The 54,646-nt window shown below is 57.6% G+C and carries 69 protein-coding genes (2 of these 69 cut by a window edge); 49 read left to right on the top strand and 20 right to left on the bottom strand.

The window, feature by feature from the left end:
* The 6 genes from C2U68_RS03345 to C2U68_RS03320 all read left to right on the top strand — a co-directional run.
* On the top strand, positions 1-417 hold the final stretch of the coding sequence (locus C2U68_RS03345; RefSeq protein WP_140911176.1) for a 2-isopropylmalate synthase. Its footprint begins 1,128 nt before the window's first position; the window shows 417 of its 1,545 coding nt (coding positions 1,129-1,545); its start codon lies off the left edge, out of view; its stop codon occupies positions 415-417.
* A gap of 9 nt (positions 418-426) precedes the next feature.
* Positions 427-1,410 (top strand): uracil-DNA glycosylase, encoded by a 984-nt coding sequence (locus C2U68_RS03340; protein WP_140911082.1) that lies wholly within the window; start codon positions 427-429, stop codon positions 1,408-1,410.
* Positions 1,411-1,415: 5 nt separating this feature from the next.
* Positions 1,416-1,970 (top strand): ribosomal protein S18-alanine N-acetyltransferase, encoded by a 555-nt coding sequence (rimI, locus tag C2U68_RS03335; protein WP_140911081.1) that lies wholly within the window; start codon positions 1,416-1,418, stop codon positions 1,968-1,970.
* A gap of 47 nt (positions 1,971-2,017) precedes the next feature.
* Positions 2,018-2,878, top strand: coding sequence for a sugar phosphate isomerase/epimerase family protein (locus C2U68_RS03330; RefSeq protein ID WP_140911080.1), 861 nt, complete (start codon positions 2,018-2,020; stop codon positions 2,876-2,878).
* A gap of 2 nt (positions 2,879-2,880) precedes the next feature.
* On the top strand, positions 2,881-3,525 hold the full coding sequence (locus C2U68_RS03325) for a YqiA/YcfP family alpha/beta fold hydrolase (protein WP_140911079.1): 645 nt from the start codon (positions 2,881-2,883) through the stop codon (positions 3,523-3,525).
* A 114-nt stretch (positions 3,526-3,639) separates the two neighbouring features.
* Positions 3,640-3,936 (top strand): GIY-YIG nuclease family protein, encoded by a 297-nt coding sequence (locus C2U68_RS03320; RefSeq protein ID WP_140911078.1) that lies wholly within the window; start codon positions 3,640-3,642, stop codon positions 3,934-3,936.
* Between the two features lie 43 nt (positions 3,937-3,979).
* Here C2U68_RS03320 and C2U68_RS03315 read toward each other — a convergent pair whose 3' ends face one another.
* A complete protein-coding gene (locus tag C2U68_RS03315) occupies positions 3,980-4,600 on the bottom strand; it encodes a TIGR02281 family clan AA aspartic protease (protein ID WP_260839194.1) in 621 nt (206 codons plus the stop codon).
* Between the two features lie 102 nt (positions 4,601-4,702).
* A complete protein-coding gene (locus C2U68_RS03310; protein ID WP_140911077.1) occupies positions 4,703-5,371 on the bottom strand; it encodes a Bax inhibitor-1/YccA family protein in 669 nt (222 codons plus the stop codon).
* 126 nt (positions 5,372-5,497) lie between these two features.
* Here C2U68_RS03310 and C2U68_RS03305 point away from each other — a divergent pair, with 126 nt between their 5' ends.
* Genes C2U68_RS03305 through C2U68_RS03285 form a run of 5 tightly spaced genes read left to right on the top strand, consistent with a single transcriptional unit; the run spans position 5,498 to position 9,656 of the window.
* On the top strand, positions 5,498-5,890 hold the full coding sequence (locus tag C2U68_RS03305) for a group II truncated hemoglobin (protein WP_140911076.1): 393 nt from the start codon (positions 5,498-5,500) through the stop codon (positions 5,888-5,890).
* A 5-nt stretch (positions 5,891-5,895) separates the two neighbouring features.
* Entirely contained in the window at positions 5,896-7,800 is a 1,905-nt protein-coding gene (locus tag C2U68_RS03300) for a LapD/MoxY N-terminal periplasmic domain-containing protein (protein WP_140911075.1), read from the top strand.
* Complete coding sequence (locus tag C2U68_RS03295) at positions 7,787-8,458, top strand: transglutaminase-like cysteine peptidase (RefSeq protein WP_140911074.1); 672 nt, start codon at positions 7,787-7,789, stop codon at positions 8,456-8,458. The genes C2U68_RS03300 and C2U68_RS03295 overlap by 14 nt, the downstream gene beginning before the upstream one ends.
* Positions 8,455-9,174, top strand: a complete 720-nt coding sequence (locus C2U68_RS03290) for a M48 family metallopeptidase (RefSeq protein WP_260839193.1) — start codon at positions 8,455-8,457, stop codon at positions 9,172-9,174. The genes C2U68_RS03295 and C2U68_RS03290 overlap by 4 nt, the downstream gene beginning before the upstream one ends.
* A complete protein-coding gene (locus C2U68_RS03285) occupies positions 9,174-9,656 on the top strand; it encodes a protein disulfide oxidoreductase (RefSeq protein ID WP_140911072.1) in 483 nt (160 codons plus the stop codon). The genes C2U68_RS03290 and C2U68_RS03285 overlap by 1 nt, the downstream gene beginning before the upstream one ends.
* Before the next feature lie 16 nt (positions 9,657-9,672).
* Here the strand turns inward: C2U68_RS03285 and C2U68_RS03280 are convergent, their stop codons facing one another.
* Positions 9,673-10,047, bottom strand: a complete 375-nt coding sequence (locus C2U68_RS03280) for a PilZ domain-containing protein (RefSeq protein ID WP_140911071.1) — start codon at positions 10,045-10,047, stop codon at positions 9,673-9,675.
* Between the two features lie 4 nt (positions 10,048-10,051).
* Complete coding sequence (locus C2U68_RS03275; protein ID WP_140911070.1) at positions 10,052-10,696, bottom strand: FHA domain-containing protein; 645 nt, start codon at positions 10,694-10,696, stop codon at positions 10,052-10,054.
* 211 nt (positions 10,697-10,907) lie between these two features.
* Here C2U68_RS03275 and pta point away from each other — a divergent pair, with 211 nt between their 5' ends.
* From pta to C2U68_RS03215, 11 genes are all read left to right on the top strand, one after another.
* Positions 10,908-13,031 (top strand): phosphate acetyltransferase, encoded by a 2,124-nt coding sequence (gene pta / locus C2U68_RS03270; RefSeq protein ID WP_140911069.1) that lies wholly within the window; start codon positions 10,908-10,910, stop codon positions 13,029-13,031.
* Positions 13,022-13,558, top strand: coding sequence for a DUF2380 domain-containing protein (locus tag C2U68_RS03265; RefSeq protein WP_140911068.1), 537 nt, complete (start codon positions 13,022-13,024; stop codon positions 13,556-13,558). Before pta ends, C2U68_RS03265 begins: the two co-directional genes overlap by 10 nt.
* Entirely contained in the window at positions 13,555-14,802 is a 1,248-nt protein-coding gene (locus tag C2U68_RS03260) for an acetate/propionate family kinase (RefSeq protein ID WP_140911067.1), read from the top strand. Before C2U68_RS03265 ends, C2U68_RS03260 begins: the two co-directional genes overlap by 4 nt.
* A 161-nt stretch (positions 14,803-14,963) precedes the next feature.
* On the top strand, positions 14,964-17,036 hold the full coding sequence (locus C2U68_RS03255; RefSeq protein WP_140911066.1) for a TonB-dependent receptor: 2,073 nt from the start codon (positions 14,964-14,966) through the stop codon (positions 17,034-17,036).
* Between the two features lie 81 nt (positions 17,037-17,117).
* Positions 17,118-18,344, top strand: a complete 1,227-nt coding sequence (gene zigA / locus C2U68_RS03250; protein WP_140911065.1) for a zinc metallochaperone GTPase ZigA — start codon at positions 17,118-17,120, stop codon at positions 18,342-18,344.
* A 221-nt stretch (positions 18,345-18,565) separates the two neighbouring features.
* Entirely contained in the window at positions 18,566-19,336 is a 771-nt protein-coding gene (locus C2U68_RS03240) for a ZIP family metal transporter (RefSeq protein WP_140911063.1), read from the top strand.
* A 9-nt stretch (positions 19,337-19,345) separates the two neighbouring features.
* Entirely contained in the window at positions 19,346-20,062 is a 717-nt protein-coding gene (locus C2U68_RS03235; RefSeq protein ID WP_140911062.1) for a DUF1826 domain-containing protein, read from the top strand.
* Between the two features lie 166 nt (positions 20,063-20,228).
* Positions 20,229-21,881 (top strand): formylmethanofuran dehydrogenase subunit A, encoded by a 1,653-nt coding sequence (locus C2U68_RS03230; RefSeq protein ID WP_140911061.1) that lies wholly within the window; start codon positions 20,229-20,231, stop codon positions 21,879-21,881.
* A gap of 123 nt (positions 21,882-22,004) precedes the next feature.
* Positions 22,005-22,790, top strand: coding sequence for a GTP cyclohydrolase FolE2 (gene folE2, locus C2U68_RS03225; RefSeq protein ID WP_140911060.1), 786 nt, complete (start codon positions 22,005-22,007; stop codon positions 22,788-22,790).
* Positions 22,791-22,993: 203 nt separating this feature from the next.
* Positions 22,994-23,545: a hypothetical protein gene (locus C2U68_RS03220; protein WP_140911059.1), complete on the top strand. Its 552-nt coding sequence runs from the start codon at positions 22,994-22,996 to the stop codon at positions 23,543-23,545.
* A 238-nt stretch (positions 23,546-23,783) separates the two neighbouring features.
* The gene (locus C2U68_RS03215; RefSeq protein WP_140911058.1) at positions 23,784-24,146 is read left to right on the top strand and encodes a hypothetical protein; all 363 of its coding nucleotides are present in this window, start codon (positions 23,784-23,786) and stop codon (positions 24,144-24,146) included.
* 15 nt (positions 24,147-24,161) lie between these two features.
* Here C2U68_RS03215 and C2U68_RS03210 read toward each other — a convergent pair whose 3' ends face one another.
* From C2U68_RS03210 to C2U68_RS03160, 11 genes are all read right to left on the bottom strand, one after another.
* The gene (locus C2U68_RS03210; RefSeq protein ID WP_140911057.1) at positions 24,162-24,683 is read right to left on the bottom strand and encodes a phage virion morphogenesis protein; all 522 of its coding nucleotides are present in this window, start codon (positions 24,681-24,683) and stop codon (positions 24,162-24,164) included.
* 101 nt (positions 24,684-24,784) lie between these two features.
* Positions 24,785-26,068, bottom strand: coding sequence for a PBECR2 nuclease fold domain-containing protein (locus C2U68_RS03205; RefSeq protein WP_140911056.1), 1,284 nt, complete (start codon positions 26,066-26,068; stop codon positions 24,785-24,787).
* Positions 26,065-26,373 carry a hypothetical protein gene (locus tag C2U68_RS03200; protein WP_140911055.1) on the bottom strand — a complete coding sequence of 103 codons (309 nt, stop codon included), beginning with the start codon at positions 26,371-26,373 and terminating at the stop codon, positions 26,065-26,067. The genes C2U68_RS03205 and C2U68_RS03200 overlap by 4 nt, the downstream gene beginning before the upstream one ends.
* Positions 26,370-27,962, bottom strand: coding sequence for a DUF935 domain-containing protein (locus tag C2U68_RS03195; protein ID WP_140911054.1), 1,593 nt, complete (start codon positions 27,960-27,962; stop codon positions 26,370-26,372). Before C2U68_RS03195 ends, C2U68_RS03200 begins: the two co-directional genes overlap by 4 nt.
* Before the next feature lie 125 nt (positions 27,963-28,087).
* A complete protein-coding gene (gene terL, locus C2U68_RS03190) occupies positions 28,088-29,782 on the bottom strand; it encodes a phage terminase large subunit (RefSeq protein WP_140911053.1) in 1,695 nt (564 codons plus the stop codon).
* A 182-nt stretch (positions 29,783-29,964) separates the two neighbouring features.
* Positions 29,965-30,459 carry a DUF1804 family protein gene (locus C2U68_RS03185; RefSeq protein ID WP_140911052.1) on the bottom strand — a complete coding sequence of 165 codons (495 nt, stop codon included), beginning with the start codon at positions 30,457-30,459 and terminating at the stop codon, positions 29,965-29,967.
* An 8-nt stretch (positions 30,460-30,467) separates the two neighbouring features.
* On the bottom strand, positions 30,468-30,797 hold the full coding sequence (locus C2U68_RS03180; protein WP_140911051.1) for a hypothetical protein: 330 nt from the start codon (positions 30,795-30,797) through the stop codon (positions 30,468-30,470).
* Positions 30,781-31,284 carry a hypothetical protein gene (locus tag C2U68_RS03175; protein ID WP_140911050.1) on the bottom strand — a complete coding sequence of 168 codons (504 nt, stop codon included), beginning with the start codon at positions 31,282-31,284 and terminating at the stop codon, positions 30,781-30,783. Before C2U68_RS03175 ends, C2U68_RS03180 begins: the two co-directional genes overlap by 17 nt.
* Positions 31,281-31,592 (bottom strand): DUF4406 domain-containing protein, encoded by a 312-nt coding sequence (locus C2U68_RS03170; RefSeq protein WP_140911049.1) that lies wholly within the window; start codon positions 31,590-31,592, stop codon positions 31,281-31,283. The genes C2U68_RS03175 and C2U68_RS03170 overlap by 4 nt, the downstream gene beginning before the upstream one ends.
* On the bottom strand, positions 31,589-32,242 hold the full coding sequence (locus tag C2U68_RS03165; protein ID WP_222101859.1) for a transglycosylase SLT domain-containing protein: 654 nt from the start codon (positions 32,240-32,242) through the stop codon (positions 31,589-31,591). Before C2U68_RS03165 ends, C2U68_RS03170 begins: the two co-directional genes overlap by 4 nt.
* Positions 32,242-32,583 (bottom strand): putative holin, encoded by a 342-nt coding sequence (locus C2U68_RS03160; RefSeq protein WP_140911048.1) that lies wholly within the window; start codon positions 32,581-32,583, stop codon positions 32,242-32,244. The genes C2U68_RS03165 and C2U68_RS03160 overlap by 1 nt, the downstream gene beginning before the upstream one ends.
* Positions 32,584-32,743: 160 nt before the next feature.
* Between C2U68_RS03160 and C2U68_RS03155 the strand changes: the two genes are divergently transcribed.
* The 3 genes from C2U68_RS03155 to C2U68_RS21075 all read left to right on the top strand — a co-directional run bounded on the left by C2U68_RS03155 (position 32,744) and on the right by C2U68_RS21075 (position 34,262).
* Positions 32,744-33,253, top strand: coding sequence for a hypothetical protein (locus C2U68_RS03155; protein ID WP_140911047.1), 510 nt, complete (start codon positions 32,744-32,746; stop codon positions 33,251-33,253).
* 6 nt (positions 33,254-33,259) lie between these two features.
* Complete coding sequence (locus C2U68_RS03150; RefSeq protein WP_140911046.1) at positions 33,260-33,973, top strand: DUF2786 domain-containing protein; 714 nt, start codon at positions 33,260-33,262, stop codon at positions 33,971-33,973.
* A gap of 130 nt (positions 33,974-34,103) precedes the next feature.
* The gene (locus C2U68_RS21075) at positions 34,104-34,262 is read left to right on the top strand and encodes a hypothetical protein (protein WP_186289488.1); all 159 of its coding nucleotides are present in this window, start codon (positions 34,104-34,106) and stop codon (positions 34,260-34,262) included.
* A 104-nt stretch (positions 34,263-34,366) separates the two neighbouring features.
* Here the strand turns inward: C2U68_RS21075 and C2U68_RS03145 are convergent, their stop codons facing one another.
* The 5 genes from C2U68_RS03145 to C2U68_RS03125 form a co-directional block, all read right to left on the bottom strand.
* A complete protein-coding gene (locus tag C2U68_RS03145) occupies positions 34,367-34,753 on the bottom strand; it encodes a hypothetical protein (protein ID WP_140911045.1) in 387 nt (128 codons plus the stop codon).
* A 134-nt stretch (positions 34,754-34,887) separates the two neighbouring features.
* Positions 34,888-35,445 (bottom strand): hypothetical protein, encoded by a 558-nt coding sequence (locus C2U68_RS03140; protein WP_140911044.1) that lies wholly within the window; start codon positions 35,443-35,445, stop codon positions 34,888-34,890.
* A gap of 274 nt (positions 35,446-35,719) precedes the next feature.
* On the bottom strand, positions 35,720-36,211 hold the full coding sequence (locus tag C2U68_RS21070) for an HNH endonuclease (protein WP_186289482.1): 492 nt from the start codon (positions 36,209-36,211) through the stop codon (positions 35,720-35,722).
* A gap of 12 nt (positions 36,212-36,223) precedes the next feature.
* Positions 36,224-36,721 carry a hypothetical protein gene (locus C2U68_RS03130; protein WP_140911043.1) on the bottom strand — a complete coding sequence of 166 codons (498 nt, stop codon included), beginning with the start codon at positions 36,719-36,721 and terminating at the stop codon, positions 36,224-36,226.
* On the bottom strand, positions 36,718-37,149 hold the full coding sequence (locus tag C2U68_RS03125) for a helix-turn-helix domain-containing protein (RefSeq protein ID WP_186289481.1): 432 nt from the start codon (positions 37,147-37,149) through the stop codon (positions 36,718-36,720). The genes C2U68_RS03130 and C2U68_RS03125 overlap by 4 nt, the downstream gene beginning before the upstream one ends.
* 81 nt (positions 37,150-37,230) lie before the next feature.
* On the opposite strand from C2U68_RS03125, the gene C2U68_RS03120 reads away from it, so the two are divergent.
* The 24 genes from C2U68_RS03120 to C2U68_RS03010 all read left to right on the top strand — a co-directional run.
* A complete protein-coding gene (locus tag C2U68_RS03120) occupies positions 37,231-37,434 on the top strand; it encodes a DNA-binding protein (protein WP_140911042.1) in 204 nt (67 codons plus the stop codon).
* The gene (locus C2U68_RS03115) at positions 37,427-38,497 is read left to right on the top strand and encodes a hypothetical protein (RefSeq protein ID WP_140911041.1); all 1,071 of its coding nucleotides are present in this window, start codon (positions 37,427-37,429) and stop codon (positions 38,495-38,497) included. Before C2U68_RS03120 ends, C2U68_RS03115 begins: the two co-directional genes overlap by 8 nt.
* Before the next feature lie 12 nt (positions 38,498-38,509).
* A complete protein-coding gene (locus C2U68_RS03110; protein ID WP_140911040.1) occupies positions 38,510-40,174 on the top strand; it encodes a DDE-type integrase/transposase/recombinase in 1,665 nt (554 codons plus the stop codon).
* 9 nt (positions 40,175-40,183) lie between these two features.
* Positions 40,184-40,525 (top strand): hypothetical protein, encoded by a 342-nt coding sequence (locus tag C2U68_RS03105; RefSeq protein WP_140911039.1) that lies wholly within the window; start codon positions 40,184-40,186, stop codon positions 40,523-40,525.
* On the top strand, positions 40,522-41,460 hold the full coding sequence (locus C2U68_RS03100; protein ID WP_140911038.1) for an AAA family ATPase: 939 nt from the start codon (positions 40,522-40,524) through the stop codon (positions 41,458-41,460). Before C2U68_RS03105 ends, C2U68_RS03100 begins: the two co-directional genes overlap by 4 nt.
* A gap of 8 nt (positions 41,461-41,468) precedes the next feature.
* Positions 41,469-41,675, top strand: a complete 207-nt coding sequence (locus C2U68_RS03095; protein WP_140911037.1) for a hypothetical protein — start codon at positions 41,469-41,471, stop codon at positions 41,673-41,675.
* The gene (locus C2U68_RS03090; protein WP_140911036.1) at positions 41,672-41,866 is read left to right on the top strand and encodes a hypothetical protein; all 195 of its coding nucleotides are present in this window, start codon (positions 41,672-41,674) and stop codon (positions 41,864-41,866) included. Before C2U68_RS03095 ends, C2U68_RS03090 begins: the two co-directional genes overlap by 4 nt.
* An 8-nt stretch (positions 41,867-41,874) precedes the next feature.
* On the top strand, positions 41,875-42,147 hold the full coding sequence (locus C2U68_RS03085; RefSeq protein WP_140911035.1) for a hypothetical protein: 273 nt from the start codon (positions 41,875-41,877) through the stop codon (positions 42,145-42,147).
* Positions 42,144-42,698 (top strand): hypothetical protein, encoded by a 555-nt coding sequence (locus C2U68_RS03080; protein WP_140911034.1) that lies wholly within the window; start codon positions 42,144-42,146, stop codon positions 42,696-42,698. The genes C2U68_RS03085 and C2U68_RS03080 overlap by 4 nt, the downstream gene beginning before the upstream one ends.
* 97 nt (positions 42,699-42,795) lie before the next feature.
* A complete protein-coding gene (locus C2U68_RS03075; protein ID WP_140911033.1) occupies positions 42,796-43,305 on the top strand; it encodes a host-nuclease inhibitor Gam family protein in 510 nt (169 codons plus the stop codon).
* The gene (locus tag C2U68_RS21065; protein ID WP_186289480.1) at positions 43,305-43,478 is read left to right on the top strand and encodes a hypothetical protein; all 174 of its coding nucleotides are present in this window, start codon (positions 43,305-43,307) and stop codon (positions 43,476-43,478) included. Before C2U68_RS03075 ends, C2U68_RS21065 begins: the two co-directional genes overlap by 1 nt.
* Positions 43,471-43,920: a regulatory protein GemA gene (locus C2U68_RS03070; protein ID WP_140911032.1), complete on the top strand. Its 450-nt coding sequence runs from the start codon at positions 43,471-43,473 to the stop codon at positions 43,918-43,920. Before C2U68_RS21065 ends, C2U68_RS03070 begins: the two co-directional genes overlap by 8 nt.
* Before the next feature lie 2 nt (positions 43,921-43,922).
* Positions 43,923-44,324, top strand: a complete 402-nt coding sequence (locus C2U68_RS03065; RefSeq protein ID WP_140911031.1) for a DNA-binding protein — start codon at positions 43,923-43,925, stop codon at positions 44,322-44,324.
* A 136-nt stretch (positions 44,325-44,460) separates the two neighbouring features.
* Positions 44,461-44,745 (top strand): hypothetical protein, encoded by a 285-nt coding sequence (locus C2U68_RS03060; protein WP_140911030.1) that lies wholly within the window; start codon positions 44,461-44,463, stop codon positions 44,743-44,745.
* A 292-nt stretch (positions 44,746-45,037) separates the two neighbouring features.
* Positions 45,038-46,045, top strand: coding sequence for a phage protease (locus C2U68_RS03055; RefSeq protein ID WP_140911029.1), 1,008 nt, complete (start codon positions 45,038-45,040; stop codon positions 46,043-46,045).
* Positions 46,046-46,079: 34 nt separating this feature from the next.
* Positions 46,080-46,970, top strand: a complete 891-nt coding sequence (locus tag C2U68_RS03050) for a Mu-like prophage major head subunit gpT family protein (protein WP_222101858.1) — start codon at positions 46,080-46,082, stop codon at positions 46,968-46,970.
* 65 nt (positions 46,971-47,035) lie between these two features.
* On the top strand, positions 47,036-47,737 hold the full coding sequence (locus tag C2U68_RS03045) for a hypothetical protein (protein WP_140911027.1): 702 nt from the start codon (positions 47,036-47,038) through the stop codon (positions 47,735-47,737).
* On the top strand, positions 47,737-48,240 hold the full coding sequence (locus tag C2U68_RS03040) for a phage protein Gp36 family protein (protein WP_140911026.1): 504 nt from the start codon (positions 47,737-47,739) through the stop codon (positions 48,238-48,240). The genes C2U68_RS03045 and C2U68_RS03040 overlap by 1 nt, the downstream gene beginning before the upstream one ends.
* Position 48,241: 1 nt before the next feature.
* Positions 48,242-48,730 (top strand): hypothetical protein, encoded by a 489-nt coding sequence (locus C2U68_RS03035; RefSeq protein ID WP_140911025.1) that lies wholly within the window; start codon positions 48,242-48,244, stop codon positions 48,728-48,730.
* Complete coding sequence (locus C2U68_RS03030) at positions 48,727-50,187, top strand: phage tail protein (protein WP_140911024.1); 1,461 nt, start codon at positions 48,727-48,729, stop codon at positions 50,185-50,187. Before C2U68_RS03035 ends, C2U68_RS03030 begins: the two co-directional genes overlap by 4 nt.
* A 47-nt stretch (positions 50,188-50,234) precedes the next feature.
* A complete protein-coding gene (locus C2U68_RS03025) occupies positions 50,235-50,600 on the top strand; it encodes a phage tail tube protein (protein ID WP_140911023.1) in 366 nt (121 codons plus the stop codon).
* On the top strand, positions 50,601-52,811 hold the full coding sequence (locus C2U68_RS03020) for a hypothetical protein (protein WP_140911022.1): 2,211 nt from the start codon (positions 50,601-50,603) through the stop codon (positions 52,809-52,811).
* Positions 52,811-53,224: a hypothetical protein gene (locus tag C2U68_RS03015; protein ID WP_140911021.1), complete on the top strand. Its 414-nt coding sequence runs from the start codon at positions 52,811-52,813 to the stop codon at positions 53,222-53,224. The genes C2U68_RS03020 and C2U68_RS03015 overlap by 1 nt, the downstream gene beginning before the upstream one ends.
* A 209-nt stretch (positions 53,225-53,433) precedes the next feature.
* Positions 53,434-54,646: the 5' portion of a phage tail tape measure protein gene (locus C2U68_RS03010; RefSeq protein WP_140911020.1), read on the top strand. It continues 749 nt past the right edge of the window; only the first 1,213 of its 1,962 coding nucleotides appear in the window; its start codon is at positions 53,434-53,436; its stop codon lies off the right edge, out of view.

The raw sequence follows: 54,646 nt of genomic DNA, 5'->3' as shown, positions 1-54,646 counted from the left end.
CAGGCCTTGATCTCCGAACAAAGCTTCGAGGCCGAAGACGAACACATCAAACTGGTGGCACTGAAAGTCTGCTCCGAAACCGGCGAAGTGCCGAACGCCACCGTGACCATCCTGGTGGACGGCAAGGAAATGACCGGCAGCGCCAGCGGCGGCGGCGCGGTCGATGCCAGCCTGAAAGCTATCGAAAGCCTGGTGAAAACCGGCGCGACGCTGGCTTTGTACTCGGTGAACAACATCACCACCGGCACCGATTCGCAGGGCGAAGTAACGATCCGGCTGGAGAACGCCGGCCGCATCGTCAACGGCTCCGGCGCCGACACCGACATCGTCATTGCCTCGGCCAAGGCTTACATCAACGCGGTCAACAAGCTGCAAAGTCCCGAGCAGCGCCAGCATCCGCAGAAAGGCGATGTCTAGCCGCTAACGATGGAAGAATCGGTCCGCTTGCAATATTTGGAGGCGATGGGCATCGATGTCTGGGTTCCCCGGCATCCGCCCGTCGTCGCCGAGCAAGCGGTTGCCCCCCCTGTAGAGTGGACATCGCCAAGCGAAGCCGACCGCGTCGGCTCCCCCGCCAACAAAGCTGCGCCAACAGCGGAACATCCGGCCAAAGACGAAACTACCGTCAATCACCAGAACGTAGGCTGGGTTGAGCATCGCGATACCCAGCATCCGGCCGCTGACGAATCCAGCCAACCGGGTTCGCCCGCAATCTCTAAAGCAACCACCGTATCTGCAACGGCCGGCGGCGAGACCATTGCCACTCCGCCGCCAACTCGTATAAGCCTGGAGTTGACGACCGGACCCGCTCTAGTTTCATCGCCACCGCACCACCCCAAACCCCATACCGACGACCACGCCTGGAAAGACCTGCAACACCAGGTCTCGATCTGCCGCGCTTGTTCGTTGTGCGAGACCCGCACCCAGACCGTGTTCGGCGTCGGCAACAAACACGCGGATTGGCTGCTGATCGGCGAAGCGCCCGGCCGCGACGAAGACCTGCAAGGCGAACCCTTCGTTGGTCGCGCCGGCCAGTTGTTGAACGAAATGATCCGCGCCATCGGTCTGCGCCGCGAGCAAGTCTATATCGCCAACATGCTGAAATGCCGGCCGCCCAACAACCGCGATCCGCAGGCCGATGAGGTCGCTGCCTGCCACGGCTTTTTGAAACGCCAGATCGAACTGATCCAGCCCAAGTTGATTCTGGCCGTGGGCCGCATCGCCGCACAAAACCTGCTGCATACCCAGCAACCGCTGTCGCGGCTGCGCGGCATGCGCCATGAACTGGAAGGCATTCCGCTGACGGTGGTGCACCACCCGGCTTATCTGTTACGCTCGCTGCCCGAAAAAGCCAAAGCCTGGGAAGACCTGCAATTCGCGCTCTCCGTTTACCAATCCCTAGAACAATAACAACGATGTGGAAACTGTTACATAAACTGAAATCAGCCGTGGTCTACGACGCCGACCGCGAGTTTTACGCCAAAGTGTTTCCGGACTCGGTGGAGGCGCGCGACCTGCTGCGCTTACGCAAAATGGACCACGCCGACCTGCCCGGCGTGATGGCGATCGAAACCGTCAACTACGAATTTCCCTGGTCGGAAGGCGTGTTCAAGGATTGCTTCCGGGCCATGAATTACACCAACTGGATTTGCGAAGCGCCCGACGAGACCATCGCCGGCTACGCCATCATTTCGGTCGCCGCCGGCGAAGCCCACATCATGAACATCAGCGTCAACCCGGCGTTTCAACGCCAGGGCGTCGGCCGCAAGATGCTGGAGCATTTGATCGAATACGCCCGCCCCCGCGCCGAAACCCTCTATCTGGAAGTCCGCCCCAGCAACCCCGGCGCGATTCATCTGTACCGCAGCAGCGGCTTCCGCGAAATCGGCATCCGCAAAAATTACTATCCGGCCAAGAACGGCAAAGAAGACGCCATCATGTTTGCGTTGGATCTGGTGCCGATGCTTTGAGTGCGCGAGCGTCGCTAACATAAAACGATAACCACAGGAGACCCGCTATGGCATTTCCCAAACGTTTGGAATACGGCGGCCACGCATTGGTCTGGTCCGGCGACTGGTCCGAAGCCGGCGCCCGCAAAGCCATCGCCGGCGCCGCCCGAGCCGGTTACGACTACATCGAAATCGCCCTGCTCGACCCGTGGCAAATCGACGTCGCCCTGACCAAAGATTTGTTGCAGGAATACAATCTGCGCGCCCACGCCTCGTTGGGTTTGTCGGCTACCACCGACGTCACCAGCACCGACCCGGCCATCGTCGCCAAAGGCGACGAACTGTTGCGCAAGGCCACCGACGTGCTGTACGCATTGGGCGGCAGCGAATTGTGTGGCGTGATCTATTGCGCGCTGGGCAAATATCCCGGCCCGGCATCCAGGGAAAACCGCGCCAATTCGGTGGCGGCGATGCAGCGTCTGGCCGACTATGCCGCCGACAAAGGCATCAATATCGATCTGGAAGTGGTAAACCGCTACGAAACCAACATCATGAACACCGGCCTGGAAGGCCTGGCGTTTCTGGACGAAGTCGACCGGCCGAACGCCTTCCTGCACCTGGACACCTACCATATGAACATCGAGGAAGACGGCATGGCCAAATCGGTATTGGCGGCCGGCGACCGGCTGGGTTATGTCCATATCGGCGAAAGCCACCGCGGCTACCTGGGTACCGGCAATGTCGATTTCGCCAGTTTCTTCAACGCCTTGAAACAAATCGATTACCGCGGCCCGATCACCTTCGAATCGTTTTCGTCGGAAATCGTCGATCCCAAACTGTCCAACACCCTCTGCGTCTGGCGCAACCTGTGGCACGACTCCGACGACCTGGCCGGCAAAGCCTTGGACTTCATCAAGCAGCGCTATTAGCCATGAAGCGGGCCATCGTCTACCTGCACGGTTTCAACTCGGCGTCGCTGGATTTGCACGGCAATCTCTTGACCGCCAAAGAAAAGCTGGCCGTGCTGCAAGCCTTCTGTAACGAACGCGACGTAATGCTGTACGCGCCGAACCTGGATTACCGCGACTTCCAAGGCCTGATCGAAGACCTGCTGTTCGAATGGAACCAACTGCTGGACCAAGGTTACGACGTGGTGTTCATGGGCTCGTCGATGGGCGGTTTCAGCAGCGAATACCTGGCTTATAAGACCGGCGCCAGAGCGATCATGATCAACCCCGCCGTCAGCCCCAGCACATTGCTGCCGCAGTTCATCGGCGTCACCGCCAATTTCGAAACCGGCGAACCTTACGACTGGCAGCGAAGCCACTGCGACCAGTACCCGAAATTCGAGCAAGAACTGGCGGCGAACCGGCAAAAACTGGATTTGACGCTACTGCTGGACCTAGACGACGAACTGCTGGACTCGGCCGCCACCCGCGACCTGTACCACACCAAGGCCCGCGTGGTTTGCTTCGAGGGCGGCTCGCACGGCTTCGAACACATGCGCGAGGCCTTGGCGCTGGTTGAGGGGGTATTGTTTGGCGAAGACGAAAATCCTGTGTCCCGATTGAATTGAACCGGCAACTCGTGCCTCCACCCACTAGGTAATTATAAAAACGGCCACTGTAGCCATACGACAGGTGCGAGGAATTTTGAAACATCAGTTGTCGCCTATATTGAGCTTTAGCGCATGAGAACGAAGGTCATCTACAAGATTACCTACCCAAACGGGAAGATATACATTGGGAAGGACCTAACCGGCACCTTCACGTACTTTGGTAGCGCCAATGGCGCTTTGGTTGAAAAGGATTTCACGCCCGAGCAACGCCGGATACTAACGGTTACAAAAGAGATTCTATGGGAATCAGCAACGGCAAAAGATAGCGAAGTGAATAAGAAAGAAGTCGAGTTCATTCTCTCGAATCGCTCAAATGATCCTGCCATCGGCTACAACCAGTGGCCGAAGTTCAAGGGGGCAACTACATGACGTGGCACTACGTGTTCCAACCGAAGGTTCTGACCACGCCTTACTACGCCCCCGCCACCAACACCAAAGAATCCCCGTTCTGCTCGATCCGGAAATATTTCAACGTATTCATACCAACCAGCACTTCGTCCAGATAGCGGTTAATATGGGCGTCCAGGTTGCGCAATTCCAGATTGCCGAGTTTCAGGCTGGGGATGCGGGTTTGGTAATCCGTTACCCGGCCGCCGGCGGTTTCGGCTTGCACTGCGCCGCCGACGGGCAAACCGGCGGCACGCGCGTATTTTTCAGGAATCGAGGTTTTGGTGGCGCCGGTATCGATCATGAACGGCATCGGCACGTTATTGATCAACAAGGTGCCGCGAAAATGGCCTTGGCTGTCGGCCTTGATGCGAACTGCGCCTGTACCGCCGACCTCGCCGTCCGCCGTAGCCGGCAGCACAATTTCCGGTAACGGGTGGCGGGCCGCGGCCTGCTTTGCCAACAACGCATCCGCGCCGTACCAAAGTCCGGCCAGAGCTGCCAGCGGCATCAGCAGGTAACGCAAAGTACCGGCCGAACTGCGCCGCCCGGATGCGATGGTCTGCAGGCGCGGTTCGCCATCGAGCGGCCGGCCCGCCCGTTTGCTCAGTTGCTCCCGGTAATAATCCCGATCTTCGAATCCCATCGTGTTTACCCTCCGCAGAAACAAAAAAGCCCCCGCCGGTTGGCGGAGGCTTTTGCCGATTATGCCAAGCTATGCCGCCTGGGCAGGTCCGGTGCTAGCGCATCAATCGTCGCCGCCGAATACGCCCAACAATTGCAGCAAGCTGACGAACAAATTGTAGATCGAGACGTACAACGATACCGTCGCCAAAATGTAGTTGGTTTCGCCGCCGTGGATGATTTCACTGGTTTGGAACAAAATCATGCCTGACATCAACAGGATGAACATCGCCGAAACCGCCAACGACAAGGCCGGTACCGAGAACAGGACCGCGGCCAAACCGGTGAAAAACGCGACCAGCACGCCAACCATCAGGAATCCGGCCATAAAGCTGAAATCCTTACGGGTGGTCAAGGCGTAGCCGGACAAGCCCAAAAAGATCACGCCGGTACCGCCCAACGCGGTCATGATCAATTGGTGGCCGTTGCTGAAAGCGTTGACGTACATGTTCAAAATCGGACCCAGGGTCATGCCCATAAAGCCGGTCAGGGCGAATACCCACACCAAGCCCCAGGCGCTGTTGCTGAACCGGGTGGTCAAAAACAGCAAACCGAAATAGCCCACCATGCTGACGATCATGCCCGGATGCGGCAGATTCAATGCCATGGACAAGCCGGCCGTCGCCGCGCTGAACAACAGCGTCATCGCCAACAACATGTAAGTGTTTCTCAAGACCTTGTTGGTCGCCAGTACACCGGCTTCCGATCGGGTGGTTGCAGTTGATAATCTCATGGTCAATTGTCCTTTGAAAGTTACGAACGAAACTGTGACCGCGCAAATGGGCCGGAGTTTCCCGCCATTGTCGGCGCCGTCTGCTAGTATACCTAAACAAAATGCAGCTACGAGGTTAATTCAAGCATGAGCACGACGCCTTACGACTTGATCGGCGGCGAAACCGGCATCAGACGGCTGGTGGACAAATTTTACTTTTATATGGATATCCTGCCGCAGGCCAAGGGCATCCGGGCAATGCACTCGCCCAATCTGGCTTCCGCGAAAGACAAGCTATTCAAATTCATGTCGGGCTGGCTGGGCGGCCCCAATCTGTTTATCGAGGAATTCGGCCATCCGATGCTGCGCGCCCGCCATTTTCCATTTGCGATCGGCGAATCAGAACGCGATCAATGGATGCTGTGCATGAACAAGGCCTTGGACGAAATCACGATGGATTCCCGGCTGCGCGAAAACATCCGCACCGCCTTGCAGCAACTGGCCACGCACATGATCAACCAAGAAACCACGGAAAACTGAACGCCATGTCGTTATCCAAACAACTGTTAATTCTGATTTCAGCGCTGTTCCTGATGATTTTCAGCGTCAATTTCGCGCTCAGCGTCAATAACATCAAGGATTATCTGGAAGGCGAATCCAAGAACCACGCCCAGGATACCGCGACCTCGCTGGGCCTGTCGTTGAGCCCCTACATGGCCAACGACAAGGACCCGGTCATCGAGACCATGATGAAGGCGATTTTCGACATGGGTTATTACAAGGAAATCCGTTTAGTCGACGCCGAGAATAAGGAATTGGTGGCGCTGGTCAGCGACAAGGCGGTGGCAGGCGTGCCGGACTGGTTCATGGAACTGCTGCCGATGACTTCCGCGACCGCCGAAAGCGAGATCAGCTCCGGCTGGAATCTGAGCGGCGTGATCTACGTCACCGTCAATTCCGGCTACGGCTATTTAAAACTGTACGAACAAGCCAAATCCGGCTTTTATTATTCGCTGGCGGCGTTCATCGTTTCGATCGGCCTGCTGGCGCTGACCTTGCGCTTTACGTTAGCGTCGCTGTCGCGGATCGATCAACTGGCCCGGCAGATCAGCGACGGCCAGTTCGAGAGCATTGCCGAACTGCCCTGGACCCGCGAGGTGCGTAACGTGGCGATGTCGATGAACACGATGTCGCAAAAAATCAAAACCACCATCGCCGGGCTGCACGGCAAGCTGGACAGCATGGGCGCCAGCCTGTTGCGCGACGACCTGACCGGCCTCTACAAAAAGTCGGTGTTCGAGACCGACATCAAGCACCTGGCCCTGGAAGAAGCCGAAGCGTTTATCGTGCTGGTTAAAATCGACGGTTTACTGGAATTGGTCAAAGAACTCGATAGCGATGCCGTCGACCGCTTCATCAAAGCCGTCGCCGCCACCCTGGAACACGTCGCCGCGACAGCTGGTAGCGACGCCGGCAAGGCCTACCGTTTCTACGGCGCCGAATTCGCTCTATTGGTCAAAACCGCAGACCGGCCGCAAATCGAATTGCTGGCTAAAACGCTGAGCAACCGCCTGGGCGAACTGGGCGAGCAATACCAAAAGGCCGATCTGGCCCATATCGGCGTGGTAGCGTTCAATCCGCTGACTACCAGCGAAAGCATGTTGGAAGCTGCCCACGAAGCCTACGAACAAGCCCATTTGATCGGCGCCAACAGTTATTTCATCCGCAGCAGCGACAATTTCGCCCGCGACATCGCCACCTGGAAGGAACTGGTGTTCGATTGCGTGGACAACACCGCTTATTCGATCTGGTACATCGGCCCGATCCACGGCATGAAGCACGGCGAGCTGATGATGGAGGAAGCCTTCATTCAGATCCACGACCAGCAAGGCGAACTGGTGGCGATCGGCCCGTTCATTTCGATTGCCGAAAAGTTCGCCAAAATCGTCGATCTGGACAAAGGCGTGATCGGCATGGTGATCGACCATATTCTGCATAACCACGTCGAACACGCGATTGCCGTCAACGTCTCGACCCGCACCATCAAGAACAGCGACTTCCGGGTCTGGCTGGAACGCTTGATTCAGCGCAATGCCGGCGCGGCCAAATATCTGGTGTTCAGCTTGTCGGCCTACGCAGTAGTCAAGGACATCGAGGCTTACAAGGCCTTTATCGAGGTGGTACACCAATGCGGCGCCAGAGTCATGATCAAACGCTTCGAAACCCAATCGATGTCGGCCGAGTTGATCAAACAACTGAAACCGGACTACATCCGGCTGGCGCGGGATATCGGCAACGGCATCGCCGACTCGCAGCAAACCCACGCTTTCGTGCAAACCATTGCCGAAATGGCGGCTTTGCTGGATATTTCGGTGCTGGCCGAAAACGTGCAAGCCGATTCCGATTTTGCCGCCCTGCGCGGCATAGGCATCGCCGGTGCCAGCCGTTAACACCGGCCGCTCTCACCTCGCCGCTCTCGCCGTTTTTGCCGTCAGCCTATGCTGCGGCATCGCCCTGGCCGGCAGTCTGTTTTTCGATGAAGAATTGCTGGACAAAGTCGGCAACAAATACGGCGCTGCAGCCCGGCAGCGCTTCGTCGATTGGCAAAACCTGATCGAAACCAGCAAAGATTGGCCGGATACCGAGAAATTGCGCCGGGTCAACGATTTCTTCAATCGCAATGTCGAGTTTGTCGACGACATTATGCTGTGGAACAAAATCGATTATTGGGCAACGCCGACCGAGTTTCTGGCCAAGGGCGCCGGCGATTGCGAGGATTACTCGATCGCCAAATATTTCACGCTGGTGGAAATGGGCGTCGACGAGAGCAAACTGCGCATCACTTACGTCAAGGCCTTGGAACTGAACCAGGCCCACATGGTGCTGACCTATTTCGAATCGATGCGCTCGCCGCCGCTGGTGCTGGACAATCTGAAACCGGCGATTCTGCCGGCCACGCAACGCAGCGATCTGCAGCCGGTCTACAGCTTCAACGGTACCGGTTTATGGCTTGCCAAAAGCCGGGGTTCCGGGCAACATGTCGGCGGTTCGGACCGATTAAGCCTGTGGACCGAACTCAAGTCTAGAATGTTGGAATCGCCTTTTTGAACGCCCCAAGTTATACCCTGCGCCGCAGTAGCCGCGCCAAACATACCCGTATCGTCGTCAAAGCCGGCCAAATCGAAGTGGTAGCCCCGCCCAAGGTTTCGGAACGCAACATTCACAGCTTCGTGCTGGCGCAACAGGACTGGATCGAGTCGGCGTTGCGCCGGGTCGCCGCCAAAACCCGGGAAGTGCCGACCCTGGCGCCGGCCAGTTACCGCGACGGCGTCGCCATTCCCTATTTCGGCCGGCAGCTGCCGCTCCGCATCGAAACCAGCCACAACAAAACCCCGCGTTTTGATTTGCACGACGACGCCTGGTTTTGCGCCAAATTGCCGGCCGGCATCACACCCGACCAGCATTCCGAACTGGTCCGCCAAGCCTTGATCCGCTGGATGAAAAGCCAGGCCCGCCAGCAGGCGCAGCACTTCATAGACTTACACGCGCCGCGCCACGGCTTGTACCCGCGCAGCATCCGCATCAAAACCCAGAAAAGCCGCTGGGGCAGTTGCGGCCCGGACAACGACATCAACCTGAATTGGCTGTTGCTGCTGGCACCGCCGGCGGCTTTGGAATACGTGGTGGTTCACGAGTTGTGCCATATCCGCCACAGAAACCACTCCGCCGCGTTTTGGGAGTTGGTGGCCGAACATGTGCCGGATTACCGCCAGCGCCGCTTGTGGTTGAAGCAGCACGGCGCCAGCTTGATGCGGGGTTTGTGATGCCGAAAAAGGAATGGGCGTTTTACCTGTTTGCCGCGCTGTTTATTTTCGGCGGCCAATTTCTGGCGCATCGGGATTTAGTCACCGGCACGCCACCGTCGATTACGCAAACCGCGCTGAACGGCGAAGCCGCCTTGCAGGCGCTCGGCAAGCGGCCGGCCTTGATTTATTTCTGGGCGGAATGGTGCGGGGTCTGCCGTAGCATGCAAAATTCGGTGACGCAGGTCGGCAAAGATCATCCGCTGGCGACCGTCGCGATACGGTCCGGCGACGACGCCAAACTGCAAAGCTATCTGCAGGACAAGCACTTGAATTGGCCGGTCGTCAACGACAACGGCGGCGAAATTGGCCAGCGTTACGGCGTCAAAGCCGTGCCGGCCCTGTTTTTCACCGACCGGAACGGCAGCATCGTATTCGCCACGGCCGGTTATACCTCGGAATGGGGTATCAGAGCCCGTTTGTGGCTGGCGGGACTGTTCTAAGCCGTAACCGCAGACCTTAGGAAAAATTACCGAGCGCCGACAGCTCGCGCTCCAGCAGTTCGCTGTCGCCCAGATTCAACTCCACCAGACGCCGCAATAAGGAAATGCTGTCGATATCGATATGCGCACAGCGGAATCCGGCCAGATTGCCTTCCGTATGCGTTGCCACGATTTCCATCCGAATCAAGGCTTCCGGCGACAATTCGAATGTCAGTTCATAAGACTGGTCGCTGATCTCGGCCAGCGGCGCAGACAGTTCCAGTAAACAGCCGCGCAAAGACAAATCGACAATCTTGCAGCTCTGAGACTGGCCGCCGGTCGCTGCCACTTGGGCGTCGGCATGATAGAAAATTCGGTGAAAGCGGCGTTTTTCTTCGGTTTTTTCGCTCATGCGCTTAATCCAGGAAAAATTGCATGGAAGTATGGTCGACCACGACCACGTCGTTGTTTTGCAAATGCACGGTACGATCGCCCAAAGGCTCATTGTTCACCGCAAGCCCGTCGTGACCCTGCAAGGCCGACAAATAGTAGCCGTCCTTGCGCCGGGCGATGACGACAATGCCAGCCCCCTCGTGACCGAGCCGGGTCATGGCTTTTTTTAAAGGCAAGATACGGCCGATATGGACTCCGTTCAGAACTTGCAGGCTGGCGTCGGGCGTTTTTACCGTTTCCTCGAGTTTTTCGTTCAAGGCCTGCAGATCGGCATCGGTCGAATTCCCCAACGAACTGACCAGCACTGTTTCCGGAAACTCGTCTATCGTGTGGTAAACGATGTAGTGTTTGCCGATGTTGATGATGTCGTTGTTTTGCAAATGACATTCCTTGGTCGGCTGATTGTTCACCACCAGCGGAAACTTCTCGTTCATTTGCTTCATCACGCAACTGCCGTTTTTGATCACGACCACGGCATGCGCCGGCGCCACCGCCAAGCTATCCACCACCAAATCGTTGGTTTCGTCACGGCCGATACGGACGATGCCGGAATCAAAAACGCCTGTGTGGATTGCTTTATCTTTGAAGTAAACGGTAAATTTCGCCATCGCTGTTGGTTGGTAATTCCCTGCGCCCGGCTAGTAGTATAGCCACTAAAGCCAAGCTTGCAGATTAATCGAGATTAATTTCAAGTATCGACCAAACCGCGCCCGCTCGCGGAAATTACTACAATGCCTGCAATCGAGTAAGCGGGTAAAGTTTCTGACGCCATCGCCGTACTGGTTTAGACTTTAGCGTAAACAGCCATCCGCAACGACCATGAATTCCACGACCGACGCCGCCTGTTTTGCCCAAGACATTTACATCGCCAGCCTCGACGAAGGTAACGGCAAAGCGCTGGTGATGCTGGCGATGATGGAAATGCTGTCCGGCCTGGCCGACAATATCGGCTTCTTCCGGCCGATTATCCACAGCACGCCGGATAAAGACGATTTAATCCAGTTCATCAGCCACCGCTACCCGGTCAACGTACCGCAAACCGCGATGTACGGCTGTACCAGCGCCGAAGCCCGCGAGTTGCTGGCCGCCGAACAATACGACGAGCTGGTCAAAACCATCCTCAGCAAATTCCGGGCGCTGAAACAACAATGCCTGCACGTGCTGTGCGTGGGCTCCGACTACAGCCACGGTAACGCGGTGTTCGAATTCGACTTCAACGCCGACGTCGCCAACAACTTGGGCTGCTTGATCATGCCGGTGATCCAGGGCGAAAACCGCAGTAACGAACAACTGCTGAGCAGCATCGCCAGTTTGAAACACTCGCTGCACGAGAACGATTGCGAGTTGCTGGCCAGCGTCGTGATGGGCGTTGCCGGCAACCAATTGGCCGGCCTGCGCCACGACCTGAACTCTGCCAAGGATTTCCCGATTTACCTGGTCCCCGCCGAAGCCTCGTTGGAAAAACCCAGCGTCGGCAACATTGCCAAAGCCCTGGGCGCCAAAGTGCTGTGCGGCGAGGCCGCGACGATGAGCCGCGAAGTCTACCACTACAAGGTTGCGGCGATGTTGATCCCGGATTTTCTGGATTATGTCGAAACCGGCGACCTGATCATCACGCCGGGCGATCGTTCCGACATCCTGCTGGCCAGCATCATGGCCTACAGTTCCGCCAGTTATCCGCAGATCGCCGGCCTGATTTTGACCGGCCACCAACAACCGCCGCCGCAAGTGCAAAAACTGATCGACGGCCTGGGCGGCACCCCGTTCGCGGTGCTGGCAGTCGATTCCGATACCTTTACCACGGCGATGCAAGTCAGCCAGGTACCGGCCAGCCTGCACTGGCATGACGACCGCAAGATCGCCGCGGCCTTGGGCCTGATCGAAAGCAACATCAACATGGTGGAGCTGCGGCTGCGGTTGTGCAGCAAAGTTGGCCACAAAACCACGCCGCTGATGTTCGAGTACGACATGCTGCAACGGGCCAAAGCCCGCAAGCAACACATCGTGCTGCCGGAAGGCAACGAGGAGCGGATTCTATTAGCCGCCGAAATTCTGCTGTTACGTGACGTGGCTAAAATCACGCTGCTGGGCAACGAGAGCGAGATTCGGCAAAAAATCCAGAGCATGGCGTTAAAGCTGGATGCGGTCAACATCATCGACCCGGTCAGCTCCGAACTGCGGCCGTTGTTTGCCGAAACCTATTACCAGGCGCGCAAACACAAATGCATCTTGTACGACACCGCTTACGACTTGATGGCCGACCCCAGCTATTTCGGCACCTTGATGATTCATCTGGGTTACGCCGACGGCATGGTCTCCGGCGCGGTGCATTCCACCCAACACACGATCCGGCCGGCCTTCGAGATTATTAAAACCAAACCCGGTGCGTCCATCGTCTCCAGCATCTTTTTCATGTGTCTGGAGGACCGGGTACTGGTCTACGGCGACTGCGCGGTGATTCCCAATCCGGACGCCGCCCAACTGGCGGACATCGCGATCAACGCCGCCGAAACCGCGCGCATATTCAATATCGAACCGCGCATCGCGATGCTGTCCTACTCGACCGGCGAATCCGGTAAGGGCGAAGCGGTGGACAAGGTGCGCGAAGCGGTGAAAATCGCCAAGGCGTTACGCCCGGATTTGCTGCTGGAAGGCCCGATGCAATACGACGCCGCCGTGGACGCCAGCGTCGCCAAAACCAAATTGCCGGACAGCCAGGTCGCCGGCCGCGCCACGGTATTCATCTTCCCGGACTTGAATACCGGCAACAATACCTACAAAGCGGTGCAGCGCTCGTCCGGCGCGATTGCGGTCGGCCCGATTCTGCAAGGCCTGAACAAGCCGGTCAATGACCTGAGCCGGGGCTGCACCGTCACCGACATCGTCAACACCGTGATTATCACGGCAATTCAGGCTCAGGAGGGCGGTAAATCATGTCCATAATTCGCAGCTGTTTTGCCCTGTTGCTGGCGTTGGCCGCCCCCCTGGCCGAAGCGGAAACCCGAGTCGCCGTGCTCGATTTCGAGTTAAAAGACCTGACGCTGGCGCCCGGCATCCCGGCCGAAATCGCCCGCACCGCCTCGATCAAGCCGCTACTGGCCAAGGAGTTACAATCGGCCGGTTACCAAATCGTCGAGATTCCGGCTGAATCGAGGAAAGCGGCCGACAGCGGCGTCGGTTACTTGTTCGACCACGCCGACGCCGCGGCGAACCTGGGCAAGGGCTTCGATGCCGATTACATTGTGGTCGGTCGCCTGCATAAGCCCAGCTTTCTGTTCGCCTACCTGATGGCGCATCTGATACGGGTAAGCGATGGCCGTTTGATCGGCGATTACATCACCGAATCCAAAGGCCCGAATGTCGGTCTGACCGGCAAAGCGGTAGAGAGCTTGACCTTGAAAATCGACCGGGATTTGGATAGGCGCTACTCGCCGCCTCCGCCGCAAAAACGGGTGATCGACTCCAAATGAAAATTCTGGTTCTAAACGCCGGCAGTTCGTCGCTGAAATACAGCCTGTTCGACATGGCCGGGCAAACCGCATTGCTAAGCGGCTTGATCGAGCGCATCGGCGAAGCCGGCGCCAGCCACCGCTTCCGCATCGGCGCATCCGATCCGCAGCAACAGTCATTGAACTGCGAGCACCACCGCGACGCGCTGCAGACCTTGTTCGCCCTGTTAACCGAAACGGTACTGCCGGACTTGAGGGAACTGGCCGCCGTCGGCCACCGCGTCGTCCACGGCGGCGAATTTTTCCGCGAACCGGCATTGATCGACCGTCAGGTCATCGCCCACATCACAGCGGCCAGTCCGTTGGCACCGCTGCACAATCCCGCCAACCTGCTGGGAATCGAAGCAACCTTGCAGCTATTGAACACGGTGCCGCAAGTTGCGGTGTTCGATACCGCCTTTCACCAGACGCTGCCGGACTACGCCTACCGCTACCCCTTACCCGGCCGTTTGTACACCGAGTACGGCGTGCGCCGCTACGGCTTCCACGGCACCTCGCACGCCTACATTGCCAAACAGGCGGCCAATTACCTGGGCAAACCGTTGTCGGAGACCCAGCTGATTACCTTGCACCTGGGCAACGGCGCCAGCGTTGCCGCAATTGCCGGCGGCATCAGCGTCGATACCTCGATGGGCATGACGCCGTTGGAAGGCTTGATGATGGGCAGCCGCTGCGGCGACATCGACCCGGCCATCGCCTTTTATCTGGCGCGCACGCTGGGCATGGAACTGGATGCGATCGACCAGCTTTACAACAAGGCCAGTGGTTGCCTCGGCGTTTGCGGCGAAAACGACATGCGGGCGATCCATGCCAACGCCGAAGCGGGCGACGACTCGGCCAAGCTGGCATTGGCGATGTACGCCTACCGCATCAAGAAATACATTGGCGCCTATTGTGCAGTGCTGGGCCGGGTCGATGCGCTGGTATTCACCGGCGGCATCGGCGAGAACGACGTCTGGCTGCGCCAGACCTGCTGCGCCGGCCTGACGGCCCTAGGCATCGCCGTCGACCCGGCGCTCAACGCCGCGCCGGCCAAACCCGCCGCAATCGTCAGTCCACCGGACTCCGAGATTGCGGTCATGGTGATCGCGACCAACGAAGAGCTGGAAATCGCCTTGCAAACCGCGGAGTGTGTGGCGAAATCAGCCAATACCCCGGCCGTGGCCGTTCAATCGCCAGCCTCCGCGGCGCCGATAACAGAATGAAATTGCATAGCCGGACTGCGTAGACAGCGCCGACCTGATCTGCCTGAAGCGCCGGCAGCATACAGACTCAAGCTTCGCAGCAAGTGGCTTTGTTATAGTGTTGCAAAATCAATGGCAACAATATAACATTTTTGACCCGCTTTCCTGGTCCAACTCTGGTTATGAATAAATTGTCGCCCTTTCTGTTGCTGCTACCCGCCAGCCTGCTGCACGCGGAAACCCAAACGGACAACAAGCTGGACGAAATCATCGTCACGGCACCGCTGCCGGTCAGCAAAGCCGATGCCGGTTCTCCGGTCACCGTGTTGAGCGACGACGAATTGCGTCTGAAAACCGGTCACAGCATCGGCGATACATTGAAAAACGAGTTGGGCATTTCCAGCCAATCCTTCGGCCCCGGCGTCGGCACACCGGTCATCCGCGGCCAGGCCGGCCCGCGGGTGCGGGTATTGAGTAACGGCATTGGCGCCAACGACGTCTCGGCCATCAGCCCGGACCACGCCACCAGCGTCGAACCGCTGCTGGCGGAACGCATCGAAGTGTTACGCGGTCCGGCGACCTTGCTGTATGGCAGTGGCGCCATCGGCGGCGTGGTCAACGTCATCGACAACCGGATTCCGGGCAGAGCGTTCGATAAAGCTTTGAACGCGGCACTTGAGCAACGCTTCGACTCGACCAGCGACGAAACCAGCACCACGATGAAGGTCGAAGGCAGCAAGGATCACATCGCCTACCACGTGGACGGCTTTTATCGCCACCGCAACAACATGGACATTGGCGGCCAAGCCATCGATACCGCCAAAATCGCCCTCAACGATGCGGAGCTGGCCGAGGAAATCGTCGACAACCCGCGCGGCTATTTAAACAACACCGGAGCCGAAGCCATCAGCGGTTCGGCCGGCTTGTCCTGGATCGACGACTTCGGCTTCGCCGGGGTATCGATCAACAATCTGAACAACAACTACGGTATCGCCCCGGACGGTACCGGCGAGGAAATCGTGCGGATTGCGATGCGGCAGAATAAGTACGACTTCAAAAGCGAGATTGTTAAGCCGTTCGCCTTTGCCAAAGCCTTGCGTACCCGGCTGGGTTATACCGACTACGAACACTATGAAATCGCCAACGGCGAGGTCGGCGCCCATTTCAGCAACCAAAGCTACGAAGGCCGACTGGAACTGGCCCACGAAGATATTGGGCCGTTGCGCGGCGTGGTCGGTTTTCAAGCCCAGTCCAGCGACTTTCTCGGCCTGCACATGCACGGCCACGAACACACCGGCGGCGAGCCGGAAATCGAAGCCATCGTCCCCCGCTCGAACATCCAGAGTTACGGCGTATTTGCCGTGGAATCCTTCGATGCCGGCCCGGTCACTTACCAGTTGGGCACACGGGTCGAACAAACCGACATTCGCCCGGACAGCATGGACAGCTTCAGCTACACGCCAGTCAGTGCCTCGGCGTCGGCACTCTGGAAATTAGACCCGCACAACAGTTTCAATCTGGCCGTGACCCGATCCTCCCGGGCACCGCAAGTGCAGGAATTGCTTTCCGACGGCTTCCACCACGCCACCCGAAGCTGGGAGCGCGGCAGCACCGCCTTGAAAGAGGAAACTTCGTATAACCTGGACTTGGGCTATCGCTTCAAGGCAGACTGGATGCGAGCGGAGTTGGATTTGTTCCACAACTGGGCCAGCGATTACATCTACCAGCGCCGCACCGGCGAATTCCTCGACGAAGAGGGCGACAGCGACCACTGCGGTACCGAACATTGCGTACCGGTCCTGCAAAGCAGCCAACAGGACGCCATTTTCAAAGGCTACGAAGCCAAGCTGATTTTCCCGATGCTGGAAAACCATTTCGGCCTGCTGGAGCTGACTTTGTTCAGCGATTACACCCGCGGCCAATTCGTGAATGGCGGCGACGTGCCGCGCATGCCGCCACTGCGTTACGGCCTGCAACTGGACTACAACCGGGACAAACTGTCCAGCTACCTGCGCCTGACTCGGGCCGACGACCAACCCCATGTCGGCGAGTTCGAGACCTCGACTGCCGGTTACTATCTGCTCAATGTCGGCGTCAATTACCAGATCAAAGCCGCCAGCGACGCCAAACTGATGGTGTTCGCCAAAGGCAACAACCTGCTGGACCAAAACATCCGCAACGCCACTTCGTACCTGCGCAATTTCGCGCCGGAAGCGGGACGCGGCGCCGAAGTTGGGTTTCGGTTGAGCTATTAAACCCAAGCCCGTTAACAAAGGCGCGCCGGAAAACGCGCCTTTTTTTGAAATTCCAATTGTTATAATATAACATCTACACCCATGACACCGAATCCATCCGCCGCATCCAAATTACCTGTCACCGTGTTGTCCGGCTTTCTCGGCGCCGGCAAAACCACGCTGCTAAATCATATTCTCAATAACCGCGAAAACCGGCGGGTGGCGGTGATCGTCAACGACATGAGCGAAGTCAACATCGACGCCGCTCTGGTCAAAAACGAGGTGCAACTGAATCGTGGCCAGGAAAAACTGGTCGAAATGAGCAACGGGTGTATTTGCTGCACCCTGCGAGAGGACTTGCTGATCGAGGTCGGCAATCTGGCTAGGGACGGCCACTTTGATTATCTGGTGATCGAATCCACCGGCATCGCCGAGCCACTACCGATCGCCGAAACCTTCACCTTTCGCGACGAAACCGGCGCCAGCCTGGCCGACATCGCCCGACTGGATACCATGGTAACCGTGGTAGACGCGGTCAACTTCATGCGCAACTACCAGGAAGCCCTGAGTCTGAAGGAAGCCGGCGAGGCTTTGGGCGAAGACGACGAGCGCAATGTCGCCGACCTGCTGGTCGATCAAATCGAATTCGCCAACGTGATCCTGATTTCCAAGATCGATCTGATCAGCAGTGACGAAATCGTCAACCTCAAGGCCATCTTGCACAGCCTGAATCCCGACGCCGAAATCGTGCCGATAGTCATGGGTCAAGTCGACCTCGGCAAAGTATTGAATACCGGGCTATTCGATTTTGAAAAAGCCGAACAGGCACCCGGCTGGCTCAAGGAATTGCGCGGCGAGCATGTTCCCGAGACGGAAGAATACGGCATCAGCAGCTTTGTGTACTCTGCCCGCCGCCCTTTCCATCCAACACGCTTCTACCGGCATTTGCACGAAGGCGAGTGGGAAAACGGCACCCTACTGCGCTCCAAAGGCTTTTTTTGGCTGGCTTCCAGACCCGAGCACGCCGGCAACTGGTCGCAAGCTGGCGGCATCATGCGCCACGGTCTGGCCGGACGTTGGTGGGCGTCGGTGCCGGAGGATCAATGGCCGGAAGAGTACCTGGAAGACATTCGCGAACATTGGCAAGAACCCTACGGCGATTGCCGCCAAGAACTGGTGTTCATCGGCCAAAACGTCGATGCCGAACAAGTCTGTCGCGAACTCGATGCCTGCCTGCTGACCGACGCAGAGCTGGCCGCCGGCCCACTCGCCTGGCGCAGCTACCGCGATAACTTTCCCCAATGGTTTAGCGATGGCGAGCGCGGATAGCTATCTGCACTTAATCGGCGGCGAGGTCCTACTAATTCTTTGGATCGTCACGCGCTTGCAGGATGATCCGGCGCGTCGGCGCCGGCTCGCCGCCACCTGCTTGCTGATACTCGGCGCCATGACTGCCCATCTCGTATCGCACGTACTGCCCGAACGCTTAGCCAATTTCATCTACAGCTCGCACCACCAATACCATTTTCTCAAACAACGAGGCTAGCCGCATGAACGTTATGTTGCCAACCATCGCCGCCAGTCTCGCCGTCAGCTTGTGCTCGTTGTCCAGCGCCTTCGCGCTATGGCTGCCCGCGGAAACCTTAAAACGCATCGTTCCGTTTCTGGTGGCGCTGGCGGTCGGCGTGTTGCTCGGCGACGCCTTCATTCATCTGATTCCGGATGCGGTCGCCCGCCACGGCTCCGTCAGCGACGTGTGTTTGACCGTGCTGGTCGGCGTGTTCGGCTTTTTCGTGCTGGAAAAACTGGTGCGCTGGCGCCACGACCACAACGTCGATACCCGGCCCGGCGCCGAGATTTTACCGCTGGCGAAAATGAACCTGATCGGCGACGCCATCCACAACTTCGTGGACGGCATTTTGATCGCCGGCAGCTTTCTGGCTGACCCGATATTGGGATGGACCACCACGCTGGCCATCGTCGCCCACGAAGTGCCGCAGGAACTCGGCGATGTCGGCGCCTTGCTGCGCGGCGGCTACCGGCCCCGGCAAGCGGTGCTGTACAACTTCTACTGCTCGCTGAGCGTACTGCCGGGTGCCTTGTTCACACTGCTGCTCAGCCAAGTCGCCGAATCGTCCTTGCTGGTGTTGCTACCGGTGGCCGCCGGCGGCTTTATCTACATCGCCGCTTCGGATCTGATCCCGGTGTTGCACGAGCGTTCCAGCTTCCGCCATCTCGGCGGCCAAAGCGCCTCGTTCGCGCTCGGCATTGCCTTCATGCAAGGCATCGTCCTGTTCGAACAATCCCTGTTAACCCCTTAAGGAGCTCCCATGTTTTCTCGCGTGCCTCTTGCCCAGCCTGCCGCCGCGCCGGCGCTATTTTCCGGCCCATTCCGGTCGCTGGCGATACGTCCCGCCACCAAAACCGTGATTTCCAATCGCTTCGCAGATTTGGCGCGGATTTACGAGGACGACGTCAACCTGTGTCTGATCGAGCGGCCGCTGCCGCGCGACATCGAGACCTTCGTATATGCTGCGCTGACCGGTAAGGTCGGCGTGGAGCTCAGTGCCCTGGTCGATCCCGAACGTTACGACTTCGACCGGCTCTGGCCGCAAGCGGCGCAATTGTCCGGTTACCGAGCCTGGCTGGACGACCTGCGACTGCTGACCGCCGCCTTCTGCGAACTGTTCGGCCAGCGCGAGGCCGGCCTGCGCCTGCGCACACTGGACAAGGCCATGTGTCCGCGGTTTCACGTCGATAGAGTGCCGGCCCGGCTGATTTGTAGCTACGGCGGCATCGGCACCGAATGGCTGCCCGAATACGCCGTTGACCGCACCAAGCTGGGCATGGGCGCTTGCGGCCAGCCCGACGACTGCTCCGGCCTGATTGCCGATCCGACCGCGATTCAGCAAATGCCGGCCTATGCGGTGGGCCTGATGAAGGGCGAACATTGGGAAGGCAACGAGGGCCACGGCCTGGTGCACCGCTCGCCGGCCCCGACCGCGGTGCAGCCGCGCCGGCTGTTGTTGACCTTGGATATGTTGTAAAGCGTAGGGTATGCGTCCGTAGCCTTTGAACATCAATTCATCCGTAACCTTGAACATGTTACGCGATGCGTATCCCCCAATGTCGCCAGGCTTAACCGGTCATCCCGAGTTTGTCGAAGGACGCTTGGTTAAGCCTTAACTTAATGCCACTGGTGCGTACCCCCACATGCTGATCAAACTCCACAACGGATCGATTTACGACCCCAGCCAAAACCTGCACGGCCAAGCCGGCGACCTGTTCATCCGCGACGGCGTGATCGTCGAAGATCCCGGCCCGGATGCCCGTCTCGACGCAGTTTACGACGCGACAGACAAGATTGTGATGGCCGGAGCCATCGACATCCACAGCCACATCGCCGGCGGTAACGTCAACACCGCCCGGCTGTTGCTACCTGAGCAGCACCGCACCCATATGGCGCGTCGGCTGAATCACCCCTTTTCGACAGCCAAATGGTCCAGCACCGACACCGGTTATCGCTACGCCCGCATGGGCTACACCACCGTGGTCGAGCCGGCGATGCTGCCGGTCGGCGCCTTGGACGTACACCTGCAAATGGCCGATATTCCGATTCTGGACACCGCCGCGCTGGCGATACTCGGTAATGACGATTTACTGCTGCGCTTGATGCGGGCCAAGGCCGGCCAGAACCAGATCAACGATTACGTGGCCTGGACTTTGAAAGCCACCCGCGCCCTGGGTCTGAAAATCATCAACGCCGGCGGCGCCAACGCCTTTAAAAGCAACGTCCGCCAGTTCGGTTTGGACGATATCGTGCCGGATTACGGCGTCAGCTCACGGCAGATTTTGCAAACCCTGCAAACGGCCGTGCATCAGCTCGGCGTGCCGCATCCACCGCACGTTCACTGCAACAACCTGGGCATTCCCGGCAACGTCGAGACCATCGTCGCCACCATGGAAGCCGCGCAAGGCCTGCCGATGCATCTGGCCCACGTCCAGTTTTACGCTTACGGCACGGAAGGCGCCAAAGGCTTTTCCTCGGCGGCAGCCAAGCTGCTGGAGGCCTTCAACCGCCACCCCAACATCACCATGGACGTCGGCCAAGTGTTGTTCGGCCAAACGGTGACCATCTCCGGCGACGTTATCGCTCAATATAGCCGCCACGCCGACGCCAGCCCGAGCAAATATGTCATGTGGGACGCCGAAACCGAAGGCTCCGGCGGCGTGGTGCCTTACCGCTACCGCGAAGCCAGCTTCGTCAACACCCTGCAATGGGCGATTGGTTTGGAACTGTTTTTACTGGCCGAGGCGCCGGAGCGCCTGTTCTTCACCACCGACCATCCCAACGGCGCACCGTTCACCGCTTACCCGGAACTGCTGCGTTTGCTGATGGACGCCGATTATCGACAACAATGTATGGCGCGCTTGAACCAGGAGGCCTTGGCGTTGACCTTGTTGCCGGGCCTGAAACGCGAATTGAGCCTGAGCGAAGTTGCAACCATGACCCGCTCCGCCGCCGCCAAATTGTTGGGCCTCAACGACCGCGGCCATCTCGCCCCCGGCGCCGTGGCCGACGTTGCCGTGTACGATCCGGGCCGGCACGCTGGCGCTCACCCCGACTACCGGGCCGTCTTCGCCGACGCGGCCTTGCTGTTCAAAAACGGCCGACTGGTGGTGAAGGACGGCCAGATTCTCGACCGCCCGGCCGGCTTGGCGCAAACCGTCGCCCCGGTCTACGACGCCGGCATCGCCCGCACCGTCAAACACCACTTCGATCGCTTCTACAGCCTGAAACTCGGCCAATACGCGGTCAACGACGCCGACTTCGGCGAGCGGCCCAGGTTTAAGGTGCATGACTGACAATATCGAATGCAGGCTGGGTAGAGTGAAACGAAACCCAGCATTGAAAGCCTATCCGCTGGGTTTCGCTTCGCTCTACCCAGCCTGCAAAACGCCACAGAACCGTAACAGCTATTAAAACCCATGATCCCCATCGAAGACATCCAAGCCCGAGCCGACAGTCGCCGCATCGCCATCGACAAAGTCGGCATCAAAGACATCCTGCATCCGGTGCGGGTCAAAGACCGTAGCTGCGGCGAACAACATACCGTGGCTCGTTTTGATATGTACGTGAATCTGCCGCACGACTTCAAGGGCACCCACATGTCGCGCTTCGTGGAAATTTTGAATGGCCACGACCGGGAGATCAGCATTGCCTCGTTTCCGGTCATGCTGCAGGAAATGCTACAGCGACTGGAAGCCGAATCCGGCTATATCGACATGCGCTTTCCCTACTTCGTCGAAAAAGCCGCGCCGGTCAGCGGCGTACGCAGTCTGTTGGATTATCAGGTCAGCTTCATCGGCGAAATCGACAGCAACGGCTGCCGGATCAAAGTCAAAATCGTAGTGCCGGTCACCAGCCTGTGCCCCTGTTCCAAGGAAATTTCCGAGCGCGGCGCCCACAACCAGCGGTCACATGTGACGATTACCGTGGCGGCCAGCGAATTTATCTGGCTTGAAGAGCTGATTGCGCTGGTCGAAGCCGAAGCCTCGTCGCCAATCTACGGCTTGCTGAAGCGACCGGACGAAAAATACGTCACCGAATACGCCTACGACCACCCCAAATTCGTCGAGGACATGGTGCGCGACGTCGCCGCCCGGCTGGACGCCGACCCGCGCATCGGCGCCTACACAGTGGAATCGGAAAACTTCGAGTCGATACACAACCATTCCGCGTATGCCCGCATCGAACGACTAACCCATCCTTAGCGCTAAGGACCACGGCTATGGCCGCTGCCGAGACATATCGGTTTATGGTTTGCTAATACTGAACTCGGCAGAGCACAAGATGAATTGAGGCAAATTCCCGATTGCATCGCATATCAGTAATGTTATATTGTTGCATCGTGAGACACCTCACACTTCCTCGTATTTTTTGTCAGGTTTTTATTTTTGTTTTAAGGAGATCGTTCATGCGTAATCAATGGATAGCACCAATTTTGGCACTGGGTTTGAGCTTGAATTTAACCGCCGCTTCGGCAGCCGACCAACACGACGGCGACATTCAGCCGTGGAAAGCTAACGGTCAAATCTTCGTCAACGGCGATTGGTTCGAAGCCGATTTCGGCGATTTGTCGGGCGGACTTTACCGCACCGACGATCCGGGCTACGACGCCAACACCGCATTGGGCGCCTTCGGTGCCGGCAACTGGTTATGGTTTAGCGGCCTGGGCAATTTGAAAGTCTGGGACGGCAGTATCTGGTCGAACTCGGCACCCAACGGCGAGCATATCGAAGTCTCCGATGCCTTGGGTAACGTCACCACGTTCACCACATCCGGCGTGCAAAACGGCCCCGGCGTGATCGGCCAATTCGGCAATACCGGCGACATCCACGAACACCTGGACATGGCCATCCGCAACGCCTCCAATGCCCTGGGAGGCAGCGTCGGCGCCTACTGGATCACCCTGCAATTGTTCGAAACCCTGCCGGACAGCACCACACCGGTAGTAGGGAGGGGGTGAAAACGGGACGGGTTAACTAACCCCATTTCGCCCGGAAACCCGCGAAAACACTAGATTCTCACCGTAACGTCAAAAATCTTGAATTCCGGACAAAATCGGGCTCAATTGTAGGAAATATCCCGAGAATATCGGCATAAATTAGCCGCGTAATACGGGTATTTTCCCCCGGTTTTCGCTTGAAAACCTGCCGCAACAGAGCGTCAATACCGTCAACACAACACAACGACGGAGAGAAACAATGGCGCAAAACATCCCGCAAACACACAATACCGAATGGGGCTTTTGGGGCACTTTAGATGGGCATACCGACCCGGCCGCCGCATGGCCCATAGCGGTTAAAAAAATTGCCGATGCCACCCATCAGCCATTCGAAACCATCCAGCCCTTTTTAGACAGCCGATACGGCCGCCAATTTGGCGATACCGTCCTAAACCATCTTTTACTAAATCCCGACCTAACCGATGCGATCGCCGCCGCCGTCGACCAATGGATGAATTGGAAGATCAGCAAAATGACCTCGAAAGAATACGGCATACCGAAAAACCTGCCATATCTAACCGGCTTCGTGATCCACTGCGAAGTCGCCGAATACGCCGATTAAATCCCCTTCAAACGATCATCGAACCCGGTTTAAAACCCGGGTGAGATGATCGATCGTCACATGCTCCACCAAATTCTTGTCGCTCTCCGGAAAGCCCAGCAACTCCCGTTTGGGTAAGCCTGGATGATTCACCCGCCGCCGCACAATTCCCCCAAACGCCAACGCTTGCTTATTTCGCGGCCGAATCACATAGGGATCGGTACCGCCGTGGTGAATTGCCGCCAACTTGGCATCCCTCGCACCGTCAAACCCCAAAATCAACGTATTCGCCGACACCTGATAATTCAGACTCGCCAACATCCGCCCGGTTTTTTTCAGCGGCCCGCCCTTACGCTTACCCTCGGCCAACGTCATCGCCGACAGCGGCTTCCACGCCTTGCCCTCCGGATCTACGCCTTTTTCATGCCGCTTCCGGTTAACCCGTAACAACGACTCGCCGATACTGCCCAGCATCTCCTCCGGTGTTGCAATCTCACGCCTGGCCGCTTCCAAAATATGATCCAAGTGACTGGTATCAAACTCGATCTCAAATTGCATAATCGTTCATCGCCTATATAATAAGTATCATGGTGACGGAGCTGCGGTTCTGCATGGCCCTCAAACCCGATCCTGCTGCCAAGTTTGTGCAGAAGCTTGGCTCAATCACCCTTCTTGAACACCAAGCGGCCGTTGCGCTGCTTATCGAAATACTCCTCGCGTAAATCCTCTGTCGGCTGATTCGTCATAAACGTTGTCGAACCCGTCCAGCCATTGCTGCCCCACTCAAATACCGTCACGGCATAGGTTTTCTCGCCATCGACCGTGAATGCGCGCAGATAACGCCGCTTGAGCCGCCATTTACCTTTTTCGTGATGATCTTTAACCCATAGCCACCAGATTTCATCCGGCTCAATCAAGGCCATCGCCATCAAATTGATATACCGCAACCGTTCGGCTTTGCGTTCGCTGGCCAGCCATTTGAAATCGCCTTTGCCGTCTTGAAATAGCGCCTTGGTAATCGCCAAGGTACTGCCAGCCGCATCGGTAAATGCCACGCCTTGATCCATCGTCGCCCCAAAAATATCCAGATATTCAGCTACGGCTTCTTCCGGAACGGCGCCCGGAGGATTAATGATCTTGGATGAAACATTTGTCGCCTTTGATTTGCCCGGCTTTACAAAATCCGTTGGCCATGGCTTATCGCGCTGTTTCAACACCGCGTCGTAACCCGTCAACGGCGGCACCGTCAGCGGTTCCAGATACGCCTTGCCGGGGTTATACGCAAAGCCGGGGTCGATCCCTTTCGGCACTCGTACAGTGCGCGGCGACGCACCTTTGCTGCCGACCGTCTTTTCTTCCCATTCGAGTACCAAATTATCAGGCCCGGACATACCCTTGGCAGTCCACAACTGCTCCGCCTCCCATTGCGACAACGAATTCCAGCGACATTTGCAGCCCCAACCGTTCTGCGGTGAAATGACGTCAACTACTGGATCATCAACCGAAAAAATCAGACCATCCCAGGCCTTATGCTCCAGGCGCGGATGCTCAATGGAGGTATGGTCATACTCTAAATAAGGCCGCAAGTGTTTAACAGCCTGTATTTGCTGCCACCGTCCCGCGTTGTACGATTGATTGATATTGGTGTCGTAGATGATTTTGCTCCGCCAGCCGGCGGAACCGTTATAACTCCAGCCGTGCTTAGCCACAATCTCATCAAACTGCCCGCGAAAATCCTCATAACCGCCGCCGTTCTGCTTGGCATCGAAAATCGCGTTATAGAAGTCTTCCACCAAGGCATCGTGCGCCGCACCGGCTACGACAAAAGCGTGGCTGTGCTGCTCCTGCCAAATATCCGTCCAACTGGCGGTTGGCAGCTGGATTTTGGCCTTATAAAAATCAATCGCCTCATTAAACGGCAGCTTGGCCGGCGAATCGGTCACAACGGTATCTCCCACAGTGCCAGTTGGCCCTTGGTGCGGATCACTCTGCCGCCGTAAGGCACTTTGCGGCCGATCTTGCGCCAGCAATGCACCAACTCAAACCCGGCCGCGGTTAATTCGGCTTTCAAATCGGCGATATCGCCGCGACTGAGTTTACGTTGCGACAAATCCGCCGACAGCAGCACCGTATCCGGCCCGATTTTGTCCAATTTCACGACGGATACGAACGGCGCCGCATCCTCGAAGCGCTTGCCGGGATCGAACGTCCGCGCCACGCCCTGCGTCCATTCGATATGCACACTCATTTTGCACCGCCGATATCGCCGCGCCCGGCCAAATGCGCCGCCGCCATGCCCAGCTGCAACGACTCGGCCCAGGCGTTACTATCCAAATTCAGAGCCTCGATGCCGGCAATCGCCTCATCAAACGAACCGGCCGCCGCCACCACCGCCGCAATTTGCTGAATTGCCGCCTCTTCGTGCGGCATGCATAGCGCGGCCAATTGTTGGCTGTAATTGCCGACGATATCGCCGTCCTGTTGTTGCCTGGCCAGCGCTGCCAGACGGGACAACGCCGCCCCGGCCGGACTCGGCGCCGCAGCACGGCCCGCCGTCGTCAAAATCTTTGCCTGATCGCCTGCGCGCGGAATCTGCAACGCCCGGTGTGCCCAATCGACATCGATTTCCATGCCCAACGCCGCACCTTTCTCCAACACCTCCACCATCGCCTTTTGGTCCACTTCGTCGGACGTGTCGTAGCAAAATTCCGGGATGCGATCTTCAGCAAACATCCCGTTCAACAGCACAATCGGCCGGACGATATCGCGGTTGACGGTCGGTTGAATCTGCTGCACGTCGTGCAGCATGATTTCGCGCCGCACCTTGTCATGAATCGCACCCAGCGCATTGGTACTGGTCTTGCCGTCGGCCTGGCTGGTCAACGTCCCGCCCAGGATGGCCATCGATTGCTTGCGCTCCCAATACTGGATCGCGTTTAAAAAATCGGTGACATTGCCGGTCGAGCTTTGGGTGACGAAATCGATGGTCATGGTGCTGGGCACGATGCCGGCGCCGTCGTTGCCAATATTGCGCACCGCGCGCAATAACTGGTCGCGTTCGGTCTTGCCAATGCCGGCCGGATACTTACCCAAGCGCAGCGGCATGCCGTACACTTCCAGGAATCGCTGCATGTCGCGCACGTTGTAGGCTTTGTAGGCATAAGTCCACGCCAGGACCCGGAACAGCGCGGCCTGCTCGATGTAGCCCGACTTCGCCCGGTGCTCGTGAATCACCCAGCCCCACTCGCGTAGCGACTCCGGCATGCCGTTTTTGCGGTACATCAACTCGCCGCTTTTGATATCGATTTGAAACTCCCGCTGCGGCACCCAATGCAAGGCCGCCGGCACCCATTCCGCGCCGGTGCGCCACTGAATCTCTTGTGCCGCCAGACCTTTGCCTATCGCATCCGTTAAATCGAACAGCACGTCGGAAAAGCTTTGGTATTTTCGCTGCCCTGAATCGTCAACGCCTTTGATCTGGCACAGCATGTTTTTCAGCTCTTTGGCCCGATCGATCTCCGCCTGGTTGGCATCGTCTTTCGGATGCAAGTCCCAATTCAACCCAGTCACCGCGCGGCGGCGCTTGGCCAGCTCCGAAAAAATATGCGCGTCTTGCTCTTCGACCAGCTCGAACAGCGTGGCCTGATCGGTGATATAACCATGGTCGGCCTGGGCAAAGGCATTCGCCAGCCGGGTCGGGTCCAGCGTATTGACGCTGTTGTAATTCATCGGCGTGCTTTGCGTTGAGCGAGCGCCGGCTTGCAACACTTGCAGGCCTTTCTTGCTGACGCCCGCCAGCGCGGCCAGGGCGGCTTTGGCTTGTTTAATCATCGTCATAATCTCCTACTGACATCAAACCATCCAGCCAATCCATAGCCTCATCACTGCCAATTGGATATGGGCAATCGGCGTCAGTAGCACCCAATTCGCCCGCTTCTTGCCCTTCGAAATATGCATCTGACCTAGTCATCATCCCAATCCTCATCATAATCAGCACTCCGACGGCTGGTAGACCGGCGTTTGCCGCGTCCGCCGCCCGCCGGGGTGTATTCAAATTCGCCGCCAAACTGTTTGGCGATCTGCCACAGCATTTCCAGCGCATCCGGGCCGTCGTCGTGAGTGGCCTCGGGCCAGAACTTCAATTGCTCGGTCATGGTTGACTGATTCCGATGTAACCGAATCAGGCCATTATTAACGTATGGCTGCAAACTGATAATCCGCAGCGCTTTGTCAGTATCCGGCTGCACCGGAATTCCCGGAAATGCAATAGAACGGCGCGCCGCCTCTTTTATTAACTGTGTATGCAGAAAAAATTGAAACTGCACAGTTTCTACCGCCCACGCCAGGCATTGATACTCAATCTGATAGTCAATTGCTCTGGTAATGATTAACTCTGGAACCCGCTTGCAGATATCGGCTTCCACCACGTCCAGCGTCATCTTCTTACGGTCCAAACCACCGACCAGAATCGCCGACGGGTCGCCCTTGACCGTGCCTTTCTTGCCCAATGACGGGTCTATCGAACCGAAAAACACCCAATCCGCCAACCGGTTAACCCAAAACTGAATATCCTTAAACGGCGCGTTTTCATCGTTGCCGGCCTCGTTTTGCTGTTCCTGGCTGAAGGCGTCGTGATTAATCGCCCGCATGCACATCAACCGGTACAGCGGCCGTACCTCCGGCCAACTGACCACCGCGCCGGCATCCATTTCCGCCTTGTTGGCTTCGTAAAACGCCAGCGCCTCGGCTTCGAACCGTTCCTTTTCATCGTCGTCGCCGCTGCGGGTGTACAGCGCTTCCCACTGGTCCCAAAGGTCCATCCGGTCCGGCCATTTCAAAATCGACCGAAACACCTTCCGCCGCCAGCCCGGTGCGCGGCTGACGCGGTTGATCGCGGCGTCGTAATGCAAGCTGGTACCGACCCAAAACACATCCATGCCGCCGCCCGGTCCAGCCAAGCCCAGCACCGCACTCAGCACATACTTCTGCACCTTGTCGCGTTGGCCCTTGTCCTTGACGTTTTCGTCGTTCTCCAAATCGTCCAGGAAGATCAAATCCGGCCGGTGCGGGCCGTGCTTCATGCCCCGGATTTTTTTTCCGGTACCGCCGATGCGCACCTTGATATTGTTGGCGGTGATGGCCGTGGTCGCTTGCCATACCCGGCCCCGGCCGCAGGCTTCCGGAAAGTCCATCGCCAAGCGCGGATTGGTATCCAGCTCGGCCTTGATACTTTCCAACATCTCCGCCGCCTGTTCCTCGGTGTTCATGATGATGCCGATCATGTGCTTGCGACCGGTGACGATGCACCACAGCGAACCGAGCTGGGTTTCGTAAGTCGATTTGGCCTCGCCGCGCGGCGCTTGATGCACCTCGCGGCCGTCGGCAGCGCCGTCGATCACTTGCGGAAAGCGCAGGAAAATGAACTCGTGAAACTGGCTGAAATGCGGCGTGGGGACGTAGTGCGGAAAATAGGTTTTGCAGAAATAGCCGTAGTCGTGCCAGGCGCGTTCCCGACGTTCCTTGCTGGCTGCCGGATCGGTGGCAAACGCCTCGCACTCCAGCTCGATCTGCTGGCGGATTTGCTCGCCGAGAACGGCCAGCTCTTTTTCGAACTCGCGCCAGTTGCGGACTTCCTGGATGTCGATGGATTCAGACATTTTTGCAGTCATGCGTTAACTTGGCAGCATCCAGCGCACCCATTAAGAACATATCCGCTTCCGCTTTTTTGAGAGTGATAGGCTCGGACTGTTTAGATTCATAACCGCACGGGCACACAAGCTTAAAACTGACTAACAATCGGTTTCGTTTAGCCGGCGATATCGCCTCAATCAATCGCAAATCACCCATACCTCTTCCCCAACACCGCCCCAATCTCATCAATATGCGGCTGCAAAGCCCGCAACGCCTGCGGATCGCGCTTTTGCAGCAAATCGACCACAGTCTTCAACGTATCCAGCGCCACGCTCAGCCCGCTAAACTGCGGATTGATGCGACTGAACGCCTTGCTGAACTTGGCATAGGCATCGGCCAGCTGCGCCAACAACAACGCCTTTTCCGACGCCGGCAGGCTGGAGCCTTCCAGCTCCCGGGTGGTGGTAATCACCTGGCGAGCAAAATCCTCAACCAGCTGCTTGTTCAACTCATCCACGCCCAGCTCGCTGACGCGATACGCAGCTCGCGCGGTATCCCAATCGTCGCCGCGTTCCTTGGCAGCGCGTTTCCATTCGCGTGCCGTGTCGTAACTCACGCCGCAACACGCGGCGGCGCCGGTCAGCGGCATGCCCTCTATGTAGATACGGCGGACGTTGTCCCGCGTTTCTTGTGTATGCGCCACGAGTGCCCCTAGTGCATTTGGCGTTTAATCAGCTCGATCGTCACAGCGGTAATCACGCCACTGACCAAGCCGCCCAATGCACCGTTTTTGGCGATATCGACGGCTTGGCTTTTATCTGCCGCCTCCAACGCACCGACTCGGGAGCCCATGTCATCGATATGCTTCATCAGTCGCGACTCCATCTGCGCCATTTGCTCGCGCGTTGCGTCCTCACTGCGGTGCAAATCGGCGCGAATCGCTTCGATGGCGGCCGTCAGGCTTTGATGCATCACCCGTAGTTCGCCAGTCAACTGGCCCAGTGCCTGGGCAACAGCCGTTTCGTTATTGTTCTCGGTCATCGGGACGTCCTTCTTCAAAATCGATTAATGCATCTAGCCGGGCTCGGCAGATGTTGTATTGATACTGGGTGGCGCCGATCCAGCCGGCGACGTCGGTATCGGTGGCAATGGCGGCACTCTCTGCAACAGATGCGCCGGCGGCTTGGGGCACGGTTGGATCGTCACGCGGGGCGCCGTTGAGCAGGCGGACAGCAGCATCGCCAAGACAAGCGCGGCCAGTAGTAACTTTAGAAACGGCACGGGTCACCTCCAGGGTGCGTAGGTTTAAATCGGATTCGGTGTGCGCCAACCGATTGGACAGCGCATCGCCGCGGGATTGCTCGTCGACAAACCGGCGGTGGTAAATTTGCGCGGATGCGGCCACAGCCTTGGCCTGGCTGGCTTCCATGATTGCAATCCGTTCGCCCATCACCGCTTCGGTCACATAGACGCCGCCGCCCAGGCCGCAGATCAGGCCGGCCAAGCCGGCTATCGCTAATGAATTCATGCGTCCTCCGCAAGAAGATCGCCCACCATACGGATAGGCATGGATAATTGCGTCGCCACTTCATGCTCCAGCTGGGCGCCGCGCGATTGCTCCCAATTCGGTAAAAACACGGCCATGTCGCAGGTCAACATCTGCCGAATGGATAGCCGCATATACTCACGCCAACTGTTGCCCTCGGGTACCGGATTCTCGGCCGGGTTTTCCACGTGGTAACCCTTGGCGCGCAGCTTTTCGGCAGTTGCGTTGAACAGCGGGTAATTGAAGTCAGCGATGCCGGACATCGGGCCGGCGAGATAAATGCGAGTCATGGCGTAACCTCCCCGCCCCAAGCGGAGTAGAGAGGTTGCAGAGTAAATAGAATGCGCCGGGGATAACCCAGGTTTTCGGCGCAATGCACGGCCGCGCGGCTGGCCGATCCGCAAGCGCGGTCCACCTCCGCGCGCTGATAGCTGCCGGCGTTTTTAGCCTCGTTCAACCAATGTCCCAGGCCGCCGTTGTAACTGCGCAATGCTGCCCAATGCCGGTCGAAATCAGAATCACCCGATACCCGTTGATACAGCCAGCGGTCATACCCCACCAAGGCACGCATCGACCAAACCGGATTGGCCGGCTGGCAATCCTCGGCTGGTAGGCGCTGCACCTGGCACCACCACACCGCCGTGGCCGGCATGAACTGCGCCATGCCCCTGGCGCCGACGCGGGACACCGCCTCCGGCCGCCAGCCACTCTCTTGATGGATTTGCCCGGCAAATACCGCCACCGGCGCAGCCAGTCCCCATTCGGCATGGGCGATGCGGGTAAGATCGGAACGATAAGCGATGGCAGCGCGCGGTACGATAGGTGCGGCCTGGGCCGGACCGGACAGCAAATGCACGCCCATCAATATCACCAGAATGCCGCCGAACAACGCCAGCAATTCGCGGGCGATGTCGGCCAAATGTAAGCTGCGGCGTGCCATTACGCCCCCAGGCCCACGGCCAGCATCGCGGCGGCCACGATCAGCGCCCGGCGCAGCATCGCCAGGGCAAACACCAAGTGATAGCCCTCGTTGACACGGATATCGGCATCATTTTTGTTGGCCAGCGGCTTGTAACGGTTATGCGGGTGTTCGGCCAAATACCCATCCGGCCGCGCATACGGAAACAACGCCCGGTCCAGGTAATAACCCACCACGCCGGCCGTCGTCACCAGCGCGACCTTAAATAGCGCTACGCCGATCTGCTGCGGATACAGCAGCGCAATCACGGCCAACAGCAGCAGGCTTATGCCCGCCCACACAGACAATCTCGGTAATTTCATCTCAGTCTCCTGCGTTAATGACGATTCAAAATCGAATCAAATGCAGGGTGAAATTTACGCGCGCGCGCGAAGGCCGGTCAGGCTGGAAACGTTTCCAGGGTAAGCAACGGCAGGCCGCCGGCGTATCGTTCGCCGCGTCTTAACCCCACAGGAAACTCCGATGAAACTCACACTCAGAATCGTGCAATGGCTGCTGTACCTGCCGCTGCATTTGCTGGTCGCCGTTGCCCGCTACCCGCTGGCGCCCATTGCCGTGGCGTCCTTTACCACCAACGACAAACGCTTTTTGCTGTTTCCATTCACCTGGCTGGAAACCATCGACAACGATCTGTCCGGGGACGACGGCTGGCGCACCGAACATATCCGGCCCGGCAGCGACCCGCTCAGCCTCTGGAACCGTATCCGCTGGCTGTGGCGCAACGGCGGCAACCGCTTTAACTACATGACGCTCGGCTGTCCGGACGATCCGAACTTTCGCGCTGATTGGGGCGACACGCAGGACCGCGACGCTCTCTGGATACGCGACGACGGCTATTGGATGATCAGAGCCTACATCCGGATCGGCCGCAAATACCTGTATCTGTTTGTCGGCTGGTCGTTATTCGGGCCGCTATGCGCGCGCTGTAAGTTCACCTGCACCATCCGGATCAAAGCCAATAAGCCGGGGTAATGCGTGATGACGCCTGACGACTTGAAAAAAATCGCAAACAAAATCGCCAAATGTCTGGCCCTGGCGAGTAGCGACAACCCGGCCGAAGCCGAAGCTGCCAGACGCCAGGCCGATGCTTTGATGAAAAGGTACAACCTGACGTCCGGCGACGTGGCCGCGGCCACGGTGCATGAAGAAACCAGCGATACCAAATCGGTGCATCGCCCGCCGGTTTATTTATGCCAATTGGCGAATGTCATTGCCGATGCGTTTGGATGCCATGCGGTAGTGACGCTGGGGCTGGATATTGGGATTGCCAAGCGCAACACCCGCATCCGATTCATGGGGTTGGGCATAAAGCCGGAATTGGCGGCATACACGTTCGATGTGCTTAGGCGGCTCATCACGCGCGACCGGGCCAACTATGCCGAGTCGTTGCGGAAAAACCTTAAGCGCGCGACTAAAATCCGTAGAGCCGATTTATTTTGCCAGGCCTGGGTGGCTGGCATTGCGCAACAAGTGCGCGAGTTCGCCGGCAGCGAGGCGGAGCAACAGGCTATAGAAGCCTATAAGGCGCAGAAATTTGGCGAGAATTTAAAAACGGACCAACGATCCGGTGCAGAAGCCAAGCATGGCAACGACTGGAAGTCGGAGGCCGCCGGGTTCGATGCCGCCAAGGATGTTTCGCTACATAAACCCGTGCAGGCTAAGCGCGGCGCGTTGTTGGGGGTATCGCCATGAAAGCCGGCGTGCTGTTTCGCTGGGGTAGCGTGTGGATCGGTGCGCATTGGTCGCCGAACAACAAGCGCCTGTGCATCAACGTCCTGCCGTGCGTGACTGTTTGGATTGTGTTTCCGGGAGGGAATAAACCGTGAAAAACCAGCTTTTTAAACTGATGCTAAAGAATGCTCTGGTATGGCTATTCGGCTGGTGTATCTGGGGTTTGGCTTATCACGAGGTTGCTACCGAATGTAAAATTCTCGGCCGATTCTACGTCGGCAGCCAGGTGTTCGAATGCCATCCGAAATGACACATACCTGGCGCTGGCGAAAATGGCTGCCGGACCGCTTCGGCCAGCACTGCCGAATCATAACGACCGGCACGCTCAACAGCGCGCTGGTTGAATTTTGCGCTTCAACTAATCCCATTTTTGTTCTGTGACCTAGTTGCGTCGTCTATGCAACTGACAATGAGGTCATAAAGCTCTTCCGCGGCTAAAATGGCTTTTGTGAGTTCAAGGTTTTTGTACCAAATAAGTCGCCCATTCACGGAGTATTCAGATTTATTGTTTGCATATTTCTTGAAGATCTCTATCGCTGAATCACGGAGCTGATTTCCCAGACTATCCAGTATTACATCTACTTCCGTTGGGTAAGCAATATAGTCCCAATGGACATCTGCATACTTTGTCTTGTTCTTGACGGTTATAAATGGCACTTTTCTTTCGCGACAAGTTTGAAACCAAGCATTTTCAATCTTCGAGGTAACATCATTTAGCGGAACTTCTACAAACTTCTTCATGCTCTACCTCCATAAGCGTATTTGGCAAGCTAATCGTTGGTACTTTGTGTCCAATCTGAACTAGAGTTAACTCTTGTCAATCCGACTGCGTTTCATTAATCCCAGAACATCGCAATTCTGCGTGTTCCGCCGTTTCAAGCAGAAAAAACATTGTCCCAACGAAACAGTTGGGATGTAAATCGCTGAAATCTATTACATCTAAAAAAATAACTACGATGATCCTTTCTGTTATAACCCTCCGCAATTAGTAATTCATTGCGGCACAAACCATCAAGTACCCTGTATATTGGTGGCTCATCTTTTTCTATGAGTAAGCGTCGTTTCAGGTAACCCTGCAAATGCTGATCGCTGTTATCTTCGGTAACCATATCAATTTCGAGCATTGCAAATTTTTCGCGCAAATCGGCATGTAAATTTGATCGTTTAGAAAACCCAATTACCATATCGATTGCGGCACATGCTGCGGCAAATGCGCTAAGGTATTTAAGCCAATCTGCTGCGTCACCATCCTTCCCAAGATCGAATAAGAAAGACCCTGCCATAACAATCGTTAGAAGGCTGGTGATACGGTGTAATTGTTCGAAAAATGCACGTCGTCTGTCATGGTATCTAACTGATCTGCGAACATCGAAAAGCAATCCCCATTTTTTTGCGTCCAGTTTTAGTTTTGGTACGTCTTGCGGATTGTTCATTAGTCACTCTCATCATGCGGTAACGGAGGTGGTGGTGGCATGCTATTCTGCACTTCAAAGATTTTGCCTTTTTCTGATTTTACCAGGTCGGCATAATTTAAACTCTCAGTTATGCCAGCAGAGTCATTAGTATTACTACGATCATTGCTTGTGTTGGATGTGGATGGTTTTCTATTTTCACTCATTTTAGATTCACTAATTAGTTGGTTTTAAGAGTTACAGGCTTGTGACTTTCATAAATTATTTGCTGATACGCGCACCCCTCCAAAATTACTCAACTGCAATATGAGTGGTCCACATATTGTTTTTTGCCGCTACCGTTGTACGTGTAGCAGCCGCCACGAGGACCGATGTGATAATTACCGCTGCCGCTCGGTGCGCTGGGTGCGTTGCCGCCATATCCCGAGCCACCGGTCGAATGCTTGCCTGTTGTCGATTTCCGCTTGCTAAAAAAGCCGGATGATGAACGGCGACCTCTAACATCCATAAGCCCAGGACAATCGGAACGCTCCCATTTATCTTTGGCTTTTGCGTCGGCCGTGGTTTGCCATTGCATATTTGTTGGTGCATCTGCGCCGCCGCAGGCCAATGGTTCTATGTGATCAATCACATAACCGGGGCATGCGCCTTTAGTATTGCCATTGGTGGGGCAAGGATGCGCCTGTTTAAAATCCCTAATTGCTGTTTGGCTTCGGGCTTGGCCAGCGTCGGCACTGCCGATGATGAAAGAAATTACAGTTACGATAGTCAGGATAGTCTGTTTCATAAAAATTCCGTTTTAGTCCAATTTGCCAAATTTAGTATTTTCAGCAATCTCCGCCGCAAAGTGGCTGGCATGTTGTTTCGCAGTTTCCAGTAAATCGGGCTCCAGTTTGCCGCAGTAGATTTCGGCATTGCTCGCGTCGCCGATACCTAAATGTTTGCTGCCTGAGTTCAGCACGACCAAATACCATGCGCACGCCAAAACCGGATTTTTCTGTTGGCCGTGATAGGGCTGTGCGGCGAAGCCGTAGGCTATATTGCGTTGAGCTTGGTAATTGCCTTGCAGTGCCAACTGCATAACTTGACCGAAATTGTCCGGGTCGGTTTGGTCAACCCCATAAGGGTAACCGTCTGGCACAGGCGTAGAAGTTGCATCGGATTGGGATGCCAGTTGAATAGCGGGTGCGGATGTTGGCAAATAGTCGGCTTGTTCTTTGGTAGCCATATAGCCGATGGCGGCAATACCAATCACGAGGCCGCCTAGGACTTCGTACCATTTCAGATCGATATTCATATTCCATTACCCTCGCCGGCAAAGCCTTCGCTATGCACAGCACTCGAATGAGTACCCAGCCCTAAACCTGAGATCGGGAGCTCCGGGTACTGAGCCAAAGAGTTTGCCCGGTCGACCGCTCTGCCGGTCTCTGCTAATAGTTTGCTGACACCCAGTTGCACATCGCGCGCGCTATGCCGGTAATTGTCCAGCAGCGCGACCTCCATTGGCGTCACGGCCGCATTCTGCGTGCGTTGTCCGGTCAATACATAGGCAACATCCACCCCGCTGTTAGCGATTGCCGCCAGGTAATTCGAATCCGGAAAACGTTCCCCTTTCTCGTAATGCAACTGCGCTTGTTTGCGCACGCCGCCGATGTCTCCGAATGCACTTTGACTCAGTTGCAGACGCTCCCGCTCTTCCTTCAATCGATCACCAAAATTACTCATACGAATACCAAAAAAGAGTTGACAGGTACTCAAATGAGTACCACAATGTACGCGACTGAATTACACAACGGAGCTTATCACATGTCAGCAGCAGTCGATAGAGACGCGGCGCTACACGCGCTGCGAAAACGCGGTAGCACGCTCAAGCAATGGGCGAAAGACCAAGGATACGGCTACCGCAATGCCTCCAATGTCATTCGCGGCACCAGTCGCGCGCACTTTGGGCAGGGCCGCGAAATTGCGGAGAAATTGAACAAGCTGATTGAGGAGACCGGCAATGTCTGAGCAAGAAATCGATTTGGGTATCGGATTGCCCAGCGTTAGTGACGTAGTCGCTGGAAACATCAAAATGCCGACAACCCAACACGGCGTTTTAGTCGACGGCGCAATCGCTGGAGCGTTGGATAGTCAGTTGGCGGAGTGTCTGAGCGAATTCGGCATCAACGGCTTATCGTCTGAAGAGCTGTTTCAAGCCGGCATTGAAGAACTGAATCGCAGTGTGCTGCATACCTGCCGCGCCGGCTTCGCATTTTGGGCGGCTCAAGAGTCTATCAAGGCCGCCGCCGGCGCACAGGACGATAGTGACGACGAGGTAGTGCGCCGCGGCGCACTCGGTACCTTTATCGAATGGATTGAAGGAGCAGGCCTCGCGAAAGAGCGGGTGTACGAGGCCATCCGCATCGCCAAGTTCTTTAGCCGCCTGCCGAACGCCAAGCGCGCACAGATGCTGAAACTCGGCAAAAAGCCGGTGTTGTTGCTGGCAAAAATGCCGCAGGAAGTGATTGACCAAGCGGCAGAGAGCGGTAAGGACATTCTCGACGAAGCCGAAACAATGACCTACGACCAACTGCGCGATTTGCTGAAAGCCGCCGAGCGGCGCAACCAGCAACTGAACGCCGAGGTCGAGCACCGTGACGCCCTGATCAACAAATTCAAGCAGCGCGACAACCGCGACTACGAGTTCCATTGGAAAACTCACACCGTCCGCGAAGAGTGCTTGGCGTACCAAGCCGAATGCGAAGTGGCGTTAAACAGCCTGCAAGCGGTGTTTAACGAGCAGTTGAACGATATGGAAGTGGCTGAAAAAGACCTTCGTATTGAACAACTGTGGGTAACGGCCAACGTTATCGCCGCCCGCGCGGCTGCGGTAATTGGGCATATTGTCCAGCACGTGCACCATGCTGATTTGCCCCACACCATCACCAGCAAGCACATGCTGACCGACGACGAGGCGCAGCGCTGGCTGCTGGATTACCCGTTGATTGAGCGCAAGCACGAAGCGGCCAAAGCCAAGCGGGAAGATGCACGCCCCAACCGCCCAGGTCGGCCGAGCAAAAAGGACAAATAGAGGGCATGAGCCATGCGCCGCAACGCCAATCCACTCGTACAACAGATGGCCGATAACAGCCCCGCCGTGCGCCCCACTGCCCAGGTCATCGCGCTACGCCAGCGCGACCCTTGGAAAGAGGCCAACGACAGCCAGCGCGCGGTCGCTACGGCGCGGTTCGATATCGTCAACACCAATCTGGACATGGAGCGCAACGGGTTTAGCGCCAACAAAGCCATCGAAACCTTGCTGGCCCGCGCGGAAACCGGCGCGCTGCATCCGTACCTGCAAAACGCGATGAAGACGGCCGCCAAAGCTAACCGCGCTGCGCCGACCCGCAGCGTGTTGTTCGAATGGTTGAAGGTGGTCAAAGCCGGCGGCGGTAGAGTCGATCTGTTGGAACAACACAAGGGCCGCGTCGTCACCGAACAACCGGCCTGGTGGGGGCCGGCGCTGGAGTATTACAACCAGCCCAGCCAGCCAGAAATGTCGGTGGTCTGGCGGCAACTGGCCGAGGTGGAAGGCTTTGCCTGCACCTACGACCAGGTGCGCGGCTATCTCAACAGCGTCCCAGCCATGCTCGGCCGCCACAGCCCGGCGCGGATTGGTCGCAAGCTGTACCGCTTGACCGAGAAGGCTTACATCCGCCGCTGCACCGAGCGCGCTTTGCCGGGCGACGTGTACGTTGCCGACGGTTACATGGCCGACATTTACCTGGTCAACCCGATCGACGGCAAGTTTCCTTGGCGGCCCGAGCTGACCGTAGCGATGGATCTGCGCAGCCGCTTTATCGTGGGCTGGCGGGCCGACGAGCACGAAGGCACCACGGCCGTGCAGAACTTGTGGGCGGAAACTTTCGCCCGCTGGAACCACGTGCCCCTGTTTCTCTATGTGGACAACGGTTCTGGTCATAAAAACAAGCTGATGAGCGACGACATGACCGGCTTTTACGCCCGCCACAACATCGAAGTGATTCATGCCATACCCGGCAACCCGCACGGCAAAGGCTGGATCGAACGTTTCTTTGTGGAAGTGAAGCGCGACTTTCTGAAAGCCTGGCGGCCGGCGTTTTACTGCGGCGACGACATGTGCGACGAGGTCCGCGCCGAAACCATCAAAGCCGTCAAAAGTGGCAAGTTGCAACCTCCCACATTGATGGAGTTCGCAGACGCCTTTAACGCCTGGATCGCCCGCTACGTGCAACGTCAGCACCCGGAGAACAAGCACGTCAGCCGCGCCCAGGTGTGGGGCGAGTTGTCGCCGCTGCCGCCGCATGCCGACCTGCTGGAAATGAAGCGCCAGGCGGTGGTGCTGACCGTTCGCCGGGCCAGCATCACCCACAACAAGCGCCAATACGGCCATCCGGACCTGCATGCCTACAACCACCTGCAAGTAGTGCTGGAATACGACCTGATGGACAACAGCGTCGCTGTCATCCGCACCCAGGACGGTCGCTGGATCTGCGATGCGCATTTGATCAACGCCGTCGACGCGGTGGACAAAAACCGCCTGGAAGAACGCCACGACAAGCGGGTGGAAGACCAGCGCAAACGCTTGCAGCGCAAGGTGGACGAACTCAACGCCCGCGCCGGCCTGGTCATCGACGCCGACGCCGTCGCCAGCGAGGCGCAAACCCTGTTGGACAGCACGCCGGCCCTGCCGGAAACCATTGAGATTGATCTTTTTAACTTTGAGTAGGTAACAAAAATGAGCAATGACATCAAATTTACCCATGCGATGAGGTGTAAACAGCACCTTGAGAAGCAGCTGAATCTTTCAGAATTGTGGATAGTTTTCAATGTTGACGTCAGGACATTAGAGGTAATCGATATTGGATGCGAAACCGCATTGACGTTCAAAGGCCTTCCCGATCAATCGCATGAATATCAGTTAACTGCACTTCTTAAAGGACTGATTGAGCTGTTTATTCATCGCCTGGACAAACACTTTCTGGCGGCAATACAGCCAATCGATTTCACGCATTTTAATCGTCAGTTTGATTTGTTTTTGGACACCCTGCGCGACGCAGAAGGCCGGGTGTTCCTATGAGCAACTACCCCCAACACTACACGCCGGACGATATCGCCCTGATCGAACAGATCAAAGGCTGGCTATCCGAGCGCGACTACAAACAAGCGGCCCTGGCCAGGCTGGCCCGCGTCTCGGCCAGCACGCTGAGCCAAATCCTGGGTGGCAGTTATGCCACCAGCCCCAGCAAGATGCTGGTCAACGTCGCCAACGCCATGAAACACGCCGACGACACCGCCAGCGATACCGTGGCGCCGGTGGAAACCAGCGTGTTCCGCCTGGCGTTGACCGCCTGCCAAATGGCCCGTCGCTACCGCAACTTCGCAGTATTGAGCGCCTTCGTCGGCACCGGCAAGACCTTTGCCGTCAAGCATTACCAGCGCACCACACCCAACACTTACTTAATCGAGGCCACGCCGACCATGACCGTGCAAAGCCTGATCAAGCTGCTGGCCCGCACCGTGGCCGGCTACGAGGGCAAAGGCAGCATCGACGACAAGTTTCAGGCCGTCATCAGCAGCCTGCAGAACACCGACAGCCTGTTGATCGTCGATGAAGCCGACACCTTGACACCGCACGTGCTGCACACCCTGCGCCGGCTGCGCGACCTGGCCAACATCGGCATCGTGCTAGCCGGCACCGAACACCTTACCGGCCTGATTCGCCCGGCCCACGGCCAGTTCGACCAAATCCGCAGCCGCACCGGCTTCTGGCCGGAAACTGTCAAGGGCATCACCGCCGACGATGCCGCCGCATTGACCCAGGCCGCGTTCGGCGACGAGGACGTCAGCGACGAGGTGGTCAAGCGCCTGTATGCCTATAGCAAAGGCTCTGCACGGATGCTGATCGAGGGCTTGGTAGCCGCGATCCAGCAATTCCGCGGCAACCGCGAGCTGAACGTGGCGCTGGTGGATGCGGTGGCCAAACAGGCGTTGTGCCTGCAATCGGTTGCGTAGGAGGAACCATGCCGTCACTAATCAAAGTTGAAGACTTTTCTGTCGCCGAGTTGATCGTCTATGCCAAGCGCTACGCCTTCCTAAGAGAACGCAACTTGGACGCCATCGCCCAAGGCGGCATTTTCGCCGGCCAAACCCCGGAAAACTTGGTTTTGAGCGGCGATGAATTAGATGCGGCCATTGACGCCGCCATCGCACGGGAGACCAGCCAATGAGCATTGTCATCATCACCCTCCGCGACACCGACGACGGCGTGGAGATTAAACGGTCGGACGTTTCCGGCCCGGGGGAAGTGAACACGCCGGCCGAGATCCTGGGCGCGGCCATGTTCGAAAACGTCAACCAATACCTGAAGCGCCATCCGCAATACGGCAAATCGGTACCGAAAAATCAACATCTGCATTAGGAGGCCCCATGCAACGCAACCCTCAGCGCCGCAATGTCGACGAGATTCGCAACGACCTGATGGCGGCCTATCAACAACGGCGCTCATCAGATGCCAGCCAACAGATCGTCGCGTTAAACAAAATTATTGATGAACAGCATGCGGAGTTGCGGCAACGAGACTGGCAGCTGTTTACCGCCTGCGCCACGGCGGTGATTGCCGCTATCACCGCCGGCATTGTGCTGTATCACTGGCTGGCCGCGCCGGTGATTGGCGTCGCCGGCCTGGAGTGCCGCCTGTGAGCAACGCCTGCGCCGTGCCATGCCCCTACTGCGGCAAGGACGTCGATATCGTCCAGGCGCTGGAAGTGGCGGCCGGCAACGAATGGACCGGTTTACTCAACGGCCTGCCGATCAGCCTGGTCGGTGCGCTGCTGCGCTACCTGGAGCTGTTCAAGCCGTTGAAGCAGGAACTGCGCTGGTCCAGGCGTTTGGCCCTCACCAAAGAATTGGTGCCGCTGATCAAAGACGCGCAGATCAAGCGCAACGGCATCGCCTATTCGGCGCCGGCAGCGATTTGGGAAGCGGAGATGATGAAGCTGGTGGTCAACCGCCCCGAATCGTTAGTGCTGCCCCTCAAATCCAACGGCTATCTGCTGAGCATGATCGCCGGCCGCGGCGAGCGGGCGGCCGCCAAGCTGGAGCAAGACAAAATCGAGCAACAGCGCAATCGCAGCAATGTGGCCGGTGCGCCGGTGTCGGTGGTCAGTCTCGCCGCCCAGGCACAAACCAAAACCAAGAGCAAGCCGCCGGCCGGCTGGAAAGGCCCGGTGGCGCCAAATGACACCTCGTAGGCTGGGTAGAGCAAAGCGAAACCCAGCACAACGCAATCAACGCTGGGTTGCACGTTGTTTAACCCAGCCTACGTATCATGAAACATAGGAGCCACACATGGCCAAACGCATTAAAGCCCCCGCAGCGACTTATGCCTGCCAAACCAAAGAACAAACCCAGGCCGCCATCTGTGAGCTGGGTTTGGCACAGCGCGAATTGACTCGCATCGAAACCGAGATCAACGACGAAATCGCCAAAATTACTGACAGCCGCAAAGTGCATATCGAGGCGTTAAAAACCAAGATCGACGCCCTGTTAAATGGTATTCAAACCTGGTGTGAAGCCAACCGCGCTGAATTGTGCAAGGACGGCGGCAAGACCGCCAACCTGATCACCGGCGAAGTCAGCTGGCGGCAGCGTCCGCCCAGCGTCAGCGTGCGGGCTGTCGACAAGGTGCTGGAAACCTTACGCAATCTTGGCCTGTCGCGCTTTATTCGCACCAAGGACGAGCTTAACAAAGAAGCGGTGTTGGCCGAACCGAAGGCCGTACAAGGTATTGCCGGGATCACCATCAATACCGGTGTGGAAGATTTTGCCGTCGTGCCGTTCGAACAGGACATTGCGTAATGGACGCCCGTATCCGCCAACTCCGCGATCGCGCCCGGCATCTGGCCGATGCCGCGCGCAACGCGGACAGCATGGTCGATTACAACCGGTTGATGTCCGAATCGGCCAAAGCCGAAGACGAGGCCGACGAGCTGGAAGCTCAGCGCTACGATCGGGAGGCCGCTCATGGCTGATTTGCTGGCGCACTACATCAAGCTGGTCGGCATCGCCAAAAGCTGGGCAGAGAAGCACCTGCCCGGTTGGGACGACGACATGCACCGCACCTTACTCGCCCGTCACGGCGCGACCGAGCACAATGGCCATATCAGCGCCAAAACGCTGAACGTGCCGCAACTGGCTAACGTGCTGGACGACTATGCCGCCCGCGGCTGGCCACGGCGGAAAACCTACAATGCCGGCGGCAATAGCACTAAAGCCGTATCGCCGCAGATCGGTCTGATCGTTAAGCTATGGGGCAATCTGGGCAAGGCGGGCAAAATCGCCAACGCCTCTCGCCCGGCGCTGCTGGCCTTTTGCGCTAGACAAACCGCCCACAACGTACCCGACCTGGACAGCCTGACCGACACGGAGCGGCAGGCCATTATCGAAGCACTCAAAGCCTGGATGGCTAGATAGAAATGGATTTCCCCGACGTCGCCCCCGAACTGTTAGCCACGCTGCCGCCCGTGTTGCGGGCGATCGTGCGCGCGCTCGGGTTCGTCCGCGCCCAGGAATGGCTGCGCGACCACGGCGGCGTCAATGTGGAAATCCCCAAATACAAATCGGTGGCGCTGGGGCTGACTCCGGAGGAATTGCAGCGCATGGCATCCGTGCTGGAGCCGCATCTGGATGCCGACCGCCGATTTTGGTGCCCCAAGGCCGACAAGCTGTTCAATCTGAGCCGCAATGCGGCGATTATCGCCACCGCTCACCGCGACAGCATCAACCGCCAGGCCCGGCAATTCAACCTGTCCAGCCGGCAGATCACCAACATTCGCCGCCAGGCCGACACCGGCGTGCAGCTGGATTTATTCGATTGATCGACCATTTTCGCGGCCCCACGAAAATGATGCAGAACAAGCCCCACGGGGGCACGGCTCCAGCGCGCGGTGAGCCAGCTACAAAAAACACCCGCAGCGGTCCCGGTGACTACCTCCCATCGGCGCAACCGTCGGCATGGCCCCACGAGACGGGGCCGTTTATACTGGTCCGGAGTTGCCGCGCCGGACCGCTTTTATTGAGTTTGTAGGGTTTATGATGAAAATTTCCGAGCTGATCGAATTATTGAAAACATTCCAAAACCAGCATGGAGACCTGCCCGTGAATGTTGTTTGGGAAGGCGTGAAACACGGCGTTGACCGAGACTGTCTGTACGTGAGCGGTGACATACTGTTTATCGACGGCGAAGGCGGGGAATGGTTGATGCCCGTCAGCCAAAACCGAGAGGATCATACCCGGTGACTACCTCCCATCGGCGCAACCGTCGGCATGGCCCCACGAGACGGGGCCGGTTTTTCATTAATCGATATACAGGCCGCACACGGCGCTTAACGGTATTGATCGCCCCCGTTGCATAGCCCAAAAACGTTTAAACGCGCCTGCGAGGTTTTAAACGGGGTTTTGCCGCCAATGCAATCGGGTTATTATCGATAACTCGTTCGGATACTAACAACCCGCCCCTGGAAACATTTCCAGCCTCTTTTTACACCCCTCAAACCCCGATACTGGCCTCAACTGATTTACCGAGGCCGTCATGTCCAAACCCGCTGTCAAAGTCGCATCCCTTGCGTTCGAAATCGCCGTCGGCGGCAATGTGCCGACCGAGGCGCATTTATTGCCAGTCGGTCCATTTCGCGCCGGCGACGGTCGTCCGTGGGATTGCGACGCTTGGCAACTGGACGCGACGATTGCCGCGAACGTGATCCAGCGCCTGCTCGACCGCAAGAACGACACCCTGATCGACTACGAGCACCAATCACTGCGCTCCGAGTGGAACGGTCAACCGGTGATCGCCGCCGGCTGGTTTCATGACATGGAGTGGCGTGACGGCAAAGGCCTTTACGCCATTGGCGTGGACTGGACCGCCGTCGCCAAACAACGCATCGCCGACAAAGAGTATCGCTACATCAGCGCCGTCTTTTACTACTACAGCGCGACCGGCGAAGTGCTCGACGTGATTTCGGTCGCGCTCACAAACACACCCGCAATCGACGGCCTTGACGGCCTGGACGATGACGACGGCATTGCCACCCTTTCCAAACGCTTTTCCTTACCCGATCTCAATCCGGAGACCACCGACATGCCAAGACCCGAAGAAGAACTCGCGGCGCTGCGCGTCACGCACGCCCAAGCCGAAACCGCCCTGGCGGCACTCACCGCCGAACGCGACACGCTGAACGCCAAAGTCGCCGCGTTGACCACCGAGCGCGATACCGCGCTGGGCGAATTGGCCGCGCTGAACAAGCAAATCAACGACGACAGAGCCGCGGCCGAAGCCCAGCAAAAAACCGACCTGATCACCGCCGCGTTGACCGACGGCCGCATGGCGCCGGCATTGAAACCCTGGGCGGAAAAGCAAAGCCTGGCCGCGTTGACCGAGTTTTTGCAAACCACCGCGCCGTTGCCGATCACCGAACGCCAGGCCGGCGCCGGCCATGCCACCGGCACCGCGGCATTAACCGCCGAGCAAAAGAAAATTGCCGATCAAATGGGCGTGACGGAAGAAGAGTTTCTGGCCACGCAAAAAAAACACGCCCGCTAATCGCCGGCACCGCACTTTAACTTAGGAGATACCGATGCTGACGCAAGCGCAACTCGACGCACTCAAAACCTCGCTTCAGGCCAATTTTGATAAGGGCTTGGTTGATACTCCCTCGAACTGGGCCATGATCGCTGAGCTGATGAAATCCACCAGCAAAAACAGCACCTACGCCTGGTTGACGCAATGGCCGTCTTTCCGCAAGTGGGTCGGCTCCAGGTTGCATAAAGCGATCGCCGAAAAAGCGTATACCGTCTTCAACGACAAATACGAGGCGACCATCGACGTGCAGCGGACGGATATCGAGGACGACGATTTCGGCCACTATGCCAATTCCGCCCGCGGTCATGGTAAAGCCGCCGCGCGCTTGAAAGACGAGCTGATTTTTGGCGCGCTGCTGGCCGGTTGGTCGACCAACTGCTACGACGATCAGTACTTTTTCGACACCGATCATCCGGTCTATGCCAATGCCGATGGCACCGGAGCCGTGACCGCAACCTCCAATATCCAGGCCGGCGCCGGCGCGCCGTGGTACCTGTTCTCCGATGCCGCCCCGGCGCTGTTTTTACAAGAACGGGTGCCGGCACAATTGGAGGCTATGGGCGCCGGAACGACCAATTATTTCGAGAATGACGTGTTCAGTTTCGGCGGCCGTTGGCGCGGCGCGGCAGCATACGGGTTTTGGCAATGCTGCTACGGCTCAAAGGCGACGCTGAACGCGGCCAATTTCGACGATCTGTACAACCGCATGTTTGCCCAGGTCGGCGATGGCGGCATCAAGCTCGGCACGGTGCCCACTCTGCTGGTCTGTGGCCCAACCAATCGGGCCGCCGCGGAAACGCTGCTCGACAAAGAATATCTGGCCGGCGGCGAGAGCAACACCAACTATCAGCGCGTCAAACTGCTGGTGACTCCGTGGGTGGCGTAGGCCAATAACCGTAGGCCGGGTAGCGCGCTCGCGAAACCCGGCACAACCAATCCGAGGATTAGAACATGTCGAATACGAAATACGTCCGTATCAACCCGCGCACCCAATTGACGACCCGCCACCGTGCCGGCATCGGCTTTAGCCAAACCTGGAAGCAGGTGGACGTCGACGCCGCCACACTGGAGGCCATCGAAGAAGACCCCTATCTGGAAGTAACCGACCACCCGACGGTGCTGGTCGAGCTGCCGGCCGTCAGCCAGATCGGAGCGATCGAAGCCGGCCAAGAGCCAAATAACACACCCGAGAGCACTGCAACTGATGAGGGATCGACTGGGGAGACTGCGGCGGAAGGAACCGATACCGGTACCGCCTCCCCGGTGGCCAATACGGCCGATGCTGACGCGGACAACGAAAACCCAACCGAAAGAGACCCGGAGGCGCCGGCGCCCGAGGGTCTCGCTACCGGTGACGAAATTAAAACGGGCGGCGACGCCCCGGCGGCGGATGCCGCTGACGCTGGAGCGGATGGCACCGCTGCCACGGATGGCGAACAACCCGCGAACACCGCTGAAAAAACCGAACATCAACACAAGATTGATGTCATTAAAGCGGCAATTCAAGCCTTGGATGTTGGTGTTGCCGATAACTGGGTTGCTGACGGTAAACCCAAAGCCGCGGCGTTGACTGTTGCGCTTGGTTACCCGGTAACCGCTGAAGACCGCGATGAAGCCTGGGCACAAATCCAGTCCGAACGGAGCGCCGGCTAATGCCCTTCGCCACCCGCGCCGACCTACTGGCCCGCACCAACGCCCGCCGTCTGGCACAGTTGGCGGTGCCGGCCGACATGGTCATGCCGCCGGAGGCCGCGCTACGCGTCGCCATCGACGGCGGCGACCTGACCGGCTATAGCGCGGACGAGCAAACCGCGCTGGCCGGCGCGCTGGATGCGATCGACAAATGCCTGGCCGATGTCGATGCATTGATCCTCAGTTACGGCATTCCGGACACGGTGCAAACCACCTTGATCGCCCGCCTCGCCTCGACGGTGGCGCTGTATTACCTGCACGGCGCCGAGCGGATGACCGACGATGCCGCCAAAGCGTATCAAGGCGTCATCGACACGCTGAAGGCCCATGCCCGCGGCGAGTTGAATTTGATCCCACCCGAGCCGCCGTTGCCGACCGATCCGGTGGTATCCGGCGACCTGGTGCAGTTCGAAAGCTCGGCCCGCCGCTACGGCGGCACGTCCACCGTAGTCGAGGATTGGTAACGTGATTTCGCTAACGCCTGTGCTCGAACACCTGCGCACCAAACCGGCTGCATTTCCGCACGCCTGGTTCCGCGATTATGGTTTGGCGGCGGAATACGCTCAGATCGATTTAGACCGCCTGCCGCTGCCGGCGTTATGGCTGGTCCGCGGCCCCGATAAGGCCGATGCCGCCGATAACGAGGGGCGCGCGGAAAACATAGGGCTGGCATTCGACGCGGTGATTGCGATTGAGAACATCCGCACCCAGCGTGCCGGCGAAACCGACGACGTGCTGCTGGCCTACCGCCACGCGGTGCGCAAATTGCTGCAAGGCTGGGACATCGAAACGGACGTTAAGCCGATCCGCTTTAAAGGCGGCAAGCCGTTGGAATACACCGCCCAAGACATCTACTGGGCCGATCGATACGAATTCTCGGCCCTGATCACCAACTATTTACCCGACCCAGGCGCCTACGACAGCCTGGTTTACACTGGAGCCCCCGCGCTATGACTATCTCATTTGACAATATCCCGCAGGCGCTACGCTATCCGGGCGTCTATATCGAAATCGACGGCAGCCAGGCCGGCCTGGGCGACGACATTCCGGCGGTGTTGCTGGTCGGCCAAAAACTGGCGGCCGGTAGCGCCGTGGCCGGCGAGATTACCCGGATTAGTTCTGTCTATGATGCTACCGTAAAAGCTGGCGCCGGCTCGATGTTGGCGCAAATGGCGGCGCGTTACCGGGCCATCGACGCGACGCTGGATCTGTACATGCTGCCTTACAGCGACAACGGCGCCGGCGTGGCCGCGACCGGTACCATTACCGTGACCAACGCTGCCACGGCCGACGGCACCCTATCATTATATATAGGCGGCCGCTTGGTCTCGGTAGGCGTGACCAGCACCATGACCACCGCCCAAATCGCCACCGCGATTGCCGCCGCGTTTACCGATGCCGATTTACCGGTGACGGCCGCCGCCGTGGCCAGCGTGGTGACGTTGACCGCAAAGCACAAAGGCACCTGCGGCAATAACATCGATATGCGCTTAAATCTGTACGGCGAACTCAAGCCGACCGGTTTGGCGTTGACCTTGACCGCGATGGCCGGCGGCTCCGGCGACCCGGCGCCGGGCAACCTGGCCACATTGCTGGGCGCCAATCGCTGGTACCGCTACATAGCACTGGGCATCAACGATGCCGCCACACTGGCCGCCTGGCACACCGAAAGCCAGCGCCGGTATCAACCGCCGGTGCAGGCCGGCTTTAGGTGCTTCACCGCCCATCGCGGCGATTACGCCGCAGCGGCAGCGTTTGGCGAAACCAAAAACTACGAGCACATCTGCGACCTGTCGCTGGAGATCAACCCGACACCGACCTGGGAAGCGGCGGCGATATTGTGCGCGGCGGCCGCGCCCAAGCTCTACAACAGCCCGGTGCAATCGCTGGAAGGTGTGGCGCTGACCGGCATGGTTGGCGTGACCTACCACGACTGGACCAACGCCAACAGCTTGCTGTTTAAAGGCATGTCGGTGATGCAAATCGCCCAGGACGGCAGTTGCTACATCAAGCGGCTGATTACCCTGCACCAGCGCCGGCCGGACGGTTCGCCGGACGATGCCTACCTGGACGTCAATACGCCGGAAACACTGGAGCGCGTGCGCTACGAGCAACGCGTCGGCGCCATCAAGGCGTTCGTCGGCACCGCCGCGGCCAAAACAAACGAAGGCTATCGGCCGGGCCTGCGCATCACCACCGAGGATAGCGTGCGGGCATTTCTGCTGAGCCTGTATCAAAACGTGCTGATGCGCGAATACGGCTGGGTGCAGAACTACGACCATTACAAAACCACGCTGGTCGTCGAACAAGACCCAGACAATACGAGCCGGTTCAACTATCTTGATACGCCGATCATACTGTCGCCGTTCCAAATCCTGGCCGGCCGCGCACAGTTTGCGAAGCGGGTTTAACGGTCGGGCAAACGCATTTGAAACGGGATTTATTGGAGATTTAAACCATGGCCGAATTAAACAACATCCGCACCATCTCGGTGCCGTCCATCGGCAAATTGCCGTTGGCAACGCCGGCCGGCACCTTCACTCCGGCCGGCGAATCGCGCGAACACAAACCCGGCCGTCTGCCGGAAGACGGCGGCTTTTTGACCGGCTACAAACCGGCCGTGCTGGAGCTGAACATCAATCTGCAGGCGGGCGTCGATTTGGATGCGATCAACGCCATCAAAAATGAGACAGTCACGATCCGGCTGGAAAGCGGCCAAGTCTACATGATGCCGCAAGCATTTAGATCCGGCGATCCGGCCGGCTGGGGCGATGGCGAAAGCAAGATCACCATCATGAGTAATACGTCTGAGAGGATTTCGTAAATGGTTGCCCGCGTAGCTCGTGAGGAATGGGACTTCGATTCCATTGAGGATTTTTTTGCTGAGGGTGGCGCCGATTACGGCGAGGGGGCCGTGGTAATCGGTGGCACCCGCCACGTTTCGGGATTGATTCCCAATTCGACAAAACAAGCCCATGCTCTATTCAATACCGCGTTGTTGCAAAAATGGTTGAATTCAGGCACCGGGCGCGTGGATATCACCCTGCCGGGCACATATGCGTTTGCCGGCGGCGCCGATCCCCAGGCTATCTGCACACTCCCCAGTGATGTGACGCTATATGTAGGCCCAGGCGTCATTCTCGACAACATCGCTGCAAATTTCGGCTTGTCAAAAAAAATGTTCACCAACGAGCATGCAGCAAGCCTGCCGATTACGGTCACAGCATTGACGCATGCAATGGACACTCCTGCATGGTCCAGCACCGTCACCCTCAATATTGGCGCCGTGGCAAATCCGTTTGCGGTTGATGACTACATCTACGTCCGACCAGCGTATACCGGCGGCACAGATGCTGGTGAGTTTTACCGGTATGTTTGGAAAGTTGTCGCGATCGACAACAGTGACCCCAATAACAAAAAAGTGAAATTTCGGATGCCTGTTGGCTCAGCGGGGCAGCATCCGGCAACACCGGGGCCGCTGATCTGCTATCAGGCGGATGCCAACATCAAGGTTTACGGCGAAGGCAAAATCAGGCAGGCCACTCAAAACCGTGGCTCAGACCCGTTCGGCAACACCAGCTACCAGCAAACTGTTTTAAACAAAGTTGTGAATAGCTTCATCGGTTTGGGTCTGACGGAATCCCCTGGTAGTTGTTTCGGCGCCTATGCCAATGCATTTGACTCCACTCTGGAATGTGGATATTCAGATAGCGCATTGGGTTGGTGGCTGCACGGCAACTGCTATGGCATCACTGTGAAACTTGCTGCGGGCCCAAGCAAAGATGATCTTGGCGCGATGTTCACTGACGGCGCCAACACACCTCTTTTTGACTCCGACGGCACAACGGTTAACTCTGCTGGCGACATTCTCGGCATCGAGCTTGATTTTGGATCGCACGTTCATCGCTTAGGTTCGTCCCAGGGCGTGTCGATGATTTCGGAAAATAACCACATCATCGGCGACATTGTTATCAAAAACTACCACGGTCGGGATATTAGCGGGCAGCCGTTTCATTTTGGTTGCGGTTACAACACCAACGGCTCAGGCAGATACGGAAAAATCACGTTCAAAGACGGATTCTACATCCCCCGTCGCGGCCGCGGACTGTCCTATGTGTCTAACGGCGCAGGCGGTGGTTCTGTCGACATTGAGCACATCGTGTTCGACAATTTTGTTGTTCCAGCTCAGCCGTCGGTGGACGGTAATTTAGGGTTCCAGAATGCCGGGGCTGGCATAATCTCCGTAGGTAATACGACCGGCTCCCACCGTATCCGCAAATTCACGTTGCTGAATAGTGAATTCAATTTTGACATGGGAGCCAACGCCGCCTCCGACGTAAACGGCATGTTTTTCGCAGAGCGGGTTCTGGTCGATGAATTGGAAATTCTCAACACGCCAATTAAAGCATCCGGCTCTACCCGCGTGCTAAACCCGATTCGGTCTCTGGGTGAATCTACTTCGTTCGGAATTCGTCGGATTACCATCGATAACTCCATCACCGATTGCCCTGGTGCTGGATTTATTCAAATCGCCAACACCGCGGTCGCGCCTGAGATCCACATCTCGAAATCTCGCCCGTCTGTCGCCGCTGTGTCGCTCGCATTTCAAGCGGGTGCTATCCCGAATGGCGCCAGATTTTATTTCGACGACAACGATGTCAGCGGGTTTGTTCGTGGGCTGATCTACCCGAGCGGCACTACCGCCAAGACGATCAACCTCACGTATGGCGGCACAAAAGTGCCCGGATGGTGCTTCAATCCGTCGAATGCGCAGAACATCACATACAACATCCGGTCGACTGGTGGTAACGAAGGAACCGGCGCCCAGGGTGTCGGCACCGGTAACGTGTTCAATTTGATCGGCAACTGTGCTGATCTGCAGTTTGATATCACTCAGGTGGCTCGGCTGAACGGTTCAATTTTTTACAACACAAATGCGGCAGCAGGAACGTTGGGCCAGGCAGGGTTGGTTGCGGGTTCTGGCACAGCGGCAAATAGCTGGAAATTATTAACTGATACGACAAAGGCATATTGATGAAATTACTAATCCCGTTGCGTCTTTTAAAAACGGAAATTACTGAAATCAACTTCCGCGGCTACACCACCGCCGAAGATTACCTGTCCTTCGATCAGCGGGGCGGTGTAGCGCAACGGATTGCGTTGATCGCCTCGCTGACAGGTACCGACGAAGCGTTGATCCGGCAGTTGCGCGGGCCGGATTACATCCGCGCCGAGCAGCTGGCCAGCGACATGTTGGAGGCCGATGCTACGGCGGCAAGCGAGGCTAACGCCGATCGCGTCAAGCTGTTGTCCCGGTTGACCGGCGCGACCGAAAGTGAGGTGGCGAAGATCCTCGGCGTGCTGACCGAAAAAGCTGCGTCGGCTACAACCAGCGACGAGGGCGATGCCGAAAAAAAGTCGTCCGAATCATCACCGCAGTCGGTTTAGTCGCGAAAGTGATGAACCAGCCGCTGCCGATCGTAAAGCGAATGCCGCTGGCCGAGTTGTTCATGTGGGCCAGGATGGCGGCGGCGATGGATGGGCGGAAGTTTGATTAATCCAATGTAGGGTGGATTTACCCCGGAAACATTTCCAGCCTGAGCCGCCCTGTTTTAAATCCTTAAACTCCAGTTACATCCCGTAACCGGAGTTTTTTTATGTCCAACGCTGCCGACGTCGAGTTGCGCGTCAAGTTTGTCGATAAGACCGGCAACGGCTTCGACAAATACGTCAAGCACGTCGAGCAAACCACCCGGCGCACGGAAGCCGCAGTTACCCAATCCAATGCGCGCCAGCGCACGTCATTCGAGAGAACGTCGCTCGCCCGCGAGACCTTAGGCGTTCGTTCCGAGCAGCGCATCCAGCGCGAAATTCAACAGACCGAGGCCGCTTACAAGCGCCTGGCCGCGTCCGGCAAGCTCAGCCAAGACGAGTTGACCCGCGCCGCCGAAAAGACCCGGCAAAAGATCAACGGCTTGACCAATGAGATGGGCAAGCTGACCAAAGAGCAGCAGCGCGCCGCCAAAGCCGCGAAGGACTTCGAAACCGCACAAGGGCGGATCAGAACCGGCGTCGCGGTTGGCGCCGGTTTGGTGGCCGGCGGTTATGCACTAAAAGCGCCGATTGCCAACGCGCTGTCGTTCGACGAGCGGCTGGCCAGCATGGCCAACACCGCCTATCCGGAGCGCACCGCCACCGGCCGCTTGCAGGGCGCCAAAGAGTTGGAAGCGGTCATCAATCGTTCCGTGGACCTTAAACAAGGCGGCGGCGGTACCCGCGACCAGGCTGCCGAGGCGCTGGATGCGTTGATTGCCAAAGGCACGCTGACGCGCGAGCAATCGCTGGCATTTTTGCCGACCGTGATGCGCACGGCTTACGGTTCGTCGTCGGCGCCGATCGATATCGCCAACCTGGCCAGTGCCTTGGTCGGCCAGGGTATCGTCGGCAATGAACGCGATTTGAAGCGGGCTTTAAACATGGTCACCGCGTCCGGCCAAGCCGGCGGTTTCGAGATCAAGGATATGGCCAGGGCGTTGCCCGGCCAACTCGCGGTCGGCAAAACGGCGGGCTTGGTGGGTTTGCCGGGTCTGCAAAAAATCCTGACCATGAACCAGGCGGCAGTGCTGACCTCCGGCGATACCGCGACGGCCGGCAACAATGTGCTGAATCTGTTGACCAAGCTGTCGTCCAGCGACACCGCCAAGGACTTCGAGAAAGCCGGCGGCGGCAATCTGAACAAGTTTCTGATCGATCAGCGCATCAAGGGTGTCGACGCGGTCGACGCCTGGCTGAGTTTGATCGACAAGATTTCTGCCCGCGATCCGCAGATGAAAACGGCGCTGGCCAAGCTGCAATCGGCCGGCAGCAAAT

Source organism: Methylomonas koyamae, from assembly GCF_006483455.1.
GTDB lineage: Bacteria > Pseudomonadota > Gammaproteobacteria > Methylococcales > Methylomonadaceae > Methylomonas > Methylomonas koyamae_B.
The sequence above is the reverse complement of the archived record's forward strand: the minus strand, read 5'-3'. Positions and strand labels throughout refer to the sequence as shown.

Bases quoted from the DNA above. Each gene is read 5' to 3' on its own strand.
- C2U68_RS03340 (WP_140911082.1), top strand. From the start codon at position 427: ATGGAAGAATCGGTCCGCTTGCAATATTTGGAGGCGATGGGCATCGAT.
- rimI (WP_140911081.1), top strand. From the start codon at position 1,416: ATGTGGAAACTGTTACATAAACTGAAATCAGCCGTGGTCTACGACGCC.
- C2U68_RS03330 (WP_140911080.1), top strand. From the start codon at position 2,018: ATGGCATTTCCCAAACGTTTGGAATACGGCGGCCACGCATTGGTCTGG.
- C2U68_RS03325 (WP_140911079.1), top strand. From the start codon at position 2,881: ATGAAGCGGGCCATCGTCTACCTGCACGGTTTCAACTCGGCGTCGCTG.
- C2U68_RS03320 (WP_140911078.1), top strand. From the start codon at position 3,640: ATGAGAACGAAGGTCATCTACAAGATTACCTACCCAAACGGGAAGATA.
- C2U68_RS03315 (WP_260839194.1), bottom strand. From the start codon at position 4,600: ATGGGATTCGAAGATCGGGATTATTACCGGGAGCAACTGAGCAAACGG.
- C2U68_RS03310 (WP_140911077.1), bottom strand. From the start codon at position 5,371: ATGAGATTATCAACTGCAACCACCCGATCGGAAGCCGGTGTACTGGCG.
- C2U68_RS03305 (WP_140911076.1), top strand. From the start codon at position 5,498: ATGAGCACGACGCCTTACGACTTGATCGGCGGCGAAACCGGCATCAGA.
- C2U68_RS03300 (WP_140911075.1), top strand. From the start codon at position 5,896: ATGTCGTTATCCAAACAACTGTTAATTCTGATTTCAGCGCTGTTCCTG.
- C2U68_RS03285 (WP_140911072.1), top strand. From the start codon at position 9,174: ATGCCGAAAAAGGAATGGGCGTTTTACCTGTTTGCCGCGCTGTTTATT.
- C2U68_RS03280 (WP_140911071.1), bottom strand. From the start codon at position 10,047: ATGAGCGAAAAAACCGAAGAAAAACGCCGCTTTCACCGAATTTTCTAT.
- C2U68_RS03275 (WP_140911070.1), bottom strand. From the start codon at position 10,696: ATGGCGAAATTTACCGTTTACTTCAAAGATAAAGCAATCCACACAGGC.
- pta (WP_140911069.1), top strand. From the start codon at position 10,908: ATGAATTCCACGACCGACGCCGCCTGTTTTGCCCAAGACATTTACATC.
- C2U68_RS03265 (WP_140911068.1), top strand. From the start codon at position 13,022: ATGTCCATAATTCGCAGCTGTTTTGCCCTGTTGCTGGCGTTGGCCGCC.
- C2U68_RS03260 (WP_140911067.1), top strand. From the start codon at position 13,555: ATGAAAATTCTGGTTCTAAACGCCGGCAGTTCGTCGCTGAAATACAGC.
- C2U68_RS03255 (WP_140911066.1), top strand. From the start codon at position 14,964: ATGAATAAATTGTCGCCCTTTCTGTTGCTGCTACCCGCCAGCCTGCTG.
- zigA (WP_140911065.1), top strand. From the start codon at position 17,118: ATGACACCGAATCCATCCGCCGCATCCAAATTACCTGTCACCGTGTTG.
- C2U68_RS03240 (WP_140911063.1), top strand. From the start codon at position 18,566: ATGAACGTTATGTTGCCAACCATCGCCGCCAGTCTCGCCGTCAGCTTG.
- C2U68_RS03235 (WP_140911062.1), top strand. From the start codon at position 19,346: ATGTTTTCTCGCGTGCCTCTTGCCCAGCCTGCCGCCGCGCCGGCGCTA.
- C2U68_RS03230 (WP_140911061.1), top strand. From the start codon at position 20,229: ATGCTGATCAAACTCCACAACGGATCGATTTACGACCCCAGCCAAAAC.
- folE2 (WP_140911060.1), top strand. From the start codon at position 22,005: ATGATCCCCATCGAAGACATCCAAGCCCGAGCCGACAGTCGCCGCATC.
- C2U68_RS03220 (WP_140911059.1), top strand. From the start codon at position 22,994: ATGCGTAATCAATGGATAGCACCAATTTTGGCACTGGGTTTGAGCTTG.
- C2U68_RS03215 (WP_140911058.1), top strand. From the start codon at position 23,784: ATGGCGCAAAACATCCCGCAAACACACAATACCGAATGGGGCTTTTGG.
- C2U68_RS03210 (WP_140911057.1), bottom strand. From the start codon at position 24,683: ATGCAATTTGAGATCGAGTTTGATACCAGTCACTTGGATCATATTTTG.
- C2U68_RS03200 (WP_140911055.1), bottom strand. From the start codon at position 26,373: ATGAGTGTGCATATCGAATGGACGCAGGGCGTGGCGCGGACGTTCGAT.
- C2U68_RS03195 (WP_140911054.1), bottom strand. From the start codon at position 27,962: ATGACGATGATTAAACAAGCCAAAGCCGCCCTGGCCGCGCTGGCGGGC.
- terL (WP_140911053.1), bottom strand. From the start codon at position 29,782: ATGTCTGAATCCATCGACATCCAGGAAGTCCGCAACTGGCGCGAGTTC.
- C2U68_RS03180 (WP_140911051.1), bottom strand. From the start codon at position 30,797: ATGACCGAGAACAATAACGAAACGGCTGTTGCCCAGGCACTGGGCCAG.
- C2U68_RS03175 (WP_140911050.1), bottom strand. From the start codon at position 31,284: ATGAATTCATTAGCGATAGCCGGCTTGGCCGGCCTGATCTGCGGCCTG.
- C2U68_RS03170 (WP_140911049.1), bottom strand. From the start codon at position 31,592: ATGACTCGCATTTATCTCGCCGGCCCGATGTCCGGCATCGCTGACTTC.
- C2U68_RS03165 (WP_222101859.1), bottom strand. From the start codon at position 32,242: ATGGCACGCCGCAGCTTACATTTGGCCGACATCGCCCGCGAATTGCTG.
- C2U68_RS03160 (WP_140911048.1), bottom strand. From the start codon at position 32,583: ATGAAATTACCGAGATTGTCTGTGTGGGCGGGCATAAGCCTGCTGCTG.
- C2U68_RS03155 (WP_140911047.1), top strand. From the start codon at position 32,744: ATGAAACTCACACTCAGAATCGTGCAATGGCTGCTGTACCTGCCGCTG.
- C2U68_RS03150 (WP_140911046.1), top strand. From the start codon at position 33,260: ATGACGCCTGACGACTTGAAAAAAATCGCAAACAAAATCGCCAAATGT.
- C2U68_RS03145 (WP_140911045.1), bottom strand. From the start codon at position 34,753: ATGAAGAAGTTTGTAGAAGTTCCGCTAAATGATGTTACCTCGAAGATT.
- C2U68_RS03140 (WP_140911044.1), bottom strand. From the start codon at position 35,445: ATGAACAATCCGCAAGACGTACCAAAACTAAAACTGGACGCAAAAAAA.
- C2U68_RS21070 (WP_186289482.1), bottom strand. From the start codon at position 36,211: ATGAAACAGACTATCCTGACTATCGTAACTGTAATTTCTTTCATCATC.
- C2U68_RS03130 (WP_140911043.1), bottom strand. From the start codon at position 36,721: ATGAATATCGATCTGAAATGGTACGAAGTCCTAGGCGGCCTCGTGATT.
- C2U68_RS03125 (WP_186289481.1), bottom strand. From the start codon at position 37,149: ATGAGTAATTTTGGTGATCGATTGAAGGAAGAGCGGGAGCGTCTGCAA.
- C2U68_RS03120 (WP_140911042.1), top strand. From the start codon at position 37,231: ATGTCAGCAGCAGTCGATAGAGACGCGGCGCTACACGCGCTGCGAAAA.
- C2U68_RS03115 (WP_140911041.1), top strand. From the start codon at position 37,427: ATGTCTGAGCAAGAAATCGATTTGGGTATCGGATTGCCCAGCGTTAGT.
- C2U68_RS03110 (WP_140911040.1), top strand. From the start codon at position 38,510: ATGCGCCGCAACGCCAATCCACTCGTACAACAGATGGCCGATAACAGC.
- C2U68_RS03105 (WP_140911039.1), top strand. From the start codon at position 40,184: ATGAGCAATGACATCAAATTTACCCATGCGATGAGGTGTAAACAGCAC.
- C2U68_RS03100 (WP_140911038.1), top strand. From the start codon at position 40,522: ATGAGCAACTACCCCCAACACTACACGCCGGACGATATCGCCCTGATC.
- C2U68_RS03095 (WP_140911037.1), top strand. From the start codon at position 41,469: ATGCCGTCACTAATCAAAGTTGAAGACTTTTCTGTCGCCGAGTTGATC.
- C2U68_RS03090 (WP_140911036.1), top strand. From the start codon at position 41,672: ATGAGCATTGTCATCATCACCCTCCGCGACACCGACGACGGCGTGGAG.
- C2U68_RS03085 (WP_140911035.1), top strand. From the start codon at position 41,875: ATGCAACGCAACCCTCAGCGCCGCAATGTCGACGAGATTCGCAACGAC.
- C2U68_RS03075 (WP_140911033.1), top strand. From the start codon at position 42,796: ATGGCCAAACGCATTAAAGCCCCCGCAGCGACTTATGCCTGCCAAACC.
- C2U68_RS21065 (WP_186289480.1), top strand. From the start codon at position 43,305: ATGGACGCCCGTATCCGCCAACTCCGCGATCGCGCCCGGCATCTGGCC.
- C2U68_RS03070 (WP_140911032.1), top strand. From the start codon at position 43,471: ATGGCTGATTTGCTGGCGCACTACATCAAGCTGGTCGGCATCGCCAAA.
- C2U68_RS03065 (WP_140911031.1), top strand. From the start codon at position 43,923: ATGGATTTCCCCGACGTCGCCCCCGAACTGTTAGCCACGCTGCCGCCC.
- C2U68_RS03060 (WP_140911030.1), top strand. From the start codon at position 44,461: ATGGCCCCACGAGACGGGGCCGTTTATACTGGTCCGGAGTTGCCGCGC.
- C2U68_RS03055 (WP_140911029.1), top strand. From the start codon at position 45,038: ATGTCCAAACCCGCTGTCAAAGTCGCATCCCTTGCGTTCGAAATCGCC.
- C2U68_RS03050 (WP_222101858.1), top strand. From the start codon at position 46,080: ATGCTGACGCAAGCGCAACTCGACGCACTCAAAACCTCGCTTCAGGCC.
- C2U68_RS03045 (WP_140911027.1), top strand. From the start codon at position 47,036: ATGTCGAATACGAAATACGTCCGTATCAACCCGCGCACCCAATTGACG.
- C2U68_RS03040 (WP_140911026.1), top strand. From the start codon at position 47,737: ATGCCCTTCGCCACCCGCGCCGACCTACTGGCCCGCACCAACGCCCGC.
- C2U68_RS03030 (WP_140911024.1), top strand. From the start codon at position 48,727: ATGACTATCTCATTTGACAATATCCCGCAGGCGCTACGCTATCCGGGC.
- C2U68_RS03025 (WP_140911023.1), top strand. From the start codon at position 50,235: ATGGCCGAATTAAACAACATCCGCACCATCTCGGTGCCGTCCATCGGC.
- C2U68_RS03020 (WP_140911022.1), top strand. From the start codon at position 50,601: ATGGTTGCCCGCGTAGCTCGTGAGGAATGGGACTTCGATTCCATTGAG.
- C2U68_RS03015 (WP_140911021.1), top strand. From the start codon at position 52,811: ATGAAATTACTAATCCCGTTGCGTCTTTTAAAAACGGAAATTACTGAA.